Source organism: Microcoleus sp. PH2017_05_CCC_O_A (assembly GCF_020738785.1).
GTDB lineage: Bacteria > Cyanobacteriota > Cyanobacteriia > Cyanobacteriales > Microcoleaceae > Microcoleus.
This window is the reverse complement of record NZ_JAEQCB010000012.1, coordinates 1-54,227: the sequence shown is the minus strand read 5'-3', so window position 1 is coordinate 54,227 and position 54,227 is coordinate 1. Positions and strand designations below refer to the sequence as shown.

The 54,227-nt window shown below is 44.1% G+C and carries 46 protein-coding genes, 1 tRNA gene, 1 pseudogene and 1 riboswitch; of the genes and pseudogenes, 15 read left to right on the top strand and 33 right to left on the bottom strand.

Annotated elements, in window-relative coordinates; translation table 11 throughout:
• Positions 1 to 132: 132 nt before the first annotated feature.
• The 3 genes and pseudogenes from JGK20_RS04255 to JGK20_RS04245 form a co-directional block, all read left to right on the top strand.
• Positions 133 to 588, top strand: a pseudogene (locus tag JGK20_RS04255) (amidohydrolase family protein); the annotation flags it as partial.
• A gap of 257 nt (positions 589 to 845) precedes the next feature.
• Positions 846 to 1,520, top strand: a complete 675-nt coding sequence (gene queC / locus JGK20_RS04250) for a 7-cyano-7-deazaguanine synthase QueC (protein WP_293206355.1) — start codon at positions 846 to 848, stop codon at positions 1,518 to 1,520.
• A gap of 910 nt (positions 1,521 to 2,430) precedes the next feature.
• Entirely contained in the window at positions 2,431 to 3,483 is a 1,053-nt protein-coding gene (locus JGK20_RS04245; protein WP_293211025.1) for a hypothetical protein, read from the top strand.
• 444 nt (positions 3,484 to 3,927) lie between these two features.
• Here JGK20_RS04245 and JGK20_RS04240 read toward each other — a convergent pair whose 3' ends face one another.
• The 4 genes from JGK20_RS04240 to JGK20_RS04225 all read right to left on the bottom strand — a co-directional run bounded on the left by JGK20_RS04240 (position 3,928) and on the right by JGK20_RS04225 (position 8,004).
• Positions 3,928 to 5,358 (bottom strand): hemolysin family protein, encoded by a 1,431-nt coding sequence (locus JGK20_RS04240; protein WP_293182467.1) that lies wholly within the window; start codon positions 5,356 to 5,358, stop codon positions 3,928 to 3,930.
• Between the two features lie 97 nt (positions 5,359 to 5,455).
• The gene (locus JGK20_RS04235) at positions 5,456 to 6,598 is read right to left on the bottom strand and encodes a transposase (RefSeq protein ID WP_293202977.1); all 1,143 of its coding nucleotides are present in this window, start codon (positions 6,596 to 6,598) and stop codon (positions 5,456 to 5,458) included.
• Positions 6,537 to 7,154, bottom strand: coding sequence for an IS607 family transposase (locus JGK20_RS04230; protein ID WP_293182433.1), 618 nt, complete (start codon positions 7,152 to 7,154; stop codon positions 6,537 to 6,539). The genes JGK20_RS04235 and JGK20_RS04230 overlap by 62 nt, the downstream gene beginning before the upstream one ends.
• 205 nt (positions 7,155 to 7,359) lie before the next feature.
• Positions 7,360 to 8,004 (bottom strand): hypothetical protein, encoded by a 645-nt coding sequence (locus JGK20_RS04225; RefSeq protein WP_293182471.1) that lies wholly within the window; start codon positions 8,002 to 8,004, stop codon positions 7,360 to 7,362.
• Between the two features lie 1,156 nt (positions 8,005 to 9,160).
• Between JGK20_RS04225 and JGK20_RS04220 the strand changes: the two genes are divergently transcribed.
• A tRNA-Ile gene (locus JGK20_RS04220) sits at positions 9,161 to 9,233 on the top strand.
• Between the two features lie 187 nt (positions 9,234 to 9,420).
• On the opposite strand, the gene pyrR is transcribed toward JGK20_RS04220, so the two are convergent.
• The 4 genes from pyrR to JGK20_RS04200 form a co-directional block, all read right to left on the bottom strand.
• Positions 9,421 to 9,954 (bottom strand): bifunctional pyr operon transcriptional regulator/uracil phosphoribosyltransferase PyrR, encoded by a 534-nt coding sequence (gene pyrR / locus JGK20_RS04215; protein WP_293182435.1) that lies wholly within the window; start codon positions 9,952 to 9,954, stop codon positions 9,421 to 9,423.
• 379 nt (positions 9,955 to 10,333) lie between these two features.
• Positions 10,334 to 11,410: an adenosylcobinamide-phosphate synthase CbiB gene (gene cbiB, locus JGK20_RS04210; RefSeq protein ID WP_293182437.1), complete on the bottom strand. Its 1,077-nt coding sequence runs from the start codon at positions 11,408 to 11,410 to the stop codon at positions 10,334 to 10,336.
• Between the two features lie 112 nt (positions 11,411 to 11,522).
• Entirely contained in the window at positions 11,523 to 11,924 is a 402-nt protein-coding gene (locus JGK20_RS04205) for a GFA family protein (RefSeq protein ID WP_293182473.1), read from the bottom strand.
• Positions 11,925 to 11,957: 33 nt separating this feature from the next.
• On the bottom strand, positions 11,958 to 12,401 hold the full coding sequence (locus JGK20_RS04200) for an Rrf2 family transcriptional regulator (RefSeq protein WP_293182439.1): 444 nt from the start codon (positions 12,399 to 12,401) through the stop codon (positions 11,958 to 11,960).
• Positions 12,402 to 12,894: 493 nt separating this feature from the next.
• On the opposite strand from JGK20_RS04200, the gene JGK20_RS04195 reads away from it, so the two are divergent.
• Positions 12,895 to 13,281, top strand: a complete 387-nt coding sequence (locus JGK20_RS04195) for an AbrB family transcriptional regulator (RefSeq protein ID WP_293157313.1) — start codon at positions 12,895 to 12,897, stop codon at positions 13,279 to 13,281.
• A 655-nt stretch (positions 13,282 to 13,936) separates the two neighbouring features.
• Here the strand turns inward: JGK20_RS04195 and JGK20_RS04190 are convergent.
• A complete protein-coding gene (locus tag JGK20_RS04190; protein WP_293190290.1) occupies positions 13,937 to 14,116 on the bottom strand; it encodes a hypothetical protein in 180 nt (59 codons plus the stop codon).
• Between the two features lie 128 nt (positions 14,117 to 14,244).
• Here JGK20_RS04190 and JGK20_RS04185 point away from each other — a divergent pair, with 128 nt between their 5' ends.
• A complete protein-coding gene (locus tag JGK20_RS04185; protein ID WP_293229465.1) occupies positions 14,245 to 17,913 on the top strand; it encodes a PAS domain S-box protein in 3,669 nt (1,222 codons plus the stop codon).
• Between the two features lie 215 nt (positions 17,914 to 18,128).
• On the opposite strand, the gene JGK20_RS04180 is transcribed toward JGK20_RS04185, so the two are convergent.
• The 7 genes from JGK20_RS04180 to recQ all read right to left on the bottom strand — a co-directional run bounded on the left by JGK20_RS04180 (position 18,129) and on the right by recQ (position 27,843).
• The gene (locus JGK20_RS04180; protein ID WP_293229463.1) at positions 18,129 to 19,520 is read right to left on the bottom strand and encodes a hypothetical protein; all 1,392 of its coding nucleotides are present in this window, start codon (positions 19,518 to 19,520) and stop codon (positions 18,129 to 18,131) included.
• A 172-nt stretch (positions 19,521 to 19,692) separates the two neighbouring features.
• Complete coding sequence (locus tag JGK20_RS04175) at positions 19,693 to 20,796, bottom strand: site-2 protease family protein (RefSeq protein WP_293182447.1); 1,104 nt, start codon at positions 20,794 to 20,796, stop codon at positions 19,693 to 19,695.
• A gap of 462 nt (positions 20,797 to 21,258) precedes the next feature.
• Positions 21,259 to 22,899, bottom strand: coding sequence for an AAA family ATPase (locus JGK20_RS04170; RefSeq protein ID WP_293182449.1), 1,641 nt, complete (start codon positions 22,897 to 22,899; stop codon positions 21,259 to 21,261).
• Positions 22,900 to 23,160: 261 nt separating this feature from the next.
• Positions 23,161 to 23,400: a DUF2470 domain-containing protein gene (locus JGK20_RS04165; RefSeq protein ID WP_325315145.1), complete on the bottom strand. Its 240-nt coding sequence runs from the start codon at positions 23,398 to 23,400 to the stop codon at positions 23,161 to 23,163.
• Positions 23,401 to 23,749: 349 nt separating this feature from the next.
• Positions 23,750 to 24,463, bottom strand: coding sequence for a hypothetical protein (locus JGK20_RS04160; protein WP_293190292.1), 714 nt, complete (start codon positions 24,461 to 24,463; stop codon positions 23,750 to 23,752).
• A complete protein-coding gene (locus JGK20_RS04155; protein ID WP_293206350.1) occupies positions 24,463 to 25,587 on the bottom strand; it encodes an AAA family ATPase in 1,125 nt (374 codons plus the stop codon). Before JGK20_RS04155 ends, JGK20_RS04160 begins: the two co-directional genes overlap by 1 nt.
• Before the next feature lie 60 nt (positions 25,588 to 25,647).
• Positions 25,648 to 27,843, bottom strand: a complete 2,196-nt coding sequence (recQ, locus tag JGK20_RS04150; protein ID WP_293197789.1) for a DNA helicase RecQ — start codon at positions 27,841 to 27,843, stop codon at positions 25,648 to 25,650.
• Positions 27,844 to 27,940: 97 nt separating this feature from the next.
• On the opposite strand from recQ, the gene JGK20_RS04145 reads away from it, so the two are divergent.
• Positions 27,941 to 28,225 (top strand): DUF427 domain-containing protein, encoded by a 285-nt coding sequence (locus JGK20_RS04145; protein WP_293182457.1) that lies wholly within the window; start codon positions 27,941 to 27,943, stop codon positions 28,223 to 28,225.
• A gap of 288 nt (positions 28,226 to 28,513) precedes the next feature.
• On the opposite strand, the gene JGK20_RS04140 is transcribed toward JGK20_RS04145, so the two are convergent.
• Positions 28,514 to 29,179: an L-threonylcarbamoyladenylate synthase gene (locus JGK20_RS04140; RefSeq protein ID WP_293182459.1), complete on the bottom strand. Its 666-nt coding sequence runs from the start codon at positions 29,177 to 29,179 to the stop codon at positions 28,514 to 28,516.
• A gap of 75 nt (positions 29,180 to 29,254) precedes the next feature.
• On the opposite strand from JGK20_RS04140, the gene larC reads away from it, so the two are divergent.
• Complete coding sequence (gene larC, locus JGK20_RS04135) at positions 29,255 to 30,676, top strand: nickel pincer cofactor biosynthesis protein LarC (protein ID WP_293211020.1); 1,422 nt, start codon at positions 29,255 to 29,257, stop codon at positions 30,674 to 30,676.
• A gap of 221 nt (positions 30,677 to 30,897) precedes the next feature.
• Here larC and JGK20_RS04130 read toward each other — a convergent pair whose 3' ends face one another.
• From JGK20_RS04130 to JGK20_RS04115, 4 genes are all read right to left on the bottom strand, one after another.
• Entirely contained in the window at positions 30,898 to 31,746 is an 849-nt protein-coding gene (locus JGK20_RS04130; protein WP_293190295.1) for an ABC transporter ATP-binding protein, read from the bottom strand.
• Between the two features lie 232 nt (positions 31,747 to 31,978).
• Positions 31,979 to 33,127 carry a methyltransferase domain-containing protein gene (locus JGK20_RS04125; RefSeq protein ID WP_293229461.1) on the bottom strand — a complete coding sequence of 383 codons (1,149 nt, stop codon included), beginning with the start codon at positions 33,125 to 33,127 and terminating at the stop codon, positions 31,979 to 31,981.
• Positions 33,128 to 33,165: 38 nt separating this feature from the next.
• Complete coding sequence (locus JGK20_RS04120; protein ID WP_293185355.1) at positions 33,166 to 33,720, bottom strand: hypothetical protein; 555 nt, start codon at positions 33,718 to 33,720, stop codon at positions 33,166 to 33,168.
• The gene (locus JGK20_RS04115; protein ID WP_293199026.1) at positions 33,717 to 34,241 is read right to left on the bottom strand and encodes a hypothetical protein; all 525 of its coding nucleotides are present in this window, start codon (positions 34,239 to 34,241) and stop codon (positions 33,717 to 33,719) included. Before JGK20_RS04115 ends, JGK20_RS04120 begins: the two co-directional genes overlap by 4 nt.
• A gap of 277 nt (positions 34,242 to 34,518) precedes the next feature.
• Between JGK20_RS04115 and JGK20_RS04110 the strand changes: the two genes are divergently transcribed.
• The 3 genes from JGK20_RS04110 to JGK20_RS04100 are packed head-to-tail and all read left to right on the top strand — an operon-like array spanning position 34,519 to position 37,255.
• Positions 34,519 to 35,583, top strand: coding sequence for a metal ABC transporter substrate-binding protein (locus tag JGK20_RS04110; RefSeq protein WP_293206342.1), 1,065 nt, complete (start codon positions 34,519 to 34,521; stop codon positions 35,581 to 35,583).
• A gap of 41 nt (positions 35,584 to 35,624) precedes the next feature.
• Positions 35,625 to 36,401, top strand: a complete 777-nt coding sequence (locus tag JGK20_RS04105) for a metal ABC transporter ATP-binding protein (protein ID WP_293185361.1) — start codon at positions 35,625 to 35,627, stop codon at positions 36,399 to 36,401.
• The gene (locus JGK20_RS04100) at positions 36,401 to 37,255 is read left to right on the top strand and encodes a metal ABC transporter permease (RefSeq protein WP_293229459.1); all 855 of its coding nucleotides are present in this window, start codon (positions 36,401 to 36,403) and stop codon (positions 37,253 to 37,255) included. Before JGK20_RS04105 ends, JGK20_RS04100 begins: the two co-directional genes overlap by 1 nt.
• 52 nt (positions 37,256 to 37,307) lie before the next feature.
• Here the strand turns inward: JGK20_RS04100 and JGK20_RS04095 are convergent, their stop codons facing one another.
• The 9 genes from JGK20_RS04095 to JGK20_RS04055 form a co-directional block, all read right to left on the bottom strand.
• Positions 37,308 to 37,901 carry a Uma2 family endonuclease gene (locus JGK20_RS04095; RefSeq protein WP_293229456.1) on the bottom strand — a complete coding sequence of 198 codons (594 nt, stop codon included), beginning with the start codon at positions 37,899 to 37,901 and terminating at the stop codon, positions 37,308 to 37,310.
• 206 nt (positions 37,902 to 38,107) lie between these two features.
• Positions 38,108 to 40,258 (bottom strand): leucine-rich repeat domain-containing protein, encoded by a 2,151-nt coding sequence (locus JGK20_RS04090; RefSeq protein WP_293229453.1) that lies wholly within the window; start codon positions 40,256 to 40,258, stop codon positions 38,108 to 38,110.
• A 90-nt stretch (positions 40,259 to 40,348) separates the two neighbouring features.
• On the bottom strand, positions 40,349 to 42,445 hold the full coding sequence (locus tag JGK20_RS04085) for an SPFH domain-containing protein (RefSeq protein ID WP_293229450.1): 2,097 nt from the start codon (positions 42,443 to 42,445) through the stop codon (positions 40,349 to 40,351).
• A gap of 322 nt (positions 42,446 to 42,767) precedes the next feature.
• Positions 42,768 to 43,913 (bottom strand): DUF2207 domain-containing protein, encoded by a 1,146-nt coding sequence (locus tag JGK20_RS04080; protein WP_293229448.1) that lies wholly within the window; start codon positions 43,911 to 43,913, stop codon positions 42,768 to 42,770.
• A 228-nt stretch (positions 43,914 to 44,141) separates the two neighbouring features.
• The gene (locus JGK20_RS04075; protein WP_293185374.1) at positions 44,142 to 44,336 is read right to left on the bottom strand and encodes a hypothetical protein; all 195 of its coding nucleotides are present in this window, start codon (positions 44,334 to 44,336) and stop codon (positions 44,142 to 44,144) included.
• On the bottom strand, positions 44,254 to 45,144 hold the full coding sequence (locus tag JGK20_RS04070) for a DUF2207 domain-containing protein (protein ID WP_293229445.1): 891 nt from the start codon (positions 45,142 to 45,144) through the stop codon (positions 44,254 to 44,256). Before JGK20_RS04070 ends, JGK20_RS04075 begins: the two co-directional genes overlap by 83 nt.
• Positions 45,145 to 45,338: 194 nt before the next feature.
• Positions 45,339 to 46,139, bottom strand: coding sequence for a cobalt ECF transporter T component CbiQ (cbiQ, locus tag JGK20_RS04065; RefSeq protein ID WP_293229442.1), 801 nt, complete (start codon positions 46,137 to 46,139; stop codon positions 45,339 to 45,341).
• Positions 46,136 to 46,468 (bottom strand): energy-coupling factor ABC transporter substrate-binding protein, encoded by a 333-nt coding sequence (locus tag JGK20_RS04060; RefSeq protein WP_293185377.1) that lies wholly within the window; start codon positions 46,466 to 46,468, stop codon positions 46,136 to 46,138. Before JGK20_RS04060 ends, cbiQ begins: the two co-directional genes overlap by 4 nt.
• A 4-nt stretch (positions 46,469 to 46,472) precedes the next feature.
• Positions 46,473 to 47,231 (bottom strand): energy-coupling factor ABC transporter permease, encoded by a 759-nt coding sequence (locus JGK20_RS04055; protein WP_293199114.1) that lies wholly within the window; start codon positions 47,229 to 47,231, stop codon positions 46,473 to 46,475.
• 21 nt (positions 47,232 to 47,252) lie between these two features.
• Positions 47,253 to 47,417, bottom strand: a riboswitch (cobalamin riboswitch).
• A gap of 194 nt (positions 47,418 to 47,611) precedes the next feature.
• Here JGK20_RS04055 and JGK20_RS04050 point away from each other — a divergent pair.
• The 3 genes from JGK20_RS04050 to JGK20_RS04040 all read left to right on the top strand — a co-directional run bounded on the left by JGK20_RS04050 (position 47,612) and on the right by JGK20_RS04040 (position 49,973).
• Positions 47,612 to 48,286, top strand: a complete 675-nt coding sequence (locus JGK20_RS04050; protein ID WP_293185379.1) for a Uma2 family endonuclease — start codon at positions 47,612 to 47,614, stop codon at positions 48,284 to 48,286.
• A 249-nt stretch (positions 48,287 to 48,535) separates the two neighbouring features.
• The gene (locus tag JGK20_RS04045) at positions 48,536 to 49,216 is read left to right on the top strand and encodes an FAD-dependent oxidoreductase (protein ID WP_293229439.1); all 681 of its coding nucleotides are present in this window, start codon (positions 48,536 to 48,538) and stop codon (positions 49,214 to 49,216) included.
• A complete protein-coding gene (locus JGK20_RS04040) occupies positions 49,191 to 49,973 on the top strand; it encodes an FAD-dependent oxidoreductase (RefSeq protein ID WP_293229437.1) in 783 nt (260 codons plus the stop codon). Before JGK20_RS04045 ends, JGK20_RS04040 begins: the two co-directional genes overlap by 26 nt.
• Before the next feature lie 204 nt (positions 49,974 to 50,177).
• Here JGK20_RS04040 and JGK20_RS04035 read toward each other — a convergent pair whose 3' ends face one another.
• Positions 50,178 to 52,334, bottom strand: a complete 2,157-nt coding sequence (locus tag JGK20_RS04035; protein WP_293229434.1) for a pentapeptide repeat-containing protein — start codon at positions 52,332 to 52,334, stop codon at positions 50,178 to 50,180.
• Positions 52,335 to 52,359: 25 nt separating this feature from the next.
• A complete protein-coding gene (locus JGK20_RS04030; protein ID WP_293185382.1) occupies positions 52,360 to 52,674 on the bottom strand; it encodes a hypothetical protein in 315 nt (104 codons plus the stop codon).
• Between the two features lie 249 nt (positions 52,675 to 52,923).
• On the opposite strand from JGK20_RS04030, the gene JGK20_RS04025 reads away from it, so the two are divergent.
• Positions 52,924 to 53,373, top strand: coding sequence for a hypothetical protein (locus JGK20_RS04025; RefSeq protein WP_293193162.1), 450 nt, complete (start codon positions 52,924 to 52,926; stop codon positions 53,371 to 53,373).
• 50 nt (positions 53,374 to 53,423) lie between these two features.
• Here the strand turns inward: JGK20_RS04025 and JGK20_RS04020 are convergent, their stop codons facing one another.
• The gene (locus tag JGK20_RS04020; RefSeq protein WP_293210994.1) at positions 53,424 to 54,071 is read right to left on the bottom strand and encodes a Uma2 family endonuclease; all 648 of its coding nucleotides are present in this window, start codon (positions 54,069 to 54,071) and stop codon (positions 53,424 to 53,426) included.
• Positions 54,072 to 54,227 lie beyond the last annotated feature (156 nt).

The following is a 54,227-nucleotide window of genomic DNA, read 5'->3' as shown; positions in this document are numbered from 1 at the left end:
CTGCGGGCTTACAAGTAAGCTGTCTCAACGGCTGTAATGACGCAAATACGTTAAGCAAATAGAAAGTGTCTAGAAAGTACAGGCATAATGGCTGGAAGGTAGAAAAGTCGTGCTTTCTCCTATTCCAAACAATCTGGGCGTACACCGAGGTGGCGCGGAGTGACTGTCTTGCATGAACTAAAAGCAGCAGGAATTCCCGTCGCAGTTGCTAGCGACAATTGTCGCGATCCGTTTTACGGATTTGGCGATCACGATGTTTTGGAAGTCTTGAATATGGCAGCCCGTATCGCCCATTTAGATCGGCCTTGGGAAAATTGGCCGCGCACAGTCACAACCACAGCAGCCGACTTAATGGGATTGCCGAATTTGGGACGAATCGGAGTTGGTTTACCCACAGATTTGATTTTGTTTAAGGCGCGGAATTTTAGCGAATTGTTATCTAGATCGCAGCGCGATCGCACAGTTTTGCGGCAGGGTAGAGCAATTGATACAACTTTGCCGGATTACCGGGAACTAGACGATTTGTTGCATGAAAACTCGGCGGTTGAAACCGCTTCTATACAAACAAAACCCGCCTCCGCGGGTTGAAGAAGACTCGGCGGTTAAAATTATTTTATCTTCTTCAGTCCGCAGAGGCGGACTTCGTTTTTGTAGACGCGGTTTCAACCGCCGTCTTATGCGGTTAAAATTATTTTATCTTCTTCAGTCGGCGTCCGGCTGACTACCCTTCGGGAAGGCTAACGCCTACGTTTTTGTAGGCGCGGTTTCAACCGTACGTCCTATCTTGTCAAGTGACAACAGATTTGATATAAATATAAAACCTGATGCAATCGAGGATGTTTTAAGTGAAAGCAGTTATTTTATTGTCGGGAGGGCTGGATTCCTCAACAGTTTTGTATCAAGCCAAAGCCGACGGCTGCGAATGTTATGCGATATCCTTTGACTACAAGCAAAGACACCGGCGAGAGTTAGAATCAGCACGGGCGATCGCACTTTCAGCACAGGTTAAGGTGCATCAGGTGGTAAACTTTGACTTGACGCAGTGGGGCGGTTCGGCTTTGACAGACAATCAGATAGAATTGCCGATCGATCGCAATCTGGCAGAAATGTCGCAAAACATCCCCGTTACCTACGTTCCAGCTAGAAATACCATTTTTCTCAGCTTTGCCCTCGCCTACGCCGAAACCCTAGGAGCTCAGCGAATTTACATCGGTGTCAACGCTTTAGATTATTCCGGCTATCCCGACTGCCGCCTCGATTACATCCAAGCCATGCAGGAAGTATTTCGGTTGGGAACCAAGCAGGGAAGGGAAGGAGAAGCTATTAAGATTTTCACACCTTTGATAGAACTTAAAAAAACCGAAATTATTCAATTGGGCAACAAGTTGGGAGTGCCTTGGACACAAACTTGGTCTTGTTATTCAGGCGGGGAAAAAGCCTGCGGCGTTTGCGATTCTTGTCGGCTGCGGCTGGCTGCTTTTGACGAATTAGGATTAAAAGATCCGGTGCCTTACGCTTAATATTGCAGGTTTGCAAGGGAGCATCTGAGTTTTGAAGAGGGCGAAGCATGACCGCATATAAGTTATTAGTTATAATCTCCTATTTTCTACGGTCATGCTTCGCCCCTACGGATATATTTGCCTTGCGCCAGATGCACCCTTTCAATCCGCACTAATTGATTGTTTAACTCACTGAAATTAACCAATTTGTAGGGTTGGCAATGCAGATAGATTGATTTTGAACACCGCGAGTCTCGTCAAGTTTAAGGGTTTTGATTTTGAAATCAAGCTCTCGATCAATTTTCTTTGCTTGAAATATGAAAAAATCTCAAGCAAAATAGCGATTTCCTGCTTTTTGTGCAATTTAAATTTATTCCGCCGAACAGTGCTGGGTAGGGTGCATGTCACTTGGGCAAATATGTTTGTAGGGGCGAAGCATGACCTCCGTCAATATCGGATGATAACTAATAACTTATATGCGGTCATGCTTCTTCAGGCTTCAAAAACCAGATGCACCCGCTGGGTACATACAGCCAGCACTGTCTAGCACGATCGTTAAATCAGGCAATTTTAGGCTAATTTTGAACAATAACAGTCTCTAGCTTCGGTATTTCGGCTAAGGAGTTCGGTTCCAGCGACAAGTGCCGTTTTTTGACCTTACCAGCGTGGTATATAGGCGTTGCACAAAGTCAGCCAACTATTTAATTTGAAAGTCTACCTACAAGTACGGTATTGACTCGGAAATGGCTGCGAAGTTTATTATATTTATCAGTATTTATACGATTGAATCCTGGAGTTTTAGGAGATTATAGTTAAGATCGAATGCTTCAACAAACAATAGCGATCGCTATTATCGCCATCATTTGCTACCAAATTCTAGATTAAATCTACTCCGGCATTCGCACAATTGTCTCTCGCAAAAAATGAATGTGTGACTGAAAAACCATCAGCATCTAACCTTGACAGAATAAATACTAAATCAATGACTACTCATCCTTCTTTGCTCAGCTCCATATCATTCGATCCGCTATCACCATCGGTAGACTTATCTGTTTCCTTCGCGCAAAAGTATCTACAACAGATGAAAAGCGGTACCCCTGCGGTTGTGGGTGAGGATAAATTTATCGAACGACGGCGTATCAGTATGGCAAAACAAATGTTGACATCGCTGCGTTCTGTGAGTGCAAAATCCTGGACAAAAACTGACTACCTATTGGCAGAAACGTTAATTGAACACGGTATAGATACGGATCTGATCGATCCTTGGTATATTTCTGGTGGTATTCATCAAGTTTATAAGTTTGCGATCGAAGCATATAGCGAGCAATTGTCGCCCTATCGTATAGTTAACAAGGTGAGCCCAGTTCTCGGACAAGTCCGACAGCACGTTACAGCAATTGATCCCCGCGTGATTGGCTTTGTGGCGATGCAATATCACTACACGGGAACGCAGTTGATGGACTTGCTCCCTGAGGGAGAACAGGAAAATTTTGGTAACTACGTCAAGATGCTAGACGATCATTTATATATGCCACTGCAACGCGCATACCAAGCTGCTGCAAAGCATCCACCGAATGCGATTCCGGTGCAATCTGTTCGCCTGCTGATGTCGAAGATGAGCTATATTGCTGAACGGGTAGTCGATCGAGTGAATCAACTGTACCCACGCTATCGCTGTTATTCTGGGCCCCTTAACAGTGAACGTATCCGTACATCAAGTGTTCGTGATGTCGAGATGTTTCAGGTTTATATGTGGGTTTGTTTGCTCGAAGGCAATTTGCACGCGCTAGAAACGGAACTATTTCCCCTGTGCGTGATGATTTACCCTCGACTGAATGTCAGTTGGGAGCTCGTCAGCCAGATGACTCACCTACTTCGTAAGGAGATTGGGGCTTGTCTGTCACCCGAACAAGCGCAGTATTGTGAACCCTTCTATGAGATTCTGCGCCGTATGTTTTCAGAGGAAGTTTTCCCGAATGCTTGATACCGCAAAAACTCTTACGAACAGCACAAAGCTTGATATTAAAGGACTTTAGCTTGTTCCTCCAACATTAGTTATTGTCCTGTTTATTTTGAATTTCGTTTTGCATTTAATCAGACTAAAAGCCGATCGACATATTTGCGATCGTCCTCCCCATCAAAATCCAAATATAATACCAATTCAAAAAAATGTTTCTACAATAATTCAATACGGTTTACTTAATATAGTCCGAAGAGAGGAACGAAGCAATCTCCGTATCTATTTTTCAGAGGGTTTTACCCCCAGGGCGGTCTTAAGTAAACGGTATTGTACAATAATTGAGGTTGAGTTTGTTTGCTGAAATCTTGTCGGTGGTGCGTCGCCATAGCTGATTGTTCATCTCTTTTAAGGTAAGCTTTCTGGCGACACACCCTACCAATATTGTTGCATTTATTTTTTTAATTGGTATTAACTAGAAAACTTCGCCGCACCTCTCAAACCGCCATTCGATCGCCCTTTTCCCCCAACTTCCCCGCCCGCCGCTGCAACTTCACCCAAAACTCGATCGCCCGCCGTCGCACTCAACAACTGAATTTGAATCTGATCCAACCGCGGCCCGCACACAGAAACTACTGTAAGTTCCGCATTTTCGCAGCGCCAAACTTCCCCAACCGCCGGCATTCTTTGCAACTGATAACTCAGAAAACCTCCGATTGTCTGATATTCGTCTGTCACCTGCAAGTCCAAATTCAATATTTGATTGACATCATCTACATTTAACTGCGCTTGCGCTAAAAAAGTGCGATCGTCCAATACTTGCAAAGCTATTTCTTTGCTGTCGGGCGACTCGTAAGTGCGGCCGATAATTTCAGCGATCAAATCCCTCAGCGTCACCAAGCCGGAAATGCCGCCAAATTCATCGACGACGATCGCAATTTCTTCCGACGAACCCTGCATCAAAGGCAGTAATTCCCCCAGCAGCATCATTTCCGGCACAAATCTCACCGCACTAATCCAAGTTACGATTGGGGTGTCGGGAGATAGCAAACCTTCAGCTAAGGGTTTCGCCAGTTGTTTGAAGCCAATAATCCCGATAATATCGTCTAAAGAATCTCCCGTGACGGGATAGCGGGAATGGTTGGAAATCGCCATTTCCGAAAGCAAAGTTTGAAACGTAGCCGTCTTGGGAAGTGCCACAATGCTGGGCCTGGGTACCATCACTTCTTCTACGCAAACTTCGCCAAATTCAAACACGTTATTCAGCAATTCTCGCTCTTCTGCTTCCAACCCGCTTGATTCGCTGGAAGTCGCTATAATTAATTGCAGTTCTTGGGGCGTAACTGGCTGGTGCGTGCGCTCGTATTCGATTCCCGCAAGCTGCAATAGCGATCGCGTGGATTGATTGAGAAACGACACAAAGGGATTGAACAAGCGGGAAATCAATAAACTCGGAGGCCCTAAACTTCTGGCTAGCTGTTCGGAATAAACTAAGGCTACAGATTTGGGCAGGATTTCGCCGAGTACGATTTGCAGGTAAGCTAGCAGGAAAAAAGTTACTATTGAGATGCTGGCAGAATGGGCGATCGCCGATTTGATATAGATTGGTAGCGGCAAATAGCCGATCGACATTCGGATCAGAACGGCGATCGTATCTTCTCCAATCCAGCCGAGAGCTAAACTAGAAAGAGTGATTCCCAACTGCATTGTCGAGAGCAATCGCTCGATACTGTGTATCAAAGATTGAACAGTTATCGCCGGAACATCGCCGGCCTCGACTAATTGATTGATGCGCGATCGGCGTACCGTCACCATCGAAAACTCAGCCGTCACGAAAAAAGCATTGATCGCAATCAGCAGCAGCACTGACAGCAACCGCGACAGCACCTCTGCCCAACTCATCGCAGGTAAATCAGCTATCTCCTGAACTCTAGCCCCTAAAAGTGACACAATTCTCCCTAGAACAACTTTCTCGATCGAACCTGAGAATCAGATACATTTAACCCGGTAAATCCCGGACTAAGCCCAGAATAGCCGTGTATGGCAAAACAGAAAAAGCAGCAAGCTCTCCTGTCAGGGAGGTATCTCTCAAAGCTTTCAACAAAATATTGAAAGCGCCATTTTTATCCCTGTCCAGAGTGTGTCCGCATTCTGGACATTTAAAGATTTTAGCTCCACCCAATTTAGCGTGGATATGCCCACATTTTGAGCAAGTTTTCGATGTGTACTCTTCTGTTACGTCTACTACAACACCACCATGTTTGGTGGCTTGATGCTTCAACATTTGCTTAAAACGATAATGGCTCAACGTGACCATCGCTCTAGCAGTTTTAGTCGCCAACCTACGCCTACCTTTCTTAACCATTTGCTGTGTTTCAAAGGTTGGCAAGAAAATTAGTTTGTACTTGGCTGCAAAATATTTTGCAGCTTTTTTGTGCAGTTCATTAACTAAGTTCTTGATTTTGATTCTAATTTTTGCTGCCGATTTCCGCAAGCAATACCTCAGTCGCTTGAATTGCCTCCCTTTACTTAGTCCAATGCGGGACATTAATTTGTCTAGATGTCTTGCTAGCCGATAGATGCGACCAATATCGTTTTTTCCTATTTCGATAAAGTCACTGCCGTCAAAACCAGTAACAAAAGTCCTAACACCTGGATCCAGTGCGACAGCTAAATCACTATCGATCGGCTTTATTTTTGGTTCGTCAATCACATAGCAGATAAACCACTGCCTGTCGATCAAACTGAGTGTTGGCTCGTGTTGCATTACCTCAACGATTGGTTCGGACGCTTTAAAGGTTAGCCCTTTAGTAGCAAGCGGGTAAAAAGCCCCGAACTTCCAGTTAGATGTTTGAAATCGGATAGTTTGAGATGTGTCTAAACGGCTTCTAAATTTTGCCGTTCCTTTTGCCTTTTTAGCAGCTTTGTGTGCTTCAAAAGCTTGAAACACTGCCATCTGTCGCGGGTTGTAAGGTTGTTCGCAAACCCAGTCGGGAGCCGAATCCATTATCTTTTTTCTTAAATCATACTTGCCTATTTTTTCGTCCTTAAGAATAGCAATTGCTTGGTTGTAACACCACCTACTTGCCGCAATCCAAGTCCTCCATTTTGCTGCTAGCTTGGCTTCCGGGTAAACTCGAATCTTCTTTGATAGCAGATTTGTATTTTCCCAGACCGTAGAGTCGGCTGCTAAAGACGTGGATGATAGCAAGGATGTCTTCAACCATTTCTCGTTCACAAGACAACTCGTTTCTGCTGAGAACCATGAGTTGGCAATTGTTTTGTTCGCAGATCCATTTGATGAGCTCACCACCGAACCTTGCGAGTCTGTCTTGATGTCCGACCACAACTGCTGAGATATCTCCCGACATGACTTGTCCCAAAAGGGCAAGCAGCGCTTTTCTTTTGAATTTGAGTCCGCTTCCGATGTCTTTGAAGACCTTGGCTTGCAGGTAGATACTTTGGAGGTAGCTGACTTGTCTGTAGAGGTCTTCTCGCTGTTTATAGCTGCTAACCCTGGCGTAGATGGCTGTAATTCGGTCGTGTCTGCCTCCGAGAACGCTGTCGATGTCGTAGCGTCGCTGGTTGGATGGGGTTCTGATTGCTGATATTTTGCCGACAAGTTCCCAGTTTCTAAGGGTTTTATCTGAGACTTGCAGGATTTTGCAAGCTTTTCGCGGTGTGACATATTTTGTCATCGCTAGGTGGTATTTTTGTTTTCAATCCATAGTGCCAGCTTTTACAATGATTTACTAGGAATTTCTAGGAAATTATTTACTTTATGTCAACAGTCTGGAGGTTTGGTCTCCTTTTGTCTCATACCATTGTCCGAAAATAATGCAAATGTAAGCCCGTGCTCCAAACACTTAATTCATCAGCCATTCCAAATCCCAAATCCAATAATTACTTTGCCACTGGAATGCCAGATATTTGCAACTGTAATTTTTGGCCTGGATAATCTGTCAGCGTCAGCGAAACTTCCTTAGCATTTTCCAGCAAAGCTGTAGGAATACTCACCGTACCGTAATACACCTGCCCGTTGGGTGGAAGTTCCGCCGGCAAATCCTCAGCAGTCGCCGAAAGAGCCCGCCCTTGATTGTCAGTGACGTTCAAGAAACTGTAGAGAAACCTCACAGCTTGGGAACCTTCGTTTTTCATGCTCACGTCTAGCAGCATCGAGTTGCTGCGCTGGCTGGCGGCGCTCACTTCCAGAGTTACTCCCCCGTCGCGACTGTTCAGGGGAAACTTGGCACTGGCATTTGCCGCAGCCGGTTTTTTGGCTGTGGCAGGTTTAGAGCTTGCCTTGTCTGCTTTAGTATTTGTCGCGGCTGTTTTTTTGTCAGGATCGCGACCTTCTACCCGCGCTTTGACGGTTTTGAGAATGTCTTTTTCTTTCAAAATGCTCACTTGGTCTTTGCTAGCCGCAGCTCCCTGCTTGCCGCTTCCAGCATTGTTGCTGGGGCGAACATCAGGTTGAGTCGTTCCTTTCAACGCTTCGCGACCTATAGTAAATCCCCAAACAGAACTCGTCACACCTGCTCCAAACATTAGAGTTAGCAGAATAAGAGTCAGCACTACCGTCGAATTCACCTTTCTTCCTCCCTAGAGACTCCCGTCATAACTATACTCGGCTTGGCGGTGAGAGGAAAGGGAGGCCAGGGTCTATACTGCATTATTATGTATCTCCATAAAAGGAAACCGTTGCGCCTCAAAAGTGGTTATTCTCCCTGGCATACCTGCTGACATTACAGGATAGAGGCTGCTGATATTGTTCTTTCGCTTACCCGCCTCAGTGGGGCGTTTAATTTGGGGATTGCTCCCTCTCGGATTGCTCCGGTAATGTTAGCTTCGACAAAGTTAGTGGTCGGTACTTTCTCGCTTGGCACTGTCTCCCAAATGACTGTTTAACCTAAGAGTTTTAGAGCTACGGACTAGCTACGCATCCGTAGGTAAGAACGTGACATACCCGACACTCATTTTGTAAACAAATAGAGTGCGGGCTTCCTCTTTCAACGGGAGAGCCTTATTCGCAGCCCTCTCTAAGCTGGTCTTATCCTCCCTCCGTAGGTTTTACTCACCTTTATGTGGTACTCACTAGCAAGATAATTACTTATCTTTTCCGGCAGACTCCCTGTGTCCCAAGGAGTAGAATTGTTGATTTTTTCACCCATCCATCAGCTCTTTTACGGCTTAGCTGGATATTGGGGCTACCAGTCAGAAACTGATAGGTGGTGTCTAGCCTTTATACAACGGAAAGTTCGCCCACCACGGCTACTCTTATCATCCCCGCTTAGTTCGAGCCTATCATGGATTCGCTATCGCTCAATTTGTTTGGTGCTCGTTTTCATCCCGTCACTCATCCTGTAAACGGATAGAGTGCGGGACTTCCAACTCGTATTAGTTAAACGCCTTGCCACTAACGCAGGCATTACTGCCTGAGTCTGGTCAACTAGGGCTATGTTTCAAGCCCCCGTTATAGTCGGTACTCCGATTTAACGGTGGGTTGTTGACTGCCATTGCCTATAAGTTGATTCCAAGTCGTAGAAACTGCTAATTCCGGTCGATCGACTCCAGCACAGAGGTGATGCAGGCGATCGCGGGTTCGGCAGATCTAAAAGATTTTGATTTTTGTTCTCTAGTTCTAGCACGGACTGGGAAATTATGTTATACTACTTTTGAGTTGGATCGACATAAGTCGATCTAACGGCAGTTGGCCGAGCGGTTTAGGCAGCGAACTCATAATTCGCCCCAGGCAGGTTCAACTCCTGCACTGCCGATTTTAAGGTACGTAGTTGCGCTTGGGCGCTCTTGTCTATACTACTGATTGGAAAAACTGAGAATCTGTTTCTGCCGTTAAGGTACGTAGTTGCGCTTCAGCGCTCTTTCATGAAGCAAAGAGCGCTAAAGCGCAACTACGTACCTAAGTCAGTTGTGTCCCGGATGTTTCGAGGCTAACGAGCGACATCAACCCTTAATCAATTCCACTCCGTCGCGCCCGTCAAGTTCTTGAACATAAACCTTAACTTGTTCTTCCTTGGCTGTCGGCAACTTTTTACCCGTAAAATCCGGCTGAATCGGTACTTCTCGGTGGCCGCGATCGACTAATACCGCCAACCAAATTTTCTCCGGCCGCCCGTAATCGTTTACCGCATTCAAAGCCGCTCGAATTGTTCTACCTTTGTATATAACGTCATCTACCAACACCACCGTTTTGCCGGTCAAATCGAAAGGAATTTCTGTTTTAGCAGGTGTCCGCATCGCAACTCGATCCAAGTCATCTCGGTAAAACGTAATATCCAAAGCACCCACGCATACTTTGACTTGTTCGAGGACTTCAATTTGAGCTGCCAACATTTGAGCTAAAGGCACTCCTCTAGTATGAATCCCCAACAGCACTAAGTCCGAAGGAGCTCCTGATTTTTCGACAATCTGGGAAGCGACGCGGGTGAGAGTGCGCCTCACTTCATCCGGGGATAAAATCTTAATAATTTTAGTCATTGCTGGCTGCGAGCTAATGGTTGGCTGTTGGCGAATCGAACAATTTTAGATTTTAGATTTTAGATTTTAGATTGACTGGACAAATTAATCTCAGGGTTGGAACAATTATTAGATGTGAGACTTCGGCGTTAGTGTCAGCGTCGAACGATTTTAGATTTTAGATTGACTTGACAGTTGAATCTGGGAGTAGAACTACTAACGTCGAAACTTGTTTGGCTCTTCCAGAGGGAGCATCTCATTTTTGAAAAAAGCATCTTTTATTATAGTGCTGTCCCCGCTCGCGAGTATTATACCGCTCGCACTATAAATGCAAAACTAAGATACTCCCCTTCCAGACTCCTGTCGGAGGGCTGTATCTGTCTGCGGGTCAGGCCCATTGTTAGGGAACAAAACATAATAAAGTATAAACAAGCAATGATAGTCCCAACCAAATCAGAAAGCAATACCGAGTTAATTGCAATGCTTGGTCAATTTGCTGCGGTGCGATCGCACGAATCGACTCGCCTAACAGCGGTTTGTGTTTGATAACTCCCCGATAGGAATTTGTACCTCCCAGTTGTACTCCCAAGATGGCGGCGTAGGCGCACTCGCTCCAACCGGAATTGGGACTGGCATCTTTAACAGCATCTCTCTGACAAATCTGCCAAACGTAGATCGGTTTGCCAGATATCAGGGCTAAAGTAATCACTGTTAGCCGACAAGGAATCCATGTCAGCACGTCTTCTAGTTTGGCGCTAAACCATCCTAAATCTGTGTATGGTGCTTCTTTGTAGCCGACGGTAGAATCTAATGTGCTAGCTGCTTTGTAGGCGATCGCACAGGGAACTATCGCCAGATCCCACATCGAGTCAGGAGCGATCGGTCGATCGATAACAGTTAATAATAGATGCGGCAGAGCGAACCCAACTAATCCATAAAATAGCGGGGCACTCACGCCATCTACTGCATTCTCTGTTACAGTTTCTAACAATGCTCGCAGAATTTCTGGCTCAGATAAGTTTTCGGTATCCCGACCGACGTAAAGGCTCAACCTTTCTCGCGCCTTGACTAAATCTCCAACCTTTAAAGGCGCTAGCACGTCTTCAGCAGCCGCCCTCAAACTGCGACCGGCAAAACAGCTAGCCAGCAAAATGGTTTGTAGGGCAATGCCTAAAACAGGATGCACCCAACTAGCAGCAAGGACGATCGACCAACTGACAGTATAACTGCCTATAATCAGCCCGATCGCTAGTATTGTACCAGCACATCGTAGCAGCAGTTGGTGCCGCTCGCCTGGGGGACGATCGCCAGAGAGAGGCATTTTGTCTGCGGGATTGTTCCATATATTAAAGACAAATCGAGTATAGCGGTCGATCGCCCAACCCATCGCCTGCACGGGATGCGGCCAACCCCAAGGATCGCCGATCGAATAATCCAATACCGCAGCTAAAATCAAAACAGTAAATTCATCCGGCATTATTATATATGGTGTTCAACATGATAGTCCCTTCGATCGCTAGTGAGCGATCGGGTAGCAGCAGTTAAAACAGCAGCTACATCGAGCGGAGTGTGATTTTTTAGAGCCGATTTTAACTGCTGAGATGACTTTCGTCGTGCAGTTCGTGTACGTTCTGTTCCCAATTAACACCGTCAAAGGGTAGAATCTGAAATTGGGAAACGGCATAGTCGTCAAGACAGCGGACGTTGACATCGAATTGATCGGGATGCGATCGGGGACGATAGAACGAGTGAATCCCACAAATCCGGCAGAAAGTATGTTTAGCAGTGCCTGTATTAAATGTATAGGTTGTCAAAACATCTTCCCCGCAGAGCAAGGTAAAACGTTCGGGCGGCACAATCAGGTGCAAAAATCCTTTCTTTTTACAGATAGAGCAGTTGCAGTCAGATGACGAGTGTTTGTCAACCGTGACTGTGAAGCGGACAGCACCGCAACGTGTGCCACCAGAGTAGGTAACAAGTGTTGCGTCCATGTGAGTTGGCGATCGAATGAATGAACTTACCATCTAAATGATAAAGCTAGTTTCTTCTCCGAGAGCAGCTTGCCAACTGCGGACATCATAGTATAAGTCTTCGAGGGAAATACTGTACAGCGCTTCGGCCAGTTTTTTGTGCAATCGGTTCCACAAACTGAATGTTACCCAGTCCTCTGGTTGGGTAGCGTCAGGAGAATGTCGAGGTAAAGGTTCAATAGTTTCCCCTACAGCCTCTAAGATTTGTCCTAAAGAGATTTGAGCTGGCTCCCGAGCCAATTGATATCCTCCCTGGGAACCCCGAACAGATTGGACTAAACCGGCTCGTCGCATTTCAATCAGCAATTTTTCTAGATATGGAGCGGGTAACTCCTGTCGGTTCGCAATCGATTTCACCGATGTCGGCCCGAACCGAGGTTGCAAACTTAGATCCAGTAGAGCTTTGACACTGTAGTGTCCGCGTGTGGTTAACTTCATGGGATTTTAAGAGCGGGGCAAATATTCAGCTAGCTGATAGCTGATAGCTTATGCTACCTAGTTTAGAGATTGCTCGCACGCTCCTGGCAGCTACTCCTCAAGAAAGACTCCACCTTGTTAAAAATATTTAGACAATAGTGGTTAACAATTGAGCCGATCGGTGTAATATAGTTTTATCAAACAATTGGGTTTAAAGCCCCATCCTAAAAAGACGGCTTTCATGATAGAGTAGACTTTGTTGATTCGCGAGATATAAAAATCCGGTCTCAACTCTCTTATTTCAAAAAATCTCAAACAGGTTGGGGCATCAACCTGTGGGCGAGGTGATGTTAGACAGGTGAAGAACCTGCAATCGCTGTTTGAACCCAGAATCCCAGCGCCTTTAGGTGGGGGAGTATGTCAAGACCGGCTATAAAGCTAAACTTTCTTGGTCAAACCAAAAACCAACCGAGAAAAAATCCGTACACCACTTGAATATTTCAGGACTCAGTAAATGGCTAAAAAGAAAAATATCGAACCCCTTGAAGGCGAAGATCTGATCAAAAAGGTCAAAGACCTAGAGAATCTGACCAAGGAAGAAAAAGCTAGAGCCTGTGGCTACTATACCGTTACCAAGAACGGCGTAGAACGGGTCAACATGATGAAATTCCTGAATGCGCTGATTGATGCAGAAGGCATTCAGCTAGATGGGAAGCAAAACGGCAACGGACGTGGCGGACGCTCGGCTAGCTATCGGATTAGCGTTCAATCTAACGGCAACTTACTGATTGGAGCTGCCTACACCAAGCAGATGGAACTCCAGCCGGGAGATGAATTTGAAATTTCTCTGGGACGCAAGCACATTCACCTGCGCCAAATCGATCGCGAAGAAGTATCCTAGGTCTTTACAATTTGCTTTGAATTCTTGCTTGAACGGGTTGGTTTGACTTCAAGCATTGACTGCTGGCAGAGAGTGGGCTCTGAAATTTTGTTCTGAAATTTTTCAGTGCGCCTAAAACAGTATGGATTCTATAGATGGCAATGGCTCGATAAAAGTCAGTGCTACTACTTTATATTTTCTGAGAATACCTATTCTCGCCCCTCGCTATATCCGTTTGGACAAGCGGGGGATTTTCCGCGTAGCTGTTGATAGTTGACAGTTGATAGTTGACGGTTGACAGTTGCTCGAACAACGGGGTGCAGCGGCTTGTGCAAGGCGAATATATCCGTAGGGGCGAAGCATGACAAGAGTCAATATGAGATGATAACTAATAACTTAGGAACGAAAATTTAATAACTTACACTCTTAAAAGTGGGATGGGCGTCCCGCCCGTCCCTTATAGACGGGCGGGACGCCCATCCCACAATCATTAAAATTGTAAGTTATTTAATTCTCATTCCTTATAGGGAGCATCTCAGTTTTGCAAGAAGCATTTTTTATCGTAGTGCGAGCGTCCCCGCTCGCGTGCTTGTTTGTACAAGCACGCGAGCGGGGACGCTCGCACTGTAAATGCCAAATTGAGATGCTCCCTCCTTATATGCGGTCATGCTTCGCCCTATTCCAAAACCAGATGCACCCGAACAACGAAGAGGGAAGAAGGAAAAGGAACAGGTTCGAGGGATTTCAGGATGAAGTTTGACGGACAAGCAGATGTATTTCCCGATTGGAGAGTGACTTTTCCAATCTTGTCTGATGCAACTCTCGTGCTGGCGATCGCCAGCACGAGCTCGTTCATTCCCAAATCTAAAATCTAAAATCTAAAATCTAAAATCGACTGACACCGAAGCAAGCAGCTTCGATCGCCCTACGTGAAATTATGGGTCGAAACAGTTAGAGTGTTAGGGAGCAATTAGTCAGCAGCCTATGCCTTTGTCCCGATTCGCCTTTCAAACTGTCCGACAACCCACAAAAATACCTCTGCGCTGCGTTCTAGTCGGCTCTTTTGTGGTGCAAATCGTCGCAGCAGTCGGGATGGTCGGATATTTTTCCTTTCGCAACGGACAAAGAGCAGTCGAAGAGCTCGCCCAGAAATTGATCGGGGAGACGGGGAAAAGAGTTGAAGAAAAGCTGAGTGGTGTTCTCGAAAATACTCACTGGGTAAATCAACTCAACGCTGAAGCGATCGATCGCAAGGAATTAAACTTACAGTTAGAAAGCCGCCAGCCTCGGGCAGAAAAGTTCCTTTGGCAGCAAATGCAATCGTTTAAAAGCATTCAGTGGATGTCCCTCGGTTCTGAAAACTCAGGAGAATGTCTCGCCATTTGGCGCAACCCTAAGGACAAGAGCTTGCAAATTGTCGTCGCTAACAAATCTACCAACTCTCAGAACATTTACTACGCTACAGACAACAGAGGAACTCGCACGGTTCAATTAAAAGTAGAAGCAGGAACCTACGATGCTCGCCAGCGCCCTTGGTACAAAGAAGCTGTCGCAGCTAACAAACCAATTTGGACGAGCATTTACCCCGGTTTTACTCCGGGGACTGTGTTTATTGCTGCGAGTCAACCGATTCGCGATCGCAATGGTAAATTGCTGGGAGTTAGTGCGGTAGACTTTTCGATCTTGGAAATTCAGCAATATCTCCATCGCCTCAGGTTTAGCAAAACGGGGGAAATTTTCGCGATCGAACGATCGGGCTTGCTGGTTGCCAGTTCGAGTCAAGAATCACCCTTTAGAAAGTTGTCGGGAAAGCACCAGCCGGAGCGGCTGAATGTTTTAGACAGCCAAACTCCTGTTATTCGTACCGCAGCTAAGCATTTGTACGAATACTTCGGGGGCTTTGGCGAGATTAAGCAGCAGCATCAACTGAAATTTAACCGAGACGGGCAGGATTATTTTGTGGCAGTGGTGCCTTTTTCTGATAGTTACGGTTTGAACTGGCTGATTGCGATCGCAGTTCCCGAATCCGATTTCATGGGGCAAGTTAACAGAAATACCCGCAATACGATTGTACTTTGTGTGGCCGCGCTACTGCTATCGACCATTGCCGGAGTTCTGACAGCTAGGTGGGTAACGCTGCCGCTGCTGCGTCTCAACGCAGCAGCTAAAGATATTGCCCAAGGAGAATTCGATCGCACTGTTGGTGTGAGCAGGCTGGATGAAGTCGGTAAATTAGCCCAGTCTTTTAATGAAATGGCCGCTCAATTGAAAAAATCTTTTGAAGCTTTGGCGTCTAGTGAAGAAAAATTTGCCAAGTTGTTAGAAAGCTTGCCCGTTGGAGTCACAGCCCTGACTCCCACAGGTAGCACTATTTTTATGAATTCGGTGGGAGAAGAGCTCACTGGCAAAAGGGCAATGCCAAGTACAACGGCAGCAGGGCTCTCAGAAACTTATCAGCTTTATGTAGCAGGCACCGATCGGCTGTACCCGATCGATAAGTCCCCGTTTGCACGGGCTGTGAGGGGTGCAACAATGATTGTTGAAGATATGGAAATTCGCCTCGGTGGGAAAATTATTCCTTTGCAAGTGCGATCGATGCCGGTGTTTGACGCTCTTGGCAATGTCCTGTATGTGATTATTGTTTTTCAAGATATCACCGATCGCAAACAAGCAGAAAAAATATTGGCTGACTACAACCGGACTCTGGAAATTGAAGTAGCTTCGCGCACAACCGAGTTAGCCGAAATCAATGCCCGCTTGGAAATCGAAATTGAGGAGCGCAAGCAAGCTACAAAAATTATCCGCAAAGAGCGCGACTTTAACTTCAAGATTATCGAAAATTCTCCGATATTTTTTGTGGCGATCGACTGTGAGGGTAAAATCCTGCGGGTGAATGACTGTATGCTGCAAGCTGTGGGCTATACTGCCGCAGAAGTTATCGGCAAAGATTATTTAGCTATATTTGTACCCGAGGGCGATCGAGCCGGATTGCACTCGATTTTTAAGGCCGTCAAAGCCAGCCCGCAAACGGTTAATGAGCACCGGATTGTCACCAAGTCGGATCGGGGTTTGTTAGTCGAGTGGCACGGTACGCCCGTTTTGGATGAAAATGGCAATTTTGACTTTCTTTTTGGATTTGGGATTGATATTGGCGATCGCAAACAAGCACAATTAGCCTTGCAAAAAAGCGAAGCTCTGTTTCACAAATTAGCGATCACGGTTCCCGGAGAACTTTACATATTCGTGCAACATCCCGACGGCTCAGTCAAGATGGAATATATCAGTCCTATGTGCCGAGAAATTCAAGAATTAGAGCCGGAGGAAGTCAAAAACAACTCTGCTTTACTCTACGAACAAATGCACCCGGACGATCGCCCCAGCCACTTCGAGGCAATTGTCAACAGCGCCACAAATCTTGAACCATTTTCCCACGAGTGGCGGATTGTGACAGCATCGGGAAAACTCAAATGGCTGCAAGGCTATTCTCGCCCAGAATTGCGCGAAAATGGAGATATCGTCTGGCACGGCATAATACTTGATATTAGCGATCGCAAACAAGCAGAACAAGAACTCAAACAAGCCAAAGAAGCCGCAGAAGCTGCCAACAAAGCTAAAAGCATCTTTCTTGCCAACATGAGCCACGAATTGCGAACACCCCTCAACGCCATTCTCGGCTTTGCTCAATTAATAGAACCCAGTGCTAATTTAACTTTGCAGGAACAAGAGAATATTAAAATTATTCGTCGCAGCGGAGAACACTTGCTTCAACTCATTAATCAAATATTAGACTTATCTAGAATTGAAGCTCGACGCATGACACTCAACCCAAAAAACTTTGACTTGTACCGTTTGCTGGGCGACGTGCAAAATATGTTTCAACTTCCCGCACAAAATAAAGAATTGCAATTAATTGTCAACCGCTCGCCCGATGTTCCTCAGTACGTACAAGCTGATGATGTTAAGTTGCGACAAGTGCTGATTAATTTGTTAGATAATGCCGTTAAATTCACCCAAAAAGGCTCAATTTTAGTAACAGTAAGACCCAGAATAGAAGTAGCTATATCTCCAGAACCAGATAATAATATCAATCTATCAGAAGCTCAAAAAAATAATGCTTTTATTTACTTTGAAATTGCCGATACAGGGTTAGGAATTATCCCCGAGGAATTAGACAGTATATTTGAATTATTCGTGCAAAGTTCATCTGGTCAAAAAGTTCAAAAAGGTACAGGTTTAGGATTAAGTATCAGCCGCGAGTTCATCAAATTAATGGGCGGTGACATTACCGCCCAGAGCGAAGTTGGACGCGGCACAGTCTTCAAATTTGATATTCAAGTTGTGACGGGAGTCGGCCCTGTTGAACTTATCAATAAATATGTTACAGTAAATAATGTATCGGAGAGTTCAACTATTGTTACCGAAAAAATATCTGATAGTGCTGCAATATTTACGTTGGACTCTAAGCCGCAAGTTTCCCCAGAATGGACGCGCAATCTCAAACAGGCAGTCCATCAGGCTGACTTCGATTTTATTGCCAAAACAATTGAGGAAATTCGCAGCGATAATCCTATTTTTGCCGAAGTTATGATGAATTATTTAGATAATTTTGATTATCAAAAGATACTGGATTTGATTGCAAAATTTGAGCTGTAGGGTACACCTAATGACTAATGACTAATACCAGTTCTCCCCGAAAAAATCAACATTTGCTCTCCTCTACTTTACCATGTATGAGCGTGTACCTTCATAGTGAATTGGTATAAGGTGCGTCGCTATCAGATTGCCGATTAAGTTTAGGGATTTTTCATGGCGACGCACCCTACGAATACATCGCTAATAATGTTCGCGAGCGGGGACAGCGCTAATGACTAATCTCGATTTTTGGGTGTTTGTTTGTGTTGAGAAAAAACTCGACAGTTATTGAGGTCGATAAACAAATGTTCCTCTTGATTGTTGTCTGACATATTCACTAGATTGTATTGAACATTGTCTCCATAAATAGTTAGAGCAATCTGGCAAACTTCTAAAAATTTAATTAGCCACTGACATTCAGCAGCGGAGTTATCTTGATAGTATTCAATTAATCGAGCAAAACAAAGTTCTAAGTAGGTTTGGGAATACGGTGAGATTAAAATTATCTTTAGCATCAAAATCGCTAGCGTTAAAGGATTTAGTTGAGTCACGAAAATTAGAAATAAGGCGGTTGGTTCCCCAGAATTTTCCACTGTCAAACATTTGATTAGATAATTGCAAGTTCTGAGCAACAGGCTACTGTTCAAACTTTCTTCGTCATTCTGGGGATGAAAATTATCTAAAATATTGATGAGTTGTTGGTGATAAATATCAGAACTATTTTTTTTTTCATTGTAATAACATAAATACTTAATCAGAGATTCCTTGAACTGCTTGTAGGTAATATTTTGACTGTGACTGATAAAAAGATTGGCTAAGCTGCGATAGTTCAACGAGCCTCGGTTGACCAAAATTATTTTGATTAAACGCAGGGCTTCCTCTCCTAAAAGTGTGGGATTATGATAATTTTTAAATTTGAATGTGGCTGACTGAGAGCGAGATGTATACATTGCTAGGTCAAACTTATACTTGTCTTTTAACTTCTGGGACAAGAGTTTGGCAGTTTGGCGTGCTTCGAGGGTGTTTTTAGTATCGAGATATTGAGTGGCTAGCAAATAAGGCTGATAGCGAGAAGTCCAGTGCTTTTCTACGGGCCGGTAGTCGCCGTACTTCAATACAAATAATTTGATGTTTTCATAGTCTTGGCTGCTGACAAAGTTTGTCAGCCACACTTTCAGTCTTTTGAGAATATTGTCTGCGTGAGGCTCGCTGAGGGTTCTCTCGCTAATAATTGTAATTAATTTCCGAGCAAGTTCGTATTGTTTGTTGGATATCCAGTTATTTAATAAGATGTAAGAGCAGCGTTTAAATAAGTTGTTAAATTCTTGTTGACTGTTAAATTCAATTATTATGTATAGGGATTGAATTAATTTAGGGTTAACTGGAGCAATTAGTTCTATAAAGATTTTTTTGAATTCCTGGAGACTAACTTCTGGTTCCGAGTTGTTGATGTGATATATGAAAAATTTGTAAACGATCTCTTGAGCTGCAAAAACTGTCAGCTCTGATTTTTGTAATTGAGCTGTTGGTTGAGACGATCGCGCCTCGGGCAATATATTGTTTGTTAGAGTAGGTAGAACTTTTGACTCTTGGGTTTCGGATTGAGAGGTAACGTTCTGAGATGGCATACCGTCCTCGCTCAGATGATCAATACACTATTATAGTTATTTATTGCTGCTTTGCAGCTAATAATTTAGTATTTTACTTGACTTTTGGGTAGCTACAGTTAAGCCCCCCGATCGCCCTTTTGGTAAGGCAAATCGAGGGGGTTAACTGTTATTTGTCAAGTATCTGAGGGTGTCAAGCAGGGTTTGCTTGAGCTCGTCTTTGCAGGAGGCGGGCAATCTCAGCTTTTTCTACAAGCCCGACTAGGACGCCGTTTTCGCCTGTGACGGGGAGTTCTTGGACTTTGAGTTGTTCGAGGAGGGTGACGACTTCGAGGAGGGACAATTCGGGTTTGACGGTGGTGGAAAATTCGATCGGCTTCACGAGCTCTTTAACTTGAACTTGGGGCCAGCTTCCGGTGGGGATGGTTTTCATGTCGTCAAGGTCGATCGCACCTACCAATTGTCCGGCATCATCGGTAACTAGGAAGCGGCGCCAGGTGTGAGTGCTACCGATGACGTAGTTGTTGGCAAATTCTCTGAGGGATAAGTTTTCTGGGACGATCGGGCTTTCGGCAGTCAAAGCATCTGCGGCTGTGAGTCCTGCGAGTTCATTTTGGACTGTGGCATACTGTGCAGACTGACCGGCATTTTGCAGCAAGAACCAACCGATTACTAGATTCCAAATATTGCCGAAGATGCCTGTAGCAATGGCAATCCAGCCAATGATTTGACCGACGCGGCTGGCAAAAATTACGCCTTTGTAAGGGTTGCCGGTAATCTTCCAGACGATCGCTTTGAGGATGTTACCACCATCGAGGGGCAAGCCGGGAATTAAGTTAAATAAGGCTAAAGCTAGGTTGATGGAAGCTAAAAGTTGAACGATGGCTGCGGCTGGGCCTGTGAGGGCTGCACCGACGCCGATAACTGTTAACAAACCAGCCAAAAATAAGCTGACTAACGGGCCTGCAATGGCGACCCAAAATGCTTCGGCTGGGGTTTTCGATTCTCTTTCTAAATTAGCCAGTCCGCCAAACAGAAATAGCGAAATCGATTTCACGCCAATTCCCTGTTTGATAGCTACCCAACTGTGTCCTAATTCGTGGGCTAAGACGGAAGCAAATAACAGCAGGGCTGCGAGTAATCCTAGCAGCCACGGCGCTACGGGGCCTAATGTGGGAAACAGGGCTGCTAGTGCGCCGCCGTATTGCCAAGTTACTAAACCCAGGACTAAAAACCAAGAAGCGTTGACAAAAAAGGGAATTCCAAACAGGTTGCCGACGCGAAATGTACCGTTCATAATGGCTACCTCTGATATTATGGGTGAGAGTTTTTTGCTCTCTGTTTCCTTATCGTAACGAAATGTAACTGAGATGTTAATGCTTCAACTAGGGTGTTATCCGTCTGGGGAGGTTCGGTTTGCGGAATAATCACCGTCGAGTAAGGTTCGTAGGGTGCATCTCCATGCAAGCGAATATATCCGTAGGGGCGAAGCATGACCGCAGAAAATATGGGATTATAACTAATAATTTATATGCGGTCATGCTTCTTCAGGCTTCAAAAACCAGATGCACCCGGTTTGATCGTTCGGACTTCAGTCCTCTGAATTAAGGACTAAAGTCCTTACTACGAACAGGTTTGATCGTTGGGACTTCAGTCCTCTGAATTAAGGACTAAAGTCCTTACTACGAACAGGTTTGATCGTTCGGACTTCAGTCCTCTGAATTAAGGACTAAAGTCTTTACTACGAACCGAAATTCAGTTAATTATCGATCGCATCTTCACCCAGCGGCCGGCTGTAACGCTTCAATTCATCAATCAATCGAGTATCGTTAGAAGCTGTTCTCGCACCTGCTTCGGCAGCCCAGTGCTTCAAATCTTCAATTTGCGATCGCGCGATCGCAGCTAATGGTACTGTATCCTCGATCGACCTCAAAACATCCTCCGTCATCAAATCCCGGCGCTGCCCGTTCACAAAAGTGCCAAAAGCCCGGTACAATCCATCAATCACCACTTGCTCAATTTCCGCACCGCTAAAATTCTCAGAAGACTTTGCCAAAATTGCCAAATCAAAGTCGCGGAATCTAGTGGGGCGCAAACGCTGTAAATGCACCTTAAAAATATCTTGCCTTTCTGATTCCGAGGGTAAATTCAAAAAGAAAATCTCATCAAACCTGCCCTTTCTCAGCAACTCAGCGGGCAAAATCCGCACGTTATTTGCAGTTGCGACGATAAACACTGGGCTAGTTTTTTCCTGCATCCAAGTGATCAAACTGCCGAATACCCGGCGCGAAGTTCCCGAATCGCCGTCGCCGCCGCTGATGATGTTGCCGAAGGCTTTATCTATTTCATCGATCCATAAGACGCAAGGTGCGATCGCCTCTGCCAATTGTATCATTTGCCGAACCCGGCTTTCGCTTTCCCCGACAATGCCGCCGAACAATCTGCCAGTATCCAAGCGTAGCAGCGGCAAACGCCATTCACAAGCAATAGTTTTCGCCGATAAAGATTTGCCCGTTCCTTGAATTCCTACTAACAAAACGCCCTTAGGATTGGGTATACCGTAGCGGCGCGCTTCATCAGTAAAAGCATCTTGCCGCATCTTTACCCACTGTTTCAAATTCTCCAATCCGCCGACATTTTTTAAGGATTCTCGGGAGTTGCAAAACTCCAAAATTCCGGTTTGGCGAATTGCTTGCTGTTTCTCTTCCAAAACTCCGTCAATATCTGACTCGTTAATTTGCTGTTTGGCGGCCAAAGCTTTAGCTAAAACCCGCCCGATGCGAGCGCGGCTCAAACCTTGACAAGCTTTAACTAATTGTTCCTTTACTAAGCCGCTAACTTGCAACTGTTCCGGCTTTTCCACAACGTGGGAAATTAAATGATTGATTTCTTGGATGTTGGGCAAAGGGAAATCAATTACTGTTACTTCTTCTTTCAATTCCTCCGGCAATTCTAGCGCGTGAGAAGTGAGGACGATCGTTTTTTTGCTGCGCTTCAATTCCCTGGTTAAATTACGTAATTCCCGGATTACAGGAGCACTTGTACTGCTGTAGGGATATTTCAAGATTGGGTGCAAATCTCGGAGTACAAATAGAGTATATTCTTCGACAGCGGTCTTGCCGATGCGATCGAGCGCTGCCATTACTGAACCTTTTCCAGAACCGTTATCTTCCCAGCCGCGCACGATATCCCAGAACAATACTCGGCGCGCGGGTGTTACTTGCAGCGCTACTTGGGCAATTACAGCTTCGACTGGTTCTTCTTCGGCGCCGACAATGTACAGCAGGGAGTACCGGGCGCGAATCATCAAATCCAGTCGCTTGATTAGGGCATCGAAAGGGTTATTTTTACTGCCATTTCGGGCATCTAATTCTTTAGAATTGGGGTATTTTTCTGTCATTTTATTTGATATCTTAGATGTAAATTTAACTTGATTAAATATTTTGTTTGGAGTAAGGACTTTAGTCCTTATTAATCATTTCACCAGACTCAAGGTTTGTAGTAATGACTTTAGTCCATATCAAGGATTTAAACGGACTAAAGTCCGTACTACGAACGAACTTTGAAATTATAACAGAATAGGGATAATTTGGCTACTTAGCAACTTTTCGGGCTTGTTTCACCATGTCAATGAGAGTGTGGTGAGCATCTTCGGCGTCTACTAAAGTGCGATGGCTACGCCCCGGCTTACGCCTACGAACTTTACTCTGACTGGCACTATTTCGTCATTGACTTGAGCGGTTAAATCCATACCGTTGGCATCAATAGCGAGCATTTGAGCTGATGTCGCCTCGGGTTGGCCACCGTAGGCTTGAGCGTACAAAACTACGGCGCTAGCGTGATCGTCGTTCATGTGAGTGCAGATGCGATCGCTAATTTCGGTGGAAAACTTTTCTGACATAGGGATTCCTCATATGCAATATTGCGATCGATTGTACTGTGAATCGGAGTTGACAAGATACTTCGCAATTTGCTAAGATTAAATTCAAATGATTTTAGCGAGTCAAATCGATGCGTAAATTTGTTTGTTATCCACGAACTGTATGCACGTTATCTCTCAATCCGCGGGATTATATGACTGTATGCGATTTAAGGGCGATCGGGTAAATAGCTAGTTTCACAAAAATTCGAGAGTTAACAACACATTTTATAAATTCTGTCAATATCCTGAAGATATATTGTTTGATAGTTAAGAGAGCGATAGGTGCGATCGACTAGATGTTCTGCGTAATTTCTGTAATTATTGCGATTTAATGCTGCAATTTAGATTTAACTCTATTACAAAAATCGACAAAATGACGAAAAGTAGTCAATTGTTCTGGCTTCTCTTCAATTCTTTTCAATAGCTGTTCCAAATAAAAGGGCTTGAGTGCATCTCCGGGTCTTGTTTTAGAATATGTGGTGTGTTTAGCTGCCAATAATGCTCTCAAATAAGCTCCGTGAAACTGAGCGTGAGTATGAAATTTGTGATATCTTCCCATCTTTTCAGGACACTCAATGGAAACATCGTAATACTTATTATAATCTAATAAATCTAATAAAAGTTGGCTTTGATGATCTCTTAAATGTTGAGGATGTCTTGAATAAATATTGCGATTGCCCAGAAGCCAACTTTCCAAGCAGCGATTTTGAACAATTAGCACAAGTTCTGTATTTTTTAATACTAGCTTTTCCTGATTTAAAAAATCATAAATTTCTGCGTACCTTTCCGCAACAGTATTTTCTTCCGCATCAAAGCACACTACAAAATAGTTGTATTTTCCACTTAAGTTAATTTCCTCAATCGAAGGAGGAATAAAATCATATAATGATGGATATCCTTCACCACTAATCAGGTAATAATTTTTTTCATTCACCTCATCGTAACTCTGAACTCGTGTTAATTCAGGCAATAGATGACTTAACCAAGCTGGATAAACTTTTCTCTCCGATTGCATCCCTTCGACTAAAAAATACAGATTCATTAAACTTTAATTCCCTCGCTATATTCTTCGAGATTAATCAATTGCGTAAAAGCCTGATGTCTCGATTTCCCCAAATTCAAATCTTTAGCATCGAGCGCAGTTACAACTCCACCTTTGCGAGTAACTATTTTCCAGTGTTCCATCCCAATATTATTGATTATATACGGATGGTGACTGGTAAGAATGAATTGAATATTTCTATTTTCCACAATCAAATCTGTCACAACATCGATACAGTTAATCCCCAAGCTGTTTTCAAATTCATCAATCAAGATTACCGTACCTTCGGGCGACAAGTACAGTTCGGCAATGTGAATGAGAGTCTTCAGCATTCCTGAAGAAATATTGTTTTGAAAAATCCAGTCATTGACACCTTTTTCTTTGATTTGAATAGGAAAACGGGTAAAAGATGGATTGGCGTTATCTTCTAATGCTTCTACTTTAATATCTTCTACCTGCTCGAAAGCATCGATAAATTTAGTTTTTATTTTATCGAAAATATCGGGACAATGCCGAGCCATTAAAGCCAATTTAAGAAGAATTGGCAGATCACTTTTCTGAACATTTTCTAAAGCAAAATCATTATCTGAGATTATCGACAGTACCCTTACAGGTATACCATAAATTCCATTTAACAAGCTAGAATTGTCGCTATAAATGATTTCATTAAAAGACTGCTGGACAGGTGAAATATCTTCTTCTTGATTTAAAATTTCAACTGCACTTTGAAACGGCGATAATTTTGGCGTTGTCTCGCCTTTGAATTTAATTTCATTATCGCTTCTTTCTATGATTACACTTCCCTCTCTCGATAGATGTTCTCGAACGATTCTAAATTTATTAATTTCGTCTTCCTCATTAGGAATGATGGCAGGGATTTTTTGTGTTTCAAATTCGCCTTTCCAGCGATATTCTACATTGTTTACTGTCGAGAATGTAACGTCCCATGCTAAGCCGTTTAACGAAGCACCATTAGCTATTCGTTGTAAATTCAAAATTCCTTTCAAAATTTGTGTTTTACCCACACCAGAGACACCAACTAATAAAGCCAAATTGGAAAAATAGAGCGGTTCAAAATGCCACTCTCGTAAATTATCCCAAAAAGCTACTTTCTTAATTCTCATTTTCCGCTCCTATCCATTAATCATCTGCGTCCATCAGCGTTAATCCGCCGACATCTGCGGTTAAAAGCTGACATAATTTTGCCGCCACCAAGCGCGGACAAACTTAATTTCCTCAAACGTATAACGTTCTTGCAAATACTCATAAATTACTCTCAATCTCTCATCTCCAACAACTTCAATTGCTTGTACAATTGCCTGTTGGCTTTCCGATTCTACTAACAAATTTATATCAACTTCCCGACCCATATCCATCAATTCTACCAGATGTCCCGCAATAGTAGTGGGACTCATCCCGCGCGCATTGGCTATCGCTTGAACAGTCAAATTTTGTCGGTACAATTCCCAGGTTTGCATCTGCGAATAAGATGGAACGTTAGCAAGAGTGGGAAGATTGGCGGCAGCAGAAGATGCTGTACCTATTGGCAATCCTTGTTCTTTGCAAAAAGTGTGAATAGCCTCTAAGAAAACTTTGCCGTACTTATCTCGCTTGTTGCTACCAACGCCGTAAACTTCCTCAAATTCGGTGAGATTTTGCGGGCGTTTTTCTGCCATGTCTCGCAAGCTTCTATCGGCAAAAACTACGTAAGGCGGTACGAATTGTTCGTCGGCAATTTGTTTGCGGAGACTTCGCAATATGGAAAATAAGCCTTCTACTTCTACTGCTAAAGAGCGAGTTCTTGCCTGTACTTCCCGCGGCGCTTCAATGGCGATTTCAACTGTGCGCTGGCGTTTCATGATTTCCCAACTTTTCTCGTTGAGTTTTAAAATGGGAAAGCCGTCTGTTTTTTCGTCTAAAAAACCTTGGTTGATCAGCGAACGACTTAATTTTTTCCACTCGTCGGCAGTTCTATCTTTGCCAATGCCGTAGGTGGAAAGTTGGTTGTGCTGGTATTGCAATATTTTTTGACTTTTGGAACCCCGCACCACGTCTATAATATGATTCATCCCGAATTTTTCTTGACATCTGGCGATGCAGGAAAGAAATTTCATGGCTTCAAGCGTCCAGTCTTCTACTGGTTTTTTGTTGCAACAGTTGTCGCAGTTGCCGCAATCGCCGGGAAATGAATCGCCGAAATAACTTAATTGGACTGTGCGGCGGCAATCGCTGGATTCTGCGTAGTTGATTACTCGCCGTAGTTGTTGGCGGGCTATTCTTTGTTCTTGTTCGTCGGGTTTTTGTTCGATGATGTATTCGATGGTTTTGACATCGCCGAATCCGAAAAATAAGGTGCAGTGGGATGGTTCGTTGTCTCTGCCTGCGCGGCCTGATTCTTGATAGTATCCTTCTAGGTTTTTGGGTAAGTCGTGGTGAATTACAAATCGCACGTCGGGTTTGTTGATTCCCATCCCGAAGGCGACTGTTGCTACCATTACTTGTACGTCGTCGCGGATGAATCGGGTTTGGTTGGTCGATCGATCTACATCGCTCATTCCGGCATGGTATGGTAGGGCTTGGATGCCACTTTGCTGCAATTTGTAGGCAACTTCGTCAACTTTTTTGCGACTGAGGCAGTAGATGATTCCTGAACCGCCTTTTTTTTGGATGATTTGCAAGACTTCGGCAAAACTGTGCTTGGTTTTTTGGCGGACTTCGTAGTATAGGTTGGGGCGGTTGAAGCTGGCGACGTGGATGTAGGGATTTCGCAGGTTTAGCTGCTGGATGATGTCTTGGCGGACGCGCTCGGTGGCGGTGGCTGTTAGTCCCATAATGGGGATGTCTGGGTAGCGATCGCGCACTCGCTCCATTTGCCTGTATTCTGGTCGAAAGTCGTGTCCCCATTCCGAAACGCAGTGGGCTTCGTCGATCGCAAATGCCGAAATTCCTAACTTAGAAGCTACTATATCTAAAAACGGTAAAAATCTCTCGCCCAGCAAGCGTTCGGGCGCAACGTACAGTAGTTTAATTTTACCTTCGAGAATTGCTGTTTCGCGCGATCGGGTTTCCATCGCGCTCAAAGTGCTGTTGAGAAAAGTCGCCCCAATCCCATTATCCTGCAAAGCTTCCACCTGGTCTTGCATCAGGGCAATCAGCGGCGAAACCACCACCGTCAATCCCGGTTTCAACAAAGCCGGTAATTGAAAACACAAAGATTTGCCACCGCCAGTCGGCATGACAATCATCATATCGCGTTGTTGTAAAGCAGCTTCGACAATTTCCCGCTGGCCCGGGCGGAAAGAGTCATAGCCAAAGAAATGTTTGAGGGATTGTTCGAGGGATGAGGGCGCGAGAGATGTTGGCGGATTCGACCCTGACATTTGCAGTAATTGGTTGTTGACTTCAACCTTATTCTAGGTCTTTTGAGCACAAATACAGTTACAATATTTGAGAATCTCAATTTAAGCAGATAAACCGATGCCGAAAGCAATTTGGAATGGTGCCGTTTTGGCCGAGAGCGATAAGTGCGAAATGGTAGATAATAACTATTATTTCCCGGCGGATGCCATCAACCGCGAGTATTTCAAGGATAGCAGCACTCACACTACTTGCGGTTGGAAAGGTGTTGCTAGTTACTACAGTGTTGAAGTCGGCGGACAGGTTAATAAGGATGCTGCTTGGTACTATCCTACTCCGAAAGATGCTGCTAAAAATATTGCAGGATATGTTGCTTTTTGGAAAGGAGTTAAGGTGGAGGCTTAGGTCTTTTTCGCAGGTTTCTTAGCCACGATTTAGACAAGTCAAGATAGAGGACACAACGTTGTTGTGTCCCTACGGGTTATTTGAATTAAATTTGATATAATACCGGGCGGTTGAAACCGCGTCTATACAAACCAAACCCACCTCAGTGGGTTGAAGAATGATATAATACCGGGCGGTTGAAACCGCGTCTATACAAACCAAACCCACCTCCGTGGGTTGAAGAATGGACGGAGATTAATTCAAGATAATTTGCGAGTTTTGCAATTCAAGTCTAATTCCTCTTAATTTTTAATCTTGTTCCCAAGCGGCGGCCGCTTCCCATCCCAAACCGCGACGAACGACAATTGGTTTGTTTTCAGTTAAATCGAGAATGGTAGAAACTTGATATCCTGGATCGGAATCATCATCGACAATGATATCTACTAACTTTAAAAAACAGTCAAATAGTTCAGCTTTGCCAAAGCTTTCTGCTTTTGCAGCAGGTACTGGTGCAGCACCTTCATCATCAGTGGTAATGTGAGCAGATGTGGAAATAATCGGATTTCCCAAAGATTCTAGAAGTGTAAAACAAAGCGGGTGGTTGGGAACGCGAATTCCCGTGGTTTTGCGTTTTGGGTTCATTACCAATTTGGGCACTAATTTGGTAGCTGGTAGCAGAAATGTGTAGGGCCCGGGGATTAACCGCTTGATGATTCTGTATGCTTCATCGGTGACGGCAGCATACTCGGTGATATTTGACAATGAGGAACACATAAATGTTAAAGGCTTATCATTGGATAGTTGCTTGATCCGCCTGACTCGTTCTACGGCAGATTTGGAGTTGAGATCGCAGCCGATCGCGTAAACTGTATCTGTGGGATAAAGCATCACGGCCCCATCTTTGAGAGCTTTTGTAATCTTCTCGATTCGGTCTTTCTGGGGTGCAACTGGATGGAGTCCGTAAATAATTGCCATGTTAATATATTCCAGGCTAAGTGGGCGATCGACAAATGTGCTAAAACAATCAATGTTGAAAATTAATTGTTAATAATGAATAAAATAGCTTATTTTGACTGCCCAACCGGCATTGCTGGCGATATGTGCCTCGGAGCTCTTGTACACGCGGGCGTTCCCTTAGAGTACCTAATCGAAAAACTCCATTTACTAGGCATTTCGACTGAGTACCAATTGCGGGCCGAATTAGTTCACCGCAATACTCAACAAGCAACTAAATTTTATGTCGATTTAGCTGCGGATTTGCCTTTAAAATCAAACAATCTGGCTGCTGACTCCGCCCTCGATCCCTCGGAAACTGAATCGCCGACTTTCGATGCGCGCCACCACCATCACGGGGAAGAACATTCTCACACTCACGGCGAAGCAGATGCGGAAATTAGCCACACTCATCACCGCCACTTACCAGAAATTGAGCAAATTATCGTCGCTGCAAAATTGCCTCCGCGGGTGGAAGCTTGGAGTTTGGCCGTATTTGGCAAGTTAGCAGATGCAGAGGCTGCCGTACACGGTATTCCCCCCAGTGAGGTTCACTTCCACGAGGTGGGGGCTACGGATGCACTTGTTGATATTGTCGGTACTTGTTTGGGTTTGGATTGGTTGGATATTGATGAGTTTTACTTTTCGCCGATGCCGACTGGTGGGGGTACGGTGAAGGCGGCCCACGGTAGGTTAGCTGTACCTACGCCTGCTGTGATGCGGTTGTGGGAAACGCACCGAGTACCGGTTTATAGTAATGGAATCGATCGCGAATTGTGCACTCCTACAGGAACTGCGATCGCCTGTACTCTCGCCTCTGCTTTTGGCCCGCCGCCACCGATGCAAGTTCAGCTAATTGGTTTGGGTGCAGGTTCGCGAAATCTGGCAATTCCTAATATTTTGCGCCTCTGGATTGGGGAGAAGGAAGAAGGAAGAAGGAAGAAGGAAGAAGGAAGAGGGGAGAAGGAAGAAGGAAGAGGGGAGAAGGAAGTATTTAATCAATTCCCAATGCCCAATGCCCCATTCCCAATGCCCCATTCCCAAGAAACAGTCTGTGTTTTGGAAACGCAAATTGATGATTTAAACCCGCAGGCTATTGGGTATGTTTTTGATGCTTTGTTTCTCGCCGGAGCTCTGGATGTTTTTACTACACCAATTGTGATGAAAAAGTCGCGGCTGGGGGTTTTGTTAAGTGTGATTTGTCATCCCGAATTTCAGGATGCTTGCGAAGCTGTGATGTTTCGAGAGACTACTACTCTGGGAATTAGGCGATCGACTCAACAGAGAACTATTTTGGATAGAGAAATCCAGAAAGTTCAAACAGAATACGGCGAAGTGCAAATAAAAGTTGCTAAGTCGGGAGAAACGATTGTTAATGTACAGCCGGAATACGAAGATTGTGCGGAAATTGCCAGACTTAAAAATGTTAGTTGGCGCGAAGTTCATCGGTTGGCGCTGCAACTTTGGTACGATCGTTAAACAGTTGACAGTTGACAGTTGACAGTTGACAGTGGGTGCAGCGACCTGTGCAAGGCAAATATATCCGTAGGGGCGAAGCATGACCGCAGTCAATATGGGATTATAACTAATAACTTATATACGGTCATGCTTCTTCAGGCTTCAAAAACCAGATGCACCCTTGGCAGTTGATTTGAGTAGGTACACAATGGACACCTTACATAAAGGTTTTTTACAGGTTTTTACAGCAGTCTGCGGGTTTGTAAAATTTGTTGTTGCAATTCCTCGAAAGCGGGCAGTTTTGAGTTAGGATTTTTGTCAATGAGATCCTTTATTTGGTCGATTAGCTCGATCGCCAGCGGTACGCCAAGTTGCAATTGTTCCAAGACATCCCGCTGGGCAAAAACGGCTTCGGGAGTGCCTTCTAGAATCAGTTTTCCGCAATCCATCACAAACACCCAATCGGCCCAGCGATAGATGAAATCGAGGTCGTGACTTGCTAAAAGTATGGTGGTTCCGGCTGCGTGAATTTGTTGCAGCAAACCGATCAGTTGTTTGGTGTGGCGCGGATCGAGATAGGCGGTAGGTTCGTCTAGCAGCAGCAGTTTGGGTTTGAGTACCATGATATCGGCGATGGAAACGCGCTTTTTTTGTCCTAAACTAAGGTTGTGGATTGGTTCGCGGGCGAGTTCGCTTAAGTTGAATTGCTCGATCGCCTTTTTTACCTGTTGAGCAATTTCGGATTCTGGCAATCCTAGATTGTACAATCCGTAGGAGATATCCTCTTCGACTGTGGAAGCAACTAACTGATGTTCGGGATTTTGAAAGACGAGTCCGATTTGTTGGCGCAGTTTCATGAGAGATTTGCGATCGTAACGAAACGGTTCGCCTTCCCAGCGAATGATTCCCTGTTGCGGTTGGTACAAGCCATTTGCTAGCAGAAACAAGGTGGTTTTGCCGCAGCCGTTTTGACCGATGAGCCCGCAGCGCTTCCCCGCCGGGATTTTGAGGCTTAAATCGTGAATTGCTACTCGCGAAGTGCAGGGATATGAGTAAAAAGTGCGATCGAATTCTAGAATTGATTGAGACATATATTGGTAATTGGTAATTGGTAATTGGTAATTGGTAATTGGTAATTGGTAATTGGGATTTGTGGGGTGGGCTTCTAGCCCGCACAAAAATTAAATTTAAATACTATCAACTGCAATATGTCATTGCGAGCTCTTAGCGAAGCAATCCCCGAGATTATGCGATTGATTCGCTAGGAGCTCGCAATGACAATTACAGCAATTTGTATAGACGCGGTTTCAACCGCCCAATCTTCTATTTGCTGCGTTCATCTTTTTCTCTCAACTGCCAAAGTTGAATCTCATAACAGAGATGCTGCTCAAAAAGTTGACTCGCCTCCAATCCTTCAACCACCAATTTCTTAAACCAGCGGCGAAATATCCAACGCAGAATTTTATGAATCGGCGGAACCGCGATCGAAATTAAATCTGCAACATAAATCATTGTGTTCAGTCCATACCTGCGGAAAGTATCGACATACAAATCAATTGTTGGTACAATATGAGCAGAAATATCCTCAGCTTTTACTAAATTAAACCCCGCTTGCATCAATGCAGATTCCAGTTCTTCCACAACATGACAGTTAGAAAACATTCCTTCTGTATAATCACGATTAGAGCGCAACATATCCGCAAGCAGTACGTATCCTCCAAGATTGAGCACCGCCGCCGCACCTTTAGCTATATCGACAGCAGACATATATTGACTGCTTTCGCTAAAGAGGACTAAATCGTAGGAATGGGTGGCTTGGAAGTCTTCAAATTTGGTGAGGTGGAAGATGGCGCGATCGCCTGTACACTTCAGAAAGCGCTGTTGTTGGAACGGATCGGGCGCTAGTCCTTCGACTCCAAAAGCGCGATCGAGCAAATAAGCCGCATTTCCCCCAATCCCGCATCCTACATCTAGGACAGTCTTAATGTCTTTCGGGATAAAATCTAACAACTTATCCGTATAAGCTTGCTGGGCGATGCGTAGCCGCGCGAGTGTTAGTTCATCAGCGGGCACAGGTAAGGTTTCCCAATAGCCATAGTGAAGATAGGGAGATTCTGTCAAGCCCAAATAGTAATTCAGCGCTGCATTTTGGTAGCGAGTTACTTTGGAAATTTCGATTGATGGTGATTTCGGCATAGGGAGAATTGAATAAACTTTAGGATTTCCGGGAGGGTTAAAATTCTTCCCAGTGCTTGCATATATGTTAATAGCACGCGAACCGCATAAATTGCCAACTTTTGCCACAAAATCCCAAATTTTCTTGTCATTCGTGATCGACAAAAACACAATTACATAGTTGAGTTCGTAGGTGGCAATGATTTCGAGCAGACTTGAAACAGTATTTTCCTCTAGTTTTAGCTGTTGCAAATAAGCATTAGCCTGCAACCAGGAAGTGAATCGCCAATCATACAATATCTATACTCAAATTAACAAAGTTATTAATTAGAGTATTATAAAGTAGCTGCTACTGTTTCACGTACAGAATCAAGAAAGTGAACAATCTCCTGCATAACTGAAGACGATCGCAAAATCTCAATATCTTCATTAGTCAAATGATCGATTATTTGTGAGCGATCGTGAATATTTTCTGATCGGGCAATCAATTCTTCTAAAGCTTTTCTAGGTTGACAAACTGCCAAGTCAAGTACATCTTGAGGAGGAATGTATCCTATCAACCGCGAAAGCAAAGAGACATCTTGAAAAAAGATAATTTCTATTTCAGGAACAGCAGAAACTACTTTAAATGGTGTCTTACCCGCTACAAATTCAAGTATTTCTTCAATATCGTTGCGACGTAATTCAACTAACTCCGGTACTACTGAATCTGCATCAAATACGATCAGAACTGGTACTCGCCGCCGCACAATTAAAGACATAGCTAGTGACTTAATATTATATACTTTACCACCAACAACAACTCCCACATCAGTGAGTAAATTTTCTGGTAGCACAGTTTTAAGTAGTTGTGCATCAAAAGCCCCTTCACAAAGAATGTAAGTAATCATTGAATATCTCCCTCGATAACGTTGTAATTAGGCAATCCTTCTTCTACACAGGCACGGTATTTTAAAGTTAATAGTTCGCAAATTTTTTCCTGTTCTAAGGCATATTTTAGTTCTGCTCCATTCCACATCAGAATCGCCTGTGGCAGCGAAAAGTATGAAAGACTGACAGCCGCATTTGTGAACCCAGTACGACTAAAAATTAATCCAACTGTACCGGCGGGACGGCGTGAAAGTTGATTGCGAAGTTTAGCAATAGGAGTAATATCAACTGTTTTGTCTGCAAAATCTTTGCTTTCAATTAAACAAGAAAGTCCCAAACAATGGACAGCGCCATCAATTTGTTCGACTACCTCATCAAAAAGTGTCACGCTGTAAGGCCATTTTACCTCTGCACCATCAAGTTGAAATGCTCGGATAATCAGGTACTCAAAGGCTTTACCCGCGTCCCATCCTGGAGTGCTACGATTCTCGATATTGTTCCATAGAGTTCGTAACTCATCCCATTGCAATGATTGAATCATTCTTTGGTAATCTTTTTCCGCAACCAACTATAATACCTCAGCAATTATACACTTTTCAATCAGCGATCTATTTAAGTTTATCATATTCAAAACTTGTGGGTAGGCATCGTGTCTCCCCAAAACAGGCTTCTCACTGAAGAGTCTATTTTGCTGATCCGATCGCCTATTTACCCTCACTGTTCATGCTTCTTTCATTTTCCCCGATTCTGTGATAAATTTAAATAATGAAAAGATTATGAAAATTAGCGATAGTCGATCGGGCTGTCTGCCGTAATCTGTGGCAAATTTAGCTAGCATTTTGGAATATATGCTCAAAAAGCGTCAAATTATGACTCCATCTCGCCCTTTCCCCCTATCTCTCCTCTCCTCTCCCGTTTGGAAACAATATCAGATGATTGGATTGGGGCTGTTGCTGGGAGTGTGCGTCACCGCGTGCAACACTCAGACGACGGTAGAGCCTCAAACCAATCAAAATCGAGATTCTAGCCCTACTGCCACCGATTGGTTCCGAAAAGACAAAAAAGTCATTCTCACCACCTTTACGGTGCTGGCAGACATGGCGCAGAACGTCGCTGGTGACAAGCTAACTGTTCAATCCATCACAAAGCCTGGGGCGGAAATTCACGGCTATGAAGTCACTCCTAGCGACTTAAAACGAGGGCAAGGTGCTAGTCTAATTTTGGATAACGGATTGAATTTAGAACGTTGGGCAACTCGATTTTATAACAGTTTGCCAAAAGTTCCTCGCATTACTGTCAGCGAAGGAATCAATCCCATTAATATTGCCGAAGATTCCTACAAAGGTAAACCGAATCCTCATGCTTGGATGTCACCTAAAAATGCCTTAATTTACGTTAGAAATATTCGCAGAGCTTTATCAAATGCCGATCCAGCCAATGCTGCAACCTATGAAGCGAATTCGACAAAATACAGTCAGCAAATTGAAGCGATCGATGAAAAGCTCAAACAAGCTATCTCAGCGATTCCGCCAGACAAACGCTACATAGTAAGTTGCGAAGGCGCATTTTCTTACATTGCGCGCGACTACGGCTTGAAAGAAGTTTATATTTGGCCTGTAAATGCCGAACAGCAATCTACACCGAAACAAGTTGAACGGGTGATTAATACAGTCAAAGCAAACAAAATCCCCGCCGTATTTTGCGAGAGTACCGTCAGCAACGAAGCACAGCTTCAAGTAGCAAAGGAAACCGGGGCAAAATTTGCCGGGGTGTTTTATGTCGATTCCCTCTCTCCATCGGAAGGCCCTGCATCAACCTACCTTAAGATGCTTGAATACAACGTCAATACTTTGATAAAAGGACTACAGGGTAATGGGGGATAGGGCATTGGGCATTGGTAATTTGGTAATTTGGAGAAATTGGTATGGATAGAATCAGTATTGACATTGAAAATGTCACGGTTGCTTATCATGGTAAAGTAGCCTTGCACAGAGCCTCTCTGCAACTTAAAGCGGGGACAATTTGCGGTTTGGTGGGGATGAATGGTGCGGGAAAATCAACCCTGTTTAAGGCAATTATGGGGTTTGTGAAGCCAAACACCGGACGAATTTTAATTAATGGCTTGCCGATCCGTCAAGTGCAAAAAAGCAATCTGGTTGCCTATGTGCCTCAGTCGGAAGAGGTAGATTGGAATTTCCCGGTGAACGTTTATGATGTGGTGATGATGGGGCGCTACGGCTACATGAATCTGTTGCGGATTCCGCGTTCGATCGACAAACAAGCGGTGCGAGAAAGCTTGGAAAGGGTGGAAATGTGGCCCATGCGCGATCGCCAAATCGGAGAGTTATCCGGGGGACAAAAGAAACGCACCTTTTTTGCGCGGGCTTTGGCGCAACAAGCAAAGGTTTTACTGCTAGATGAACCCTTCGCCGGAGTTGATATCAAAACCGAGAAAATGATGATTGATTTGCTGATGGAATTGCGTCAAACAGGCCATACAATTCTGGTTTCAACTCACGATTTAGAATCGATTACTACATTTTGCGACCAAGTAGTATTAATTAATCGCAGTATTCTCGCCTACGGCAACACCTCAGAAGTGTTTACAGAAGAAAATCTTTCCCGCACCTTTGGCGGTTCGGTTGGTGATTTTTCGTCTGCAAAAAGTCGGTTAACTCAAGTGAATCGGGAGAAGCAATAATGGACTTAATTCAGTGGTTTACCGCACCGTTGCAGCATGAATTTATGGTGAAGGCGATTTTAGTCAGCGCCTTAGTAGGGATTGTTTGTTCGGCGCTTTCGTGCTATATGACTTTGAAGGGATGGGCTTTGATGGGCGATGCGGTTTCCCATGCGGTGATGCCGGGGGTTGTGATTGCTTATGTGCTGAATATTCCTTTGGCGGTGGGGGCGTTTTTGTTTGGCGTGGGCTCCGTAATTGCGATCGGCTTTATCAAAGCAAAAACTCGCGTTAAAGAAGATACAGTGATTGGTTTAGTGTTTACCGGATTTTTTGCCTTTGGTTTGGTGTTAATTTCTAAAGTCAGAAGTTCGATCGACTTGACGCATATCTTATTTGGCAATGTTTTAGGTATTTCCGATTCAGATATTGTTCAAACTGTGATTATTAGTGTCATTACCTTAGTGACGCTGGCAATTTTACGCAAAGATTTAATCCTGTTTTGTTTTGACTCGACTCACGCGCGATCGATCGGTTTAAATATCACTTTCCTTTATTACGTGTTGCTGTCTTTGCTATCGCTGACAGCAGTTGCGGGACTTCAGACAGTCGGGATTATTTTAGTAGTAGCAATGTTGGTAACTCCGGGGGCTACGGCGTATTTGTTGAGTGATAATTTTGACCATATGACGCTAATTGCGATGACTTCGGGAGTATTTTCTAGCGTAATGGGAACTTATATCAGCTATCACATTGATGGTTCGACAGGCGGATGTATTGTGGTGCTGCAAACGCTGCTGTTTGTGTTGGCGATGGTTTTTGCCCCGAAATATGGTTTGTTGGTGAGATCTAGGGACTCAGGGGCGATCGATTAATCAGAGTGGGCGGTTAAAACTGCTCCAATACAAACCAAATCCGCCTCGATATTTAAGCCGGATTTGGTGTCACATCAAACTCAATATTTTCATACAAATCTGCCACAGAAAATTCCACAGGAATAGAAGTTAATGCAACTCGATCGCCCGCACAGCTATATTCCGAAAAAATCCACTTATTCGCGTCAGTTTTAGAATATTGCTGCACCTGTAGCCGATATTGGTCAATTAACAAATACTCCTGAAAACTCGGAATACTGCGATAAGCAGCAAACTTATCATCGCGATCGTAAGCTCTAGTACCTTTAGATAGCACTTCAGCAATCAGCAGGGGATTGGTAATTGTATCAGTGCGTCCAGATTGAAGTTCGATCGGTTTCGCCGCCACTATCAAATCCGGGTAAGTGTAATTATTAAGCTGGGGAACCCAAAGCCGTTGATCCGAACTAAAAGTCCGATATGGTTTCCCTTTTAACGCCAGTTTCAGCGCCCCACCTAAATTAAGGGCAATTTCATTGTGATCCGGTGAACCGCCAGCCATCAGAATAATCTCCCCATTGATAAATTCATGCCGATCCACAGAATTGACTTCAGCTTCTAGATATTCTTCAGCCGTGTAGGTTTTGGTTTCAACTTGCGCGATCATACACAACTCTCTCCTTAATCGACTGATTCCAGTTTATCATAAAAATTATTCTAATTCAATGTAAAAGTCCATAGATATTTGACCCTAGACTGCTTAAATAATTCGGCAATGTCGATATTACCATATTGTTTCGAGGCCTAGCCTCCAGATAGGTATTCCCAGGCTCTGCCTGGGAACGAGAGAAAGTTTTATGGTTTAGTTGATGATTACCACTTGCAGATAGACTCTGGCTTGAGAGGACAAGTTTTGGGGGCGATCGGATTTCCGCTAAGTCGGAGTTTTGTCAGTTTAGTCAAAGATTGCAATGGTTTGATGTCGCTGATTTTATTGTCATCAATGTGTAGCCAATCTAGTTTAGTCAAGAATTGTAAGGGCTTGATATCGCTGATTTTATTGTGATTAAGGATAAGATCAGTCAGATCTGTCAAAGATTCTAGCGGTTTAATATCGCTGATTTGATTGTGATCAAGGATGAGAAGAGTCAAATTATTCAAAAATTTTAGCGGTTTGATGTCGCTAATTTGATTGTTACTTAGATCTAGATTAATCAGCTTAGTTAAAGATTCTAAACTTTTAATGTCGCTTATTTTATTATCACTGAGTCTGAGTACAGTCAATTTAGTTAATAATTGCAATGGTTTGATATCGCTGATTTTATTGTTGCTGAGACTGAGCATAGTCAGGTTAGTCAAGGATTGTAATGGTTTGGTGTCGCTGATTTGATTGTTGTCGAGACCGAGTTCAGTGAGGTTAGTCAAAGATTGCAATGGTTGGATATCGCCGATCCTATTATTGTAGAGACCGAGATTAGTCAGCTTGGTTAAAGATTGCAATGGTTTGATATCACTGATTTTATTATCGCTGAGACCGAGATTAGTCAGATTAGTCAAGGATTGCAACGGCTTTATATCGCTGATTTGATTTTTGTGGATTAAAAGTTTAGTCAGGTTAGTTAAGGATTGCAAGGGTTTGATGTCAGTGATTTTATTGTCGCCCAGATCGAGTTCAGTCAGTTTAATTAAAGATTCTAGCGGTCTGATGTCACTGATTTGATAGAATCTGAGTTCGAGTTTGGTAAGACTCAAAAGTTTTTGATTAGCGGAATTGCACTCAGTAGTCCCTGCTTTTTTTAAAAGTACCTCAACAGTATGTTTATCTTTGGGACTCAAAAAAGGTTGAGCGCGGCACCAATCTGCAAATGTGCGTAGAGTATCTTTTGGTTGCTTCTGGGTAATTGACGGGGAAGGTCTATTTCCAGATAATCCTAGAAGGGCAACGGCATTTGAACCCAGTTTGACCTGAGTCAGTTTAGTCAAAGATTCTAAAGGTTTGATATCGTTGATTTGATTTTTTTCGAGGTCGAGTTCAGTCAGTTTAGTCAAATATTGCAAGGGCTTAACGTCACTAATTTTATTGTTATTGAGGTAGAGTTTAGTCAGTTTAGTCAAAGATTGCAATGGTTGGATATCGCTAATTTTATTGTTGTTGAGATCGAGTTCAGTCAGTTTGGTCAAATATTTTAAGGGTTTAATGTCGCTTATTTCATTATTTTTGAGAAAGGCTCCTTTCAGTTTAGTCAAAGATTGCAAGGGTTTAACGTCGCTTATTTTATTATTTACAAGCCTTAAGTAACGCAGGTAAGTCAAAGATTGTAAGGGTTTAATGTCAGCGATCTTATTGTTTTTGAGATAGAGCTGATCCAGTTCAGACAAAGATTGTAATGGTTTGATATCGCTAATTTTATTATTATCAAGGTCTAGTATCATCAGGTAAGTCAAAGACTGCAATGGTTTAATATCGCTGATTTTATTGTCGCTGAGGATGAGACAACCCAGGTTAGTCAAAGATTGTAATGGTTTAATATCGCTGATTCTATTGTTGTTAAGAGTGAGCCACATCAGGTTAGTCAAGGATTGTAATGGTTTGATATCGCTGATTTGATTACCACTAAGCCTGAGTTCTGTTAGGTTGGTCAATGATTGCAATGGTTTGATGTCAATAATTTGATTATTGCTAAGTTCGAGGTCAGTCAGTTTAGTCAAGGATTGTAATGGTTTGATATCAGTGATTTTATTGTCGCCCAGATCGAGTTGCGTGAGACTCGAAAGTTTCCGATTGGCTGCATTGCACTCAATAGTTCCTGCTTGTTCCAACATCACTTCAACAGTAATTTGAGTTTCAGGACTTAAAGAATCTTTTTCGCGACACCAATCACCAAATGTTTTGTTTCCCGATCGCATCTGTGGAAATGACAAAGAAGATATATTTCCGCATGATGATAGACCGATCGCACTAAAAGCAACTACCGCCACCAACCTTGACAAATTCACGTATTTCTGCATAACCATAAACTTCATAATTTTGCACCTCTAATTCCCTAAATAGTAAAGTTTTAGACAAAAAGCCTTCAGAGAGGACAGTCGTCCTCTCTACCAATTACACTCAACTCAAATATCTAACAATTCACCAAATGCTGCATCAATATCAGTCTCAGCAACAGCCACAGACTGAGCAACTGGCGAATGATTAGGAGACTCCGGCGACTCCACCGAATGCACTTTTACTACTGGTGATTCGGCCACATGTTCCACAACAACAGACTTAGACTTCTTGACATTAATTACGGGTGATTGTGCTCCATTTTCTTCATTTTTACTGGTTTCATTCCGCAGCAACATTGCCATCAAACCGTCCAACAAACCCCCACTACCGCCGTTACCATTGACTGTGACATCGGGAACAACGCGAACGCTACCATCCGAAACCGCTTGCATCAATTGCAATAGCGTGTAACTCTGCGTACCGAGAGCGTTGACACCAACTTGATAAGCATCCGCTTTTGCTTGTCCCATTAACCGAATCCCTTCTGCTTCACCACTTGCGTGTTCGATCGCAGCAGTTGCACTCAATTGAGCAATTTTCACCCCTTGTTCCGCCGCTACCACCTGATTTTGAATATTGGCGATCGCAGTTGCGCGCACCAATTCTTGACGCTGATACTCTGAAATCCGCTGTACTTCGTAGGTTTTTTCCTGTTCCTGAGCAATTTTGCGATCGGTCAATGTTTGCATCAACTCTGCTGGCGGCGAAATCAAACCGATCAGCGTGTCCACAGCCTGCACGTCATAGGCACGTAGGGCTTGACGGACGTGTTCGGCGGCCTCTGCTTGGCGTTCGCTGCGTGCGATTAAAAAGTCGAGAATCGTATATTCTTGAGCCGAATTCCGAAAGTAATTGCCCACAATTGGACGCAGCACTTGGTCAATCAGATTTTGCATCGAACCTTGCCGCGAAATGACTCTCGGTGCATCCAAAGTACCGATATGAATGATTTGAAAAACTTCTAACTCAAAGGTAAATCCGTCAAAAGAAAGCAATTTCAAAGCGCTTAATTTCGAGTCGTAGCCGTGTTCTCCGCTGAACCGTGTTGTGAAGTTTAAAACTACATCAGTAGTGGGAACAAGTTCGACTTTCATCACCTTTGTATTGATCGGATGTTTGCCTGGGTAAAGCGGTTCTACCCACACGCCTTTATCACCTTTGTTGACAAGATTTCCGTGGGTGAAAGCCACACCACTTACATCTTTGTGCGATTCTCCCACATAGGAAATGACTACGCCGACATAGCCGATCGGCACTTCGGTCATTTTGACCTCTTCAACTTTCACAAACCAAGGGTTCAGGTTCCAAGAACCGGATAAAATTACCTGTTCTTGCAAGCCCCTGCGCCCGCCACCTTTGATGAAGGATTGCGCTTTTTGGAAGTTGTCGTGACCGGGAATTATCGGCCCAGCGATTTCACCTTCATCAATCGGAACTCCGTCGAGCACGTTGGCGATTCCCACGAGATCCGGAGCAAGTTTGTATAGATGAAGTTCCGATGGCTGCATACCTTTTGCCGCAGCATTGGCTGAAGTAATGACCTCAAATACAGCCGTATTGATCCGATAAGTACCAGTGGTGATGATGGCGAGTTGCCGTCCTTTTTCGCCACCGTCGGTGAGGAATTTGCGAGCATTTTGGTAGTTGTCGCAATCGACGACTTTGCCTAAAATGCGATCGGAAGGAATAGTGGCTCCGTCATTAGCAATAATTAACCCAATTTCATCTTGAGGGACTACAACAACAGGTTCTTTGCGAACGCTATATTGCCAAGGAAAATAACCAAAATGCCAGCCGGGAGGAAGGGTATCTGCTTGCAAACCTCCTTCACCATCGAGTGCAATCAATCTACTGGATGGCAAGTTTTTGCTGGAGAATTTCTTGGTAACAATGCCTACTTCTCGTTCGCCGATCGCAATTAAGCCCAAAGTCCAACCAATTTTGGGGATAAACATGAACACAAAGAACATTGCGCCTACGGGAAAGATCCAAATCGGGATGGTAAAACCTTCTTCTGTCGCTGGTTGGACTGGTTGGGGTTGGGGAGGTGGCGGATTGGTTTGTGCGGGAGTTGGTGGGGCAAAAGTGCCTGCTAGTGCGATCGTGGTTGCTACAGATACTGCTAAGGGTAAAAGCTTGCGAAGCCAACGTGATTTAGTCATAGTTTTTAACCTGCTTTAAGCGAAAGTGTACGAGAAATTTGTTTACTACAATCAGTATTCAATAGATTTCTGTTGAGGTCAATTCATTAAAGTCATGAATTATGTTCATAAAAGTCATATTTGGAATACGGATGGTCAGAAACCGGGTTTTTGCGACAATATTTCGTTATAGTCCATAGATTCAGTAAAAACCCGGTTTCTTTGATTGTGATGCGCCCAACGGATAGTCAGAAACCGGGTTTTTTCCCAAATACTTCGTTACAGCCCACAGATTAACTAAAAACCCGGTTTCTTTGATTGTGATGCGTAATTCCCGTTGATATCAACCACCACCACCACCACCGCCACCACCACCACCACCACCACCACCACCGCCACCACCACCGCCACCGCCGCCACCATCACTACTACTTGGATCTACATAAGTTGTCACAACTATTTTTTCATGGTGATAACCGCAATTACTACAGTGACGGATAACTTTATCCCTCCCTTTAGTCTTTGGAGTAGCTGTAGAGATTACTTGTGTATCGGTGTCTAGCGTAAACTTTTTGCATCTAAAACAGAATCTTGTAAGATAGGCGCAAATCCCCCATAATATTAATAAAAGTACAGACAGCCAGATAGGCGATGTTATGATAAGCAAGATAATGAAGAACTGCCCCAAAGGAGATAACAGCAATAAGCTTATAAAATCATTGATTGCGTTCAGTAATAATAAGCTTATAAAATCATTGATTGCGTTCAGTACGAAAAAGCCTTCTTCTTCCGAAGCAGATTGAGATTGCTTACCACTTTGTTGCCAACCAGATTGAGGTACATTCAAAATCGCCTGGGGAAATGCAATCTGCACTTCTAATTCTTGTTCCGGTTGAATAGCCTGACTTGCGACAAATTCAAATGTCTTAGTATCTACTTGACGAGGAACTGCTGCTGCACCAAAATTCGTAAACGAGAGAACTTTGCCTGACAAAGCATCTGGTAAATTCACCGTAACTTTTCCCGTATTAACTGGCGCTTTGCGACCCGCTGCAATCGCTTTCCAATAAACTAGAGTATTCCCACCATCTAACTGCAATCCACCTACCACACGATATTTAATCACAAAAGTATGTGTGTCTGGCGGCTTTAATTCATGTTGCCAACGAATCCAAAGTTGATTGTTTTCAGTTCCAGTGCTACTGGTAATTATTTGATTATTTTCGGCAACGGTCACATCTTGAATTGCATCGACTTTATCTAACGGAATATAGCGATACCGTTCATTGTTGTAGGCTGCTGTGAACACATATTTTTGCGTTTCCGTAACTAACATATCTCCGTTGGTCTGAACATCGATGATGACGTTGATGTTATCCCAGTAGAACGGTAGTTGTTGGGCCGCTGCATGAGTTACTGTGACTAACAGTAGGCTTAATGATGCTAGTAATGAAAAAGCTATTTTTTTGAGGAGTCGTTTATTTATCATAGGATTTCCACAAGATAAGTGTTGACTACAATTATTCAACAGTTATCTTGTGGAGTCAATTCATTAAAGTCATGAATTATGTTCATAAAAGTCATATTTTGAATATGATTTTGTAGGGAGTGCGATCGGTTTATCTCAAAATCAAGCAAATTCGGACACGGAAATGCCATTTCCCTACCCGATTATTTGTAGGGAAACGGCACTGCCGTCTCCTAAATTTGGGTGATATCAATATATCAACGGATAGTCAGAAACCGGGTTTTTTCCGAAATACTTCGCTATAACCCACAGATTAGCTAAAAACCCGGTTTCTTTGATTGTGGCGTAAGTCCCGTTGACATCAACCGCCACCACCGCCACCACCGCCACCACCGCCACCGCCGCCACCGCCACCGCCACCGCCACCACCGCCGCCACTGTCATAGTCGCTACCACCGCTACTAAGACTATCACTGCGAGCACTGCCACTAATCGAAAACATCACAAACCCGAACCAAAACATTACAAAAATCATGGGAAAGCCCGCTTTTTCCGAAGTAGATTGAGATTGATTACCATTTTGTTGCCAGCGAGGTTGAGGTATATTCAAAATCGCCTGCGGAAATGCAATTTGTACTTCTAATTCTTGTTCCGGTAGAATAGCCTGACTTGCCACAAATTCAAAAGTTTTAGGATCTACTTGACGGGGAACTGCTGCTGCACCAAAATTGGTAAACGACAGAACTTTCCCTGATAAAGCTGCTGGTAATTTCACCGTAACTTTTCCGCTATTGATTGGAGCTTTTCGACCTGCTGCAATAGCTTTCCAATAAACTTGAGTATTTCCACCATCTAACTGCAATCCACCTACCACACGATATTTGATCACAAAAGTATGTGTGTCTGGCGGTTTTAATTCATGTTGCCAACGAATCCAAAGTTGATTGTTTTCATTGCCAGTGGTACTCGGAATTATTTGATTATTTTCAGAAACAGTGACATCTTGAATTGCATCGACTTTATCTAACGGAATATAGCGATACCGTTCATTGTTGTATGCTGCGGTGAATACATATTTTTGCGTTTCCGTAACTAACATATCTCCGTTTGTCTGAACATCGATCGCAACATTGATGTTGTCCCAGTAGAACGGTAGTTGTTGGGCTGCTGCATGAGTTACTGTGACTAACAGTAGGCTTAATGATGCTAGTAATGAAAAAACTATTTTTTTGAGGAGTCGTTTATTTATCATAGGATTTCCACAAGATAAGTGTTGACTACAATTATTCAACAGGTTTCTTGTGGAGTCAATTCATTAAAGTCATTGATTATGTTCATAAAAGTCATATCTTCAGTCAGGATAGAGGAGACGGCAATGCCGTGTCCCTACCCAAAATCATATTGTAGAGACACGGCACTGCCGTCTCCTCATTTCTTTATTTATTTTCAACTTTGAAATAACACACTTAACAAAGTTAAAACCGTGCACCCAAACACGGCTTCAAATGTATATCTTCGCGAAGGTTTGTAAGGGGAAGAATGCCAAACCCGCAGTTCTCCATTAAAGCCACGGGCGGCTAAACTCAACGAAACTTGACGGTAGTTTACCAAAGTTCGCTGAAGTAATTGCCCGATTAAAATGCCTAAACTACGCATTCCCAGTTTCCAAGTGCGATAGCCACAGCGCGAATTTTGGGCGATCCAAAGTTCATCTGCGATCGCCAATAAGCTAAAAATAAACCGATACATCAACAACAAGAGTTCTGTCAGCAAAGCCGGAAAGCGCAATTTTCTGAGGATTTGCAAGGTTTCTGTAAATGGCACCGTCAACAAAATGAAGTACATACAACTTGTCGATGCCAAGGTGCGCGGAAATAACAAACTCACTTGGTATAAGCCTGTGCGACTCACATACAGATAAAAATTGCCGATGCTAATCCCCCAACCTTGCCAAATATCCCACTGCATTGTCTGGATTTGATTTAACTCAATTCCATTAATCGCCAAAGCAGGCAAACTCGTCAACAAAAACATCAACGGTAGCGACAACAACCGCAGATATAGTTTCCCCGGAATGCCCGCGTAGATGATGATCCAGACTGCTAACCACAGGGCGATCGACAATTGGACGATCGCCCCAGAAAGCAGAGACAGAATCAAAAGGGCGATCGCAAACGATAATTTGTGAGTTGGCGGCAACCCACGCAAACGATTGGTGTAAGCCAGACTATCAATCTGATGATTCATTCCAGCGGCGATTTATCATCAGATTGCTGAGATTGCGATCGGCCTTTATAAAGCCCGATCGCATATCCGATCGCACCAGCCCCCAGCGCCGCCTGAGTCGCAAATAATAAACTGGCAATTTCAGCGCTAGGCGGTTCAAACAAGTGATTAAACCAAGGTTTATAATCGGGTTGAATTTCGGTAATTGCTTTCTGTGCGCGATCGTCCGATCCGCCGTATTCACCCCGCACAAAAACTAGGGGAATCACCGCAAGGGCGACAACTGCAATTACTAACATCCAATTTTGTTGCGAACTAGCTTGCTGATTTTTTGTAGGTTTTTGATTCACGACTTTATGACTCCTGTTTCAATAATTTCAGAATTTCTAACTCTGGTTTTCCGTAAGAATGCAGCCAATTCCAAACCAATAAAGTCAGCAATCCCTCACTAATCGCCAGAGGTACTTGAGTAATCGCAAAGATACTAGCAAACTTGAGAAACGAAGCCATAAAACCGCCACTCGCTGCCGGAAAAGCCAATGCCAACTGCATCGAAGTCACCACATAAGTCAGCAAATCTGCCAAAGCAGCCGCACAAAAAATTGCCAACCTTTGTTTACCAGTTCGCATCAGCAATTGATAGATAAAATATGCAGCAAACGGCCCAACAATCGCCATCGAAAACATATTCGCCCCCAACGTTGTCAGCCCGCCGTGCGCTAACAATAACGTTTGAAACAACAGCACTAAAGCACCAAGTACAGCCATCACCGAAGGGCCGAACAAAATTGCACCCAAACCCGTACCCGTTGGGTGAGAACAACTCCCCGTTACCGATGGAATTTTTAAAGCAGAAAGCACAAAAGTAAACGCACCCGCCAAAGCTAGTAATAATTTAAGTTCCGGGTGTTCTTTGGTGATGCGAGTAATTTCACGCAAACCCAACACAAAAAAAGGCAAAGCCACCATCCACCAAAACGCAGCCCATTGTACAGGCAAAAAACCTTCTGAAATGTGCATAGCAGCGGCCGGTGTTGCCGAACCCAAGACAAGATAACAACTCAAGCCAGCCATCAATCCCAGGCTGACTAATTTCCGATTTCGCGCCTTCATCAAGTACCTCGCGGATGAGACTATGTGAACCAACACATCGGCGGGCGTTCTGACTTGAGAGGTAGAGGACTGAAGTCCTTACTACAAACCTCATTACAGTTGCGGGACAGCGTTGGATTTGCACCAAACTTTCCCCGTTTCCTCTAATGGCTGTTCCCCATTAGAACCGACTGCTTAGACATAGTTTAGTCGATCGCGCAACTCTGGGCCGATATTTTACAAAAATTAATTCAGATCAAATAAGTCAATATTACCTATCATCTTGCTTTTCTTCCTTTTCTTACTTAGCGTCTTTGCGATCCATAATATTCTTAATCAAATACAAAAGAACACCCAACAACTCAATGCTATAATATTAATGAGTTTTGAGAAAAGCCGCCATGTTAAATTACAACTTCCCGAAGCACTGGCCCTCAGCAGAAGAACTACCAGACTCAGATGAAACACCAGTGGATAACGAACTGCAAGAATTAATACCAGGATTGCTGAAAGCAATATTGCTCATAATTTGGGCAGAACGCATGGACTGGTTTTTTGGCATAGATATGGGTCTTTACCATCACCCTGACAAACCAGCTATTGTGCCAGATGCTTTCTTGAGTTTAGGTGTGGAAAGGTTTTATGACGAAGAATTGCGTCCCAGTTACGCGGTATGGGAGGAAAAAGTGATGCCAACTTTTGTCCTCGAAGTTGTTTCCCCAACTTATCGCAACGAATATACCGCCAAGTTGGAAGAATATCAAAGTTTAGGCATACTTTACTATGTCATTTATTCTTCTCGCCGCCGCAAACCCCGTTTGGAAGTACATAAGTTAGTCAATGGCAAGTATGAGTTACAGCCAGGAAATCTAGTTTGGATGCCAGAAATTGGTTTGGGAATTGGTTGTGAAAGGGGCAATTATTCTGGGGTGACAAGGGAATGGTTGTATTGGTACGATGCGGATGGCAAACGCTATCTGACTCCTGAAGAACAGGTGAAGGAATTAGCCCAGCGCGCCGATCGACTAGCTGAACGATTGCGCGAGTTGGGGATAGATCCTGATAATATAAGCTAATTGAGAGGAAAGAGTGCCAGAATGACGCAGCCTGCGGGCGATCGCCAACCGAGTTTTTTCACCGATCGCGATCGCCCTAAACGCAAGATTTTCCCAAAAATCCCGATTTCTGCATCCCGAAATGTGTGAAAATTATCAAAAAAATTAGGAAAGATGCGGCCTTATTTGGAACAGACAGAGAGTTTGATGGCAAAAATTGAGATGCAGATCGACAAAATGGCGATCGGGAGACGTGATTAAATAATGCTCATGGATCTACGTTCTTACGATATCATCTGCTTTGGTGATGAAGTTCCAGGAGTTCTAGCTGTTATCTCAGCAGCCAGAGAATACCGCCGCCGGACAAAGCTTTATCCGCGAGTTTTGCTGATGTCTAAAGGAAGCTTGCAAGAAGGAATTGGCGGACATTTAGTCAGAGGCGGCCTCGCTTATTTAGATCGAAGTCAGGTTAGTCAAGAACTCCAAAAATCTTTAAATTTAGACCCCTTCGGTTCACCGCCGACAATCTATAAAGAATTCCTGCAAAAATCTGGTGTCAGCGCGATCGCCCTTGACCCCAGCAAAGCCACCGCAGCCCTGAAAGCAATGCTGGTACAAGCAGGAGTTGCACTCCTGGGCAAAGTAGAAATTAAATCAATCAATAAAGAAGGCAAAAAAATTACTAGCATAATTACCTCAAAAGGGACAGTTTATGTAGCAAAACAATTTATTGATGCCACTGTCAATGGCGAATTAGCTCAAGCCGCAGGTGTGCGAAAGCTGAATGGATTTGAAACCTTTGGTTTGCCTAACTCAGAACTTCCAGTCACCCTAGTTTTTGAAACTCAAGGACTCAGTGTCAGAAGACTGAAAGAACTCGATTATATTTATCTAAAACGCTTCACAAGATGTGCGATCGCCAGCTTTGTCTGTAGCATACCACTCTTTTAGAGGCAGAAAGCTATCTTTTTCTGAAACTGGCATAATTTTAGACGAAGGAAATATCGCCATACTTCCAGACGAAAGACTTTCGTGGAATGCGCTGTTATTTGCAGTCACTGGTAGCGAAGCAGAAGCCTTAGCGAGAAACGGGAGCAAACCCACAGCTAATATGCAAAAAGAGATGTCATTTCTGACCACTTGGCTGAAAAGTTTGGGGGCTACCTATGTTACTCCGGCTTCAGAACTTTATATCAGACACGCCGGGAATGTGACGGGAGTTGTAGAACCTTTAATAGGCGCACAAATGCTGCGTGGTGGCGTACCAGCTACTGAAGCACTGGGAACATTTAGCTATCATTTTGATGTCCGGGGAGGCATTCCGGGGATTGGCGACAAAGCAAAGAGTCGAGGGTGGTTTAAAAGTCTGATGTTCCAACAGCCTACCTTCAATATTGGCATCCGCCACGCATTAATGAACAATGTTCCTAACCTGGCAGTTGTCAGTCCCTGTTCTGGATTTGAAGGGCTTGCTTGTGCTGTGGGCAGAATTGTAGAATTCAATGTAGCAGTTGGTCAAGGTGTCGGTATTGCGGCCGTTAATGCCATTCTCAATAACAAAAATTTAGCCGATATATCTAACCGAGAAGTCAGACAAGTTCTAGTTGAAACAGGCCAGTTACCTAAAATTTTTGGAGTTGCAAATAACACTGATGGAATGCTATTAGCACAATTCGAGACTCTTGTAAGTGCCGATGCCATTGCATAATAAAGCACTTCTCAAAAAGGTAAGGCACGTTGTTGGGCTTCAGCCCTTCTTATAAGGTACGTTGTTGGGCTTCAGCCCTTCTTATCTAATTGGTAGTATGTGGAGCCATCCATCCTACCAAAAAAAGACAGAAAAATAAAGGTTCGTAGTGAGGGCTTTAGCCCGCAAAAAAGAAGGACTAAAGTCCTCACTACGAACCAAGTCTTAATTTTTTGGCGGGCACTTCGGATGAGTCCCTCCCTGCAAACAAATGTAAGCAATTTGACTTTGATCTAAATTCTTAACCTCCGCAAAATTAATACCTTGGAATCGACCTGATTTGCTACCAGCCTGACTTTGAATAAACTGATCCGAAGTCCCCTTCCCCAGGAAAACAGCGCCTTGAAAATTAGCTCCCGCTAAATTCGCACCTCTAAAATCAACCGAACTCACGTCCGCATTCCGCAAATTAGCATCTTGCAATCGAGCATCTTTTAAATTCGCGTTGGCAAGTTTAGCCGAACTTAAATCAGCATTTTGTAAATTTGCGCCGCTCAAATCAGCACCGGACAAATCAGCACCTTGCCATTCCGATTTAGACAAATTTGTTAAAGATAACTGAGTGCCTTGAGCCTTGACTTTGCCCAAACGCGCACTTTCTAAATTGGCTCCCGAAAAATTGGCGCTGCCGATATCTGCCCCGGTAAAGCTTGCCTCTTTTAACATTGCTTGCTGCAAATTCGCCCCAATTAAAAGACTGTTGCTAAGATTAGCTCCATTCAAATTTCCGCTTGACAAATTAGCTTTGTTCAGAACAGCGCGCACAAAAGTAGTGCGGTTCATTACGGCGCTGTTAAAAGATGCTCCGGTTAAATTTGCTCCTTCAAAATTAGCTTCGCTTAAGTCAGAAATCCAATCGTCAAATGTGCCAGGACGCCTGTCTTCGCCGGTGCCATAAAAGCGAATTCCCTGCAAGCTGGCATTTGTTAAATTGGTTTTTCTCAGCTTAATTCCTGATAAGTCAACTTTGTCTAATACTAAAGTAAACTGACCGGGGCCGGCAGGACTTTGACCTAAATCTGTGCGGCTCAAATCTGCACCGTTGAGCTGGCTGCTATACACTGTGAGAATTTTGCCGATCGCCCTTTGCACTGTTCGCTGGCGGGTAGCCGCTAACTCGCGTTCCGGAGTCTTTCCACCGTAGCGCAGGGATTCGAGGTCATTGCTGAGGGCTTGGTTCAACCGCTGCAAATCAGGTAAAGCTTTCGGCCCGGTACTGACTAAAGCTTGCTGGATCGCGTCCAGCATCGCCTTGCTTTCTTCTTGAGCCAGCAAATCCGCTAACAGGGGTACGGCGCGGGAGTCTTCCACCGCCCCCAAAGCCAAAATAGCCGATCGCCTCCCCGATGTTCCGCTAGCCGAAGCAGGAGACAATTTGCTAACTAAAGCTACAAATAACTCGTCATTCCGCTGCCGAGAATCCCGCAAATTAGCTTGACTTTGAGTGTAGATCAGAGTGCCAACAAACAAACTTAAAATCAATCCCGCACTGCCAATAGTAACTATCACTAAAGTTGTGCCTGGATGTTGGCGAATCCAATTCCACAGACTCGGATCTTCTTTCATATTGGTTTCTGGAGTCAAAACCAAAGCCGCAATTTGCGCGTCTTCCTCAGTCCAATCTTGACTCTGGACAGGATTGGGTGACAGTTGGTGCGATTCCCTACGGGATAGCTTCGCTTCACGACTATTGACCACCAAAGTATTCGCAAGGCGATCGTGCCCCGATTGCCGTTTGTAGCGCAATCCAAAAGCGCCATCTGCCAGCACTGCCAAGCCGCTCAACGCCCCTAAAATGATTAAATCTGGAAACGCGCCAGTCAAGCGCCAAACCCCGTAAGCGACGCCCAGAGGCACTCCCCAGCGCCCCAAACTTTCGCGAACCAGCACTCGCACCCAACCCGGAGGAGTACCCGAGGCTGTGACAACTTTCACCCCGAACCAGCGTTTCGGGAGAGTTTGACCGGTTCTGGCGAGCAAAAACAACTGCCACGCCGCTAAAGCTGCCGGCGCCAGCAGCGCCCCCGACCAGAATAGATTAGTTAGGGGTGCAACTCTGGGGTTGCGATCGCGCACGGGGATAGCCAAAACACGGGCAACAGTTTCCGATGCTGCTGCTACCGACGGATTGAGTGGCACGGTTTGAGCTTCTTTGTTAACCATTGCCCCGATACTGAAGGGAACCAGGGCGCTAACTGCGATTAACGAAATTTCAACAGCCCAAGCGCCACACCGGCGAACCAGCAGTGGCATTGGCTGGGATTGTCTTTGCCAAGACGGATCGGGTTGATTAATATCACCGGGTGCAGTTGGGTTAGACATATTTATAATTTCCTATTGTTAATCCTTAGTTGGAGGAATCAGGAGATATTGCCAATTTATACGCTATGTAGATTAGCACTCCGAGAACGCCAAGAGTCATCACGGCGGAAAGTAGCTGTACGATGCTATTGAAGACTGTCAGAACAACGATCGCTCCGACGGCAAAGACTGCCACCTGTCCCGGTTTGGGGAGTTTCTGAAACTTCTCTAGAGATTGATTGTAGAAGGTTCCGATCGCTTGATAGCTGTCTGGATTTTGTTGGATGAGAGGCGATCGTTCTAGTTTAGCTTTGAGTTCTCCGATCGCTTGCTGCCAATTGAAGTTATTTTGAGGATTCATAAAAAAATTCAGTAGTTAATTAGAAGGAAGAAGTCATTAGTCATTAGTCATTAGTCATTGGTCATTAGTTAACTGTCAACTGTCAACTGTCAACTGTCAACTGTCAAAGACATACACAGCAAGCTTGTTAGCGATCTATATTTTACTTTAATTAGGTAGATTTTACTTGGTTGAGATTCATGTGTTTGGAACTGCAATTATCATCTATCGTCTAAAGAAGTAGGACTAAATCCCATTGTGTGAGGAAATATGAAGATACACTGTGCGGGCGATCGCGACAAACGGTGGTTTAGCCCGATCGTAACCGTAGCCTTGGCAATGATTTTAGCGGATGCCGGAGCTATTCGGAGCCAACCGTTGCAAATTGCTCCAGGATTTCCCGAACCGCTGAGAGTTTCGGGAGTTTCCGGCGGCCCGAACAATAGTGGCGACTGCGGTTTCGTAGCCCAAAGCCCCAACCAAGTCATCGAAGTAACCCAGGATTTGCCTTACTGGCGGATTGCAGTACAAACTGCGGGAGCTCCCAGTTTGATGATTCAGGGGCCGAGGGGTCGTTTCTGCGTCCTACCGGCGAATGCTGCTGCGGGGAATGTAGAATTTTCTGGTTATGGAGACAAGGGGACTTACGTGATTTTCGTGGGCGATCGATCGCAAGGTCAACACCCTTATTCTCTCTCAATTTCCCAACAGCGAAATTAACAATATAACGGGATGATAACGCTTGGTGTCAAAAAACAGAAGATTTCATATCAATTTTGTACTTGCTCTCTAACCCATTTGCGAAACAATCGGAGAGTTTGACTCGTCCCCGCGGTTTGACTTTGTTCGCAATATTGAGAAATCGCTTCAATAATTGGCAGATTGGGAAATATCGGACTAAATTCCGATTCAACATATTTCCCATCTTCAAGAACATTAATCTCAAGCCTTTTATTTTCATAGCGCCAGATTTCCGGGACTCCCAGCGCCTCGTAAGCATCCAGTTGAGTCTTGGAAGTGAGATCGACTTCAATTGCTAAATCCGGCGGCGGATCGACAGTTAAGTCGATGCGCTTTTTGCCAATCATTCGAGCGTAATTTTGAATATAAAAACATTCATCAGGCTCAATTCCTTGCAACATACTTTTTCGTTTGAAAGTCGTCGAACCAAATGGTTCAAAGTCAATTTCAAGTTCCTCAAACAAAATTTTTACTAAATAGCCAATAATAATTTTAGCCTTCTCATGTTCTGGTAGGGGCATCCTAATCTCCAAAGTTCCTTGACTGTAAGCTATTCTAGAGCCACGGTGTTCTCCCAACTCCTCTAAAATCGCCTCAAATTCCTGCCAGTTGACATCGTTCAACAGCAGTCTATGTCCTGGCGGCACACTGATTTGCCTTAATTGCAGCGTTACCATTTCAACCTCCGATTTATTTAAATTTATTATAACTTGTGCATTAAGGTATGTTGTTGCGCTTCAGCGCTCTTTCTTATACATCAAGCAGTACGGTTCACTTAAGACTGCTAGTCAAAGGTACGTAGTTGCGCTTCAGCGCTCTTTCTTATATATAGA

Excerpts from the sequence above, each read along its gene's own strand:
- JGK20_RS04240 (WP_293182467.1), bottom strand. The coding sequence starts at position 5,358 with ATGAGTTGGGCAGAGGTGCTGTCGCGGTTGCTGTCAGTGCTGCTGCTG.
- JGK20_RS04230 (WP_293182433.1), bottom strand. The coding sequence starts at position 7,154 with ATGACAAAATATGTCACACCGCGAAAAGCTTGCAAAATCCTGCAAGTC.
- JGK20_RS04225 (WP_293182471.1), bottom strand. The coding sequence starts at position 8,004 with ATGTTTGGAGCAGGTGTGACGAGTTCTGTTTGGGGATTTACTATAGGT.
- pyrR (WP_293182435.1), bottom strand. The coding sequence starts at position 9,954 with ATGACTAAAATTATTAAGATTTTATCCCCGGATGAAGTGAGGCGCACT.
- cbiB (WP_293182437.1), bottom strand. The coding sequence starts at position 11,410 with ATGCCGGATGAATTTACTGTTTTGATTTTAGCTGCGGTATTGGATTAT.
- JGK20_RS04205 (WP_293182473.1), bottom strand. The coding sequence starts at position 11,924 with ATGGACGCAACACTTGTTACCTACTCTGGTGGCACACGTTGCGGTGCT.
- JGK20_RS04200 (WP_293182439.1), bottom strand. The coding sequence starts at position 12,401 with ATGAAGTTAACCACACGCGGACACTACAGTGTCAAAGCTCTACTGGAT.
- JGK20_RS04195 (WP_293157313.1), top strand. The coding sequence starts at position 12,895 with ATGGCTAAAAAGAAAAATATCGAACCCCTTGAAGGCGAAGATCTGATC.
- JGK20_RS04190 (WP_293190290.1), bottom strand. The coding sequence starts at position 14,116 with ATGAACGAGCTCGTGCTGGCGATCGCCAGCACGAGAGTTGCATCAGAC.
- JGK20_RS04185 (WP_293229465.1), top strand. The coding sequence starts at position 14,245 with ATGCCTTTGTCCCGATTCGCCTTTCAAACTGTCCGACAACCCACAAAA.
- JGK20_RS04180 (WP_293229463.1), bottom strand. The coding sequence starts at position 19,520 with ATGCCATCTCAGAACGTTACCTCTCAATCCGAAACCCAAGAGTCAAAA.
- JGK20_RS04175 (WP_293182447.1), bottom strand. The coding sequence starts at position 20,796 with ATGAACGGTACATTTCGCGTCGGCAACCTGTTTGGAATTCCCTTTTTT.
- JGK20_RS04170 (WP_293182449.1), bottom strand. The coding sequence starts at position 22,899 with ATGACAGAAAAATACCCCAATTCTAAAGAATTAGATGCCCGAAATGGC.
- JGK20_RS04165 (WP_325315145.1), bottom strand. The coding sequence starts at position 23,400 with ATGTCAGAAAAGTTTTCCACCGAAATTAGCGATCGCATCTGCACTCAC.
- JGK20_RS04160 (WP_293190292.1), bottom strand. The coding sequence starts at position 24,463 with ATGAATCTGTATTTTTTAGTCGAAGGGATGCAATCGGAGAGAAAAGTT.
- JGK20_RS04155 (WP_293206350.1), bottom strand. The coding sequence starts at position 25,587 with ATGAGAATTAAGAAAGTAGCTTTTTGGGATAATTTACGAGAGTGGCAT.
- recQ (WP_293197789.1), bottom strand. The coding sequence starts at position 27,843 with ATGTCAGGGTCGAATCCGCCAACATCTCTCGCGCCCTCATCCCTCGAA.
- JGK20_RS04145 (WP_293182457.1), top strand. The coding sequence starts at position 27,941 with ATGCCGAAAGCAATTTGGAATGGTGCCGTTTTGGCCGAGAGCGATAAG.
- JGK20_RS04140 (WP_293182459.1), bottom strand. The coding sequence starts at position 29,179 with ATGGCAATTATTTACGGACTCCATCCAGTTGCACCCCAGAAAGACCGA.
- larC (WP_293211020.1), top strand. The coding sequence starts at position 29,255 with ATGAATAAAATAGCTTATTTTGACTGCCCAACCGGCATTGCTGGCGAT.
- JGK20_RS04130 (WP_293190295.1), bottom strand. The coding sequence starts at position 31,746 with ATGTCTCAATCAATTCTAGAATTCGATCGCACTTTTTACTCATATCCC.
- JGK20_RS04120 (WP_293185355.1), bottom strand. The coding sequence starts at position 33,720 with ATGATTACTTACATTCTTTGTGAAGGGGCTTTTGATGCACAACTACTT.
- JGK20_RS04115 (WP_293199026.1), bottom strand. The coding sequence starts at position 34,241 with ATGATTCAATCATTGCAATGGGATGAGTTACGAACTCTATGGAACAAT.
- JGK20_RS04105 (WP_293185361.1), top strand. The coding sequence starts at position 35,625 with ATGGATAGAATCAGTATTGACATTGAAAATGTCACGGTTGCTTATCAT.
- JGK20_RS04100 (WP_293229459.1), top strand. The coding sequence starts at position 36,401 with ATGGACTTAATTCAGTGGTTTACCGCACCGTTGCAGCATGAATTTATG.
- JGK20_RS04095 (WP_293229456.1), bottom strand. The coding sequence starts at position 37,901 with ATGATCGCGCAAGTTGAAACCAAAACCTACACGGCTGAAGAATATCTA.
- JGK20_RS04090 (WP_293229453.1), bottom strand. The coding sequence starts at position 40,258 with ATGAAGTTTATGGTTATGCAGAAATACGTGAATTTGTCAAGGTTGGTG.
- JGK20_RS04085 (WP_293229450.1), bottom strand. The coding sequence starts at position 42,445 with ATGACTAAATCACGTTGGCTTCGCAAGCTTTTACCCTTAGCAGTATCT.
- JGK20_RS04080 (WP_293229448.1), bottom strand. The coding sequence starts at position 43,913 with ATGATAAATAAACGACTCCTCAAAAAAATAGCTTTTTCATTACTAGCA.
- JGK20_RS04075 (WP_293185374.1), bottom strand. The coding sequence starts at position 44,336 with ATGACAGTGGCGGCGGTGGTGGCGGTGGCGGTGGCGGTGGCGGCGGTG.
- JGK20_RS04070 (WP_293229445.1), bottom strand. The coding sequence starts at position 45,144 with ATGATAAATAAACGACTCCTCAAAAAAATAGTTTTTTCATTACTAGCA.
- cbiQ (WP_293229442.1), bottom strand. The coding sequence starts at position 46,139 with ATGAATCATCAGATTGATAGTCTGGCTTACACCAATCGTTTGCGTGGG.
- JGK20_RS04055 (WP_293199114.1), bottom strand. The coding sequence starts at position 47,231 with ATGAAGGCGCGAAATCGGAAATTAGTCAGCCTGGGATTGATGGCTGGC.
- JGK20_RS04050 (WP_293185379.1), top strand. The coding sequence starts at position 47,612 with ATGTTAAATTACAACTTCCCGAAGCACTGGCCCTCAGCAGAAGAACTA.
- JGK20_RS04045 (WP_293229439.1), top strand. The coding sequence starts at position 48,536 with ATGGATCTACGTTCTTACGATATCATCTGCTTTGGTGATGAAGTTCCA.
- JGK20_RS04035 (WP_293229434.1), bottom strand. The coding sequence starts at position 52,334 with ATGTCTAACCCAACTGCACCCGGTGATATTAATCAACCCGATCCGTCT.
- JGK20_RS04030 (WP_293185382.1), bottom strand. The coding sequence starts at position 52,674 with ATGAATCCTCAAAATAACTTCAATTGGCAGCAAGCGATCGGAGAACTC.
- JGK20_RS04025 (WP_293193162.1), top strand. The coding sequence starts at position 52,924 with ATGAAGATACACTGTGCGGGCGATCGCGACAAACGGTGGTTTAGCCCG.
- JGK20_RS04020 (WP_293210994.1), bottom strand. The coding sequence starts at position 54,071 with ATGGTAACGCTGCAATTAAGGCAAATCAGTGTGCCGCCAGGACATAGA.